Raw genomic sequence first — 55429 nt, 5'->3', positions numbered from 1 at the left:
TTGTGCTGGATATCCTGATGGCTGGCGGTTGGGCGATGGCGCCCATCCTGTTTTGTTCGGCGATCGCCCTGGCGATCGTGCTGGAGCGTTTCTGGACGCTGCGTCGTTCGTCCGTGCTGCCGCCCGGGCTGGGGCAGGAAGTGCGTGACTGGGCCCGCAAGGGCCAGCTCGACCCCAAGCACCTGGAAACCCTGGCCAGCGGCTCCCCGCTGGGCGAACTGCTGGCCTCGGCCCTGGTCGTGCGCGACCGCTCGCGCGACATCATCAAGGAGCGCCTGGAGGACACCGGCCGTCATGTAGCGCATCGGATGGAGCGTTACCTCAACACGCTTGGCACGATCGCGCTGATCGGTCCGTTGCTGGGCCTGTTCGGCACGGTGATCGGCCTGATCCGCATGTTCCTCGACGTGATGCGCGGCGGCGTGGGCGACCCGATGAAGATGGCTGGCGGCATCGGCGAGGCACTGATCTGTACCGCCACGGGTCTGGTCGTGGCGATCCCGGCCTATGTGCTGCATCGCTACTTCCGCAGCAAGGTGACCGGCTATTGCGTGGACATGGAGAAGGAGGCGATCGCCCTGCTGGACGATCTCACCTTCGGCGCACCGGGTACGCCGGCGACGCCGCGTCCGCGCCGCACCCCGGCGGCAGGCTGAGACCGATGCGTATCGGTTCGGACCGTCGCCGCGACGAATTCGAGATCAACGTGATCCCGTTGATCGATGTGCTGCTGACCCTGCTGATGTTCTTCGTGCTGACCACCACGTTCATCCAGCACTCGCGGATGCAGGTGACCCTGCCCAAGGCCAGTGCCGAGGAGCGCGACGTGCAGGCACCGCTGCTCACGGTGATGATCGACAAGGATGGTCGCTATTACGTGGGTAGCGACGAGGTGCTTGGCGAAGGCATCGAGCCGCTCAAGCAGATGCTGGAACAGAACTCCGGCGGCCGGCGCGATGGCCAGGTCGTGATCCGCGCCGACGCGATGACGCCGCACCAGTACGTGGTGACCGCGATGGATGCGCTGGGCCAGCTGGGCTTCACCCGACTTTCGATCGCCACCACGCCCGAGAAGCCGGGGGCGGGGCGGTGAATGCCGCTGAGCGACGGGGCGTCTGGGACGCGAAGACCTGGGAGGTCTACAAGCGTCTGTTCGGATACACCCGTCGGTACCGGACGGTCGGGTTGCTCGCGATCCTCGGCATGGCGATCGATGGCGGTGCGCTGGCGGTGTTCACCAACCTGCTCAGGCCGCTGTTCGACGACCTGTTCAAGAACAAGGATCCGCATCTGATCTTCTGGATGCCGATCTGGATCATGATCATTTTCGCCGTGCGCGGCGTCGGCACCTTCCTCAGCAGCTACGGCATCTCCTACATCGGCCGCCACGTCGTACAGGCGATGCAGGTGGATGTGTTCGGGTCCTACCTCAAGCTGCCGGCCCCGTTCTTTGGCGCCGAACCATCCGGCCAGCAGATCTCGCGCATCACCTACACCAGCGAGCAGGTGGCGTCGGCGTCGACCGACGCGATCAAGATCGCGGTGACCGAGGGCGTGACCGTGGTGAGCATGCTGTACGTCATGCTGCACAACAGTGCCTACCTCACGCTGGCCCTGCTGGTGATGGTGCCGGCCGTGGCGCTGATCGCCACCGTGGTCAGCCGCCGCTACCGCAGCATCAGCCGGCGCATCCAGGGGTCGATGGGCTCGGTCACCGGTACGGTCGAGGAATCGGTGGGCGCCTACCGCGAGGTCCGTATCTACGGCGGCCAGCCCCACGAGGGCGCGCGCTTCGACGACGTCACCCGGCGGGCGCGGCGGCTCAACCTGAAGATCGCATTGACCAGCGCCTCGTCCAGCACGGCGATCCAGACGGTCGCCGCGTTTGCGCTGGCGGTGCTGGTCTTCCTGGGCACGCGGGCCGACGTGATCGACCACATCACCTCGGGTGTGTTCATCACCGTGCTCACCGCGATGGGCGCGATGATCCCCTCGCTGAAGCGACTGACCAACGTGCAGTCGAACATCCAGCGCGGCATGTCGGCGGCGGAAGACCTGTTCGACGTGATGGACATGGCGCCGGAGAACGACCGCGGCCGGATCGCGCTGGATCGCACCCGCGGCGACCTGGTGTTCGAGGGCATCCGCCTGCGCTATCCGCGCAGCGAGGCCGAGGCCCTGCGCGGGGTGGACCTGCGCTGCCCGCCGGGGACGGTGACTGCGCTGGTCGGTCGTTCCGGCAGCGGCAAGAGCACCCTGGTCAGCCTGCTGCCTCGCTTCTACGAGCCAAGCGCCGGGCGCATCGTGCTCGATGGCGAGGACTATCTGGACTACACCCTGGCGTCGCTGCGTCGCCAGATCGCCTGGGTGGGGCAGAGTGTGGTGCTGTTCGATGGCACGGTGGCCGAGAACATCGCCTATGGCGAACTGTCCGGCGCCAGCGAGGCAGAGATCGTCGCCGCCGCCGAGGCAGCCAACGCCATGGAATTCATTGGCCGCATGCCGCAGGGGCTGCACAGTCCGATCGGGCAGGGGGGCGGCATGCTCTCCGGTGGCCAGCGCCAGCGCATCGCGATTGCCCGGGCGATCCTGAAGAACGCGCCGATCCTGGTGCTGGACGAGGCAACCAGCGCGCTCGACACCGAGTCCGAGCGATTGATCCAGAATGCGTTGCAACGCCTGATGGAGCACCGCACCACGCTGGTGATCGCGCATCGGCTGTCGACCATCGAGGGGGCGGACCAGATCGCCGTGATGGATCAGGGCCGCATCGTCGAACGTGGCACCCACGCCGAGCTGCTGGCGCTGCAGGGCCATTACGCCGCGCTGCACCGCATGCAGTTCCACGCGCCGGCGGGCGACTGACACGGCCATGGCGCTGGCCGACGAGCTGCAGAAGAGCTGGTACGGCGATCGACGCCCTCCGGCCTGGACGTTCCCGCTGGCCGCGCTCTACGGAGGCCTCGCCGCCCTGCGCCGCGCGCTGTACCGCGCCGGCATCCTGCGCCGTGTCAGGCTGCCGGTGCCCGTGGTGGTGGTCGGCAACCTCACGGCCGGCGGCACCGGCAAGACGCCGCTGACCCTGGCGCTGGTCGAGGCGCTGCGCCGGCGCGGCTGGCAACCCGGCGTGGTCAGTCGTGGCTACGGCGGCACGCAGCGCGAGCCGGCGTTGCTCGGCGAGCAACCCGAGCCGGCCGTGTTCGGCGACGAACCCTGCCTGATCCGCTCCAGTGGCACGCCGGTGGCGGTGGGGCGGGACCGGCCGGCGGCCGCCACGCTGCTGGTCGAGGCCGGCTGCGACGTGGTGATCGCCGACGATGGCCTGCAGCACTACAGGCTTGCCCGCGACGTGGAGATCTGTGTGGTCGACGGCGCGCGGCGTTTCGGCAACGGCCGGCTGCTGCCGGCCGGGCCGCTGCGCGAACCCCTGTCGCGGCTGCGACAGGTCGATTTCCGCGTCGCCAACGGTGCCGCCGGGCCCGATGAGTTCCCGATGCGACTGGTCGGCGGCACCGCGGTCGCGCTGGTCGACGGCGAGGAGCGCCCACTGACCAGCTTTGCCGGCACGCCGGTGGCCGCCGTGGCCGCCATCGGCCACCCCGACCGCTTCTTCGAGAGCCTGCGCGCGCAGGGGCTGGGGGTGGACGGCCACGCCTTTCCGGATCATCACGCGTTCGATGCGTCGGACCTTGCGTTCGCCGGCGCGCGCCCGCTGCTGATGACCGACAAGGATGCCATCAAGTGCATCCGCTTCGCCCGCCCCGGCTGGTGGCGGGCGCCGATCCGGGCCGAGTTGCCCGAGGCTTTCCTCGATGCGCTCGACCGGCGCCTGCAGCAGGCGTGCTCCCGCCGGGATCGTTGACGGTTCTCCCTGGGCGGCAGCACTTCGCTCCGCCGATCCACACGAAAGCCAGGCCCTCCGGGCCAGCTTGGGAGCGGGCGCTCGACAGGCGCAGGACGGCTCGCTAGACTGTACAAATGTATTAACGCATTAGTACATTATGAAGCGCCGTTCCGTCGATCCTGAAACCCCTTCCGAGTCCGCCGAGCTGAGCCTCTGCGAGGCTTTGCTGTCGCTGAAGAACGCCGATGAGATGTCGGCGTTCCTGCACGACCTGTGCACGCCGGCGGAGCTGGAGGTGCTGGTCGACCGCTGGCGGGTGGTTCCGTACCTGCTCGAGGGCGTCTCCTACCGGGAGATCCACGAGCGGACCGCGGTCAGCATCACCACGATCGGACGGGTGGCCCGGTATCTCAACCAGGGCAGCGGCGGCTACCTGGCGGCGGCCGCGCGGGCGGCCCGGCGCCGCACGAACCAGAAAAAGGACAAGGCATGAAGACGCGCGATCGCCTGCGCATTGCGATGCAGAAATCCGGTCGGCTCACCGAGCCGGCGCTCGACGTGCTCAAGCGCTGCGGGCTCACCTTCCGGCAGAGCCGCGACAAGCTGTTCTGCTTCGGCGAGGGCGAGCCGGTGGACCTGCTGCTGGTCCGCGACGACGACATCCCCGGGCTGATCGAGCAGGGCGTGTGCGACCTGGGCATCGTCGGCCGCAACGTGCTCGACGAGTTCTCGCTCACCACCGGAGTCGACGGTGCGCCGCTGAAGGAGTGGCGCCCGCTCGGCTTCGGCCGTTGCCGACTGTCCGTCGCGGTGCCGCAGGAGATGGCCTACGAGAATGCCACCAGCCTCGCCGGTCAACGCATTGCCACCTCGTATCCCGGCCTGCTGGGCAAGTGGTTGCGCGATGCGGGCGTCGATGCGCAGGTGGTGACGCTGGCCGGCTCGGTGGAGATCGCGCCCAAGCTCGGCACCGCCGATGCCATCTGCGATCTGGTGCAGAGCGGCGGCACGCTGGTCGCCAACCAGTTGCGCGAGGTCGACGTGCTGCTGGAGAGCGAGGCGGTGCTGGCCGGTCCGGCGACTTTGCCGACCGACGAGCGTGGCGACATGCTCGAGCTGCTGTTCAAGCGGCTCGATGGCGTGATCCAGGTGAGCGAGTCGCGCCTGCTGCTGCTGCAGACCTCGCGCGGCAACCTGGAGGCGGTGACCCGGCTGCTGCCGGGCGGCCCGCAGCCGACCCTGCTGCCGGTGGCCGGGCAGCCCGACCAGCTGATGCTGCAGGCGCTGTGCGCCGGCGAGGTGAGCTGGCGCCAGCTGGAAGAGATCAAGAAGGCCGGTGCACGCGAGATGTTCGTGCTGCCGGTGGAAAAGATGCTCGCCTGAGCGGGCGCGAGGATGCGAGACGATGAAGCGGCTGAACTGGAACTCTCTCGACGAAACCGCCCGGCGCGAGGCGCTGGCCCGCCCGGCGCAGGCCCGCGCGGATGAGCTCAAGCAGGGCGTGGCGGCGATCATCGCCCAGGTACGCGCGCACGGTGACGTGGCGCTGCGTGAACTGAGCGCCAAGTACGACCGCTGCGCGCTCGATGCCATCGAGGTGACGCCCGCCGAGTTCGACGCCGCCGAGGTGGCGCTCGATGAAGCGCTGAAGTCGGCGATCCGCGAGGCGGCTGGGCGTATCGACACCTACCATCGCGCGTCTCAACCCAGGTCAGTGGGCGTGGAGACGGCGCCGGGCGTGCGCGTGGAGCGCATGCTGCGCCCGATCACCCGGGTTGGTCTTTACGTGCCGGCCGGTACCGCGCCGCTGCCGTCCACTGCGCTGATGCTGGGCGTGCCGGCGGCGATCGCCGGCTGCCGCGAGGTGGTGCTGTGCTCGCCGGCGCGCGCCGACGGCCGCTGCGACGAAGCCGTGCTGTTCGCCGCGCGCGTCACCGGCGTGCACCGTGTGTTCAAGCTCGGCGGCGCCCAGGCGATCGCAGCGATGGCCTACGGCACCGACAGCGTGCCCAAGTGCGAAAAGCTGTTCGGCCCGGGCAACGCCTGGGTCACCGAGGCCAAGCTGCAGGTGTCGGGCGATCCGGACGGCGCTGCCATCGACATGCCGGCCGGTCCGTCCGAGGTGCTGGTGATCGCCGACGACGGCGCCCGGCCGGCCTTCGTCGCGGCCGACCTGCTGTCGCAGGCCGAACATGGAGAGGACTCGCAGGTGGTGCTGCTGAGCCCCTCGGCCGCGCTGCTCGACGCCGTGGCCGCCGAAGTGGAGCGGCAGGTCGCGACGCTGCCGCGCAGCGAGACCGCGCTCAAGGCGTTGGCGCAGAGCCGCCTGATCGCGGTGGAATCGCTGGCCCAGGCGGTCGAGGTGAGCAACCGCTACGCGCCGGAGCACCTGATCATCCAGACCGCCGAGCCGCGCACGCTGGTCGACGGCATCCAGAGTGCCGGCTCGATCTTCCTTGGGGCCTGGACGCCCGAGTCGGTGGGCGACTACTGCAGCGGTTCCAACCACGTGCTGCCCACCTACGGCTACGCGCGCAGCTACAGCGGCGTCTCGGTGGCCAGCTTCGTCAAGCAGATCAGCGTGCAGGAGGTGAGCGCCGATGGCCTGCGCGCGATCGGTCCGTGCACGGTCACGCTGGCTGCCGCCGAGCAGCTGGAGGCGCACCGCCGCGCGGTGTCGATGCGGCTGGACGTGCTGGAGGGCCGCGCATGAGCGTGCTCGACTTGGCGCGTCCGGAGATCCGCGCGATGCAGCCGTACTCATCGGCGCGCATGGAGGCCAGCGGCGGGCAGATCCTGCTCAACGCGAACGAGTCGGCCTGGGCGCCGTTCGGCGAGGCGGGCGCCGGCTGCAACCGCTATCCCGACCCGCAGCCGGCCGCGCTGGTCGATGCGCTGGCCACGCTGTACGGCGTGCGCCGCGAGCAGTTGCTGGTCGGCCGCGGCAGCGATGAGGCGATCGACCTGCTGGTGCGGGCGTTCTGCCGCGCCGGCGAGGACGCGATCCTGATCCAGCCGCCGACCTTCGGCATGTACGCGGTGTGCGCGCGCATCCAGAACGCGGGTGTGATCGAGGCGCCACTGGCGGCCGACTTCACGCTGGACGTCGACGCCGTGCTGGCGGCGGTGACCCCGGCGGTGAAGCTGGTCTTCGTCTGCACCCCGAACAATCCGACCGGGCAGGTGATCCCGTTGGCGGCGGTGGAACGCCTGGCGCAGGCGCTCGCCGGGCGCGCGCTGCTGATCGTCGACGAGGCCTACGTCGAGTTCGCCGACGCACCCGGCATGGCCGGGCTGATCGACCGCTACGAGCATGTCGGCATCCTGCGCACGCTCTCGAAAGCCTGGGCGCTGGCCGGTGCGCGCGTCGGCACGCTGCTGGCGAACGACGCGGTGATCGCGCTGCTGCGCCGGATCATGCCGCCGTATCCGCTGCCCTTGCCCTGCGTGGAGGCGGCCCTGGCCGCGCTGTCGCCGGCGGGCCAGTCCCAGGCACGCGGGCATATCGCCGAGATCAAGGCCGAGCGTGCGCGCATGCGCACGGCGATCGCCGCGCTGCCCGGCGTGCGCGAGGTGCTGCCGTCGCAGGCGAACTTCCTGGCGGTACGCTTCGATGACGCCGGTGCTGCCTACCGTGATCTGCTCGCCGCCGGCATCGTGGTGCGCGACGTGCGCCGCTATCCGAACCTCGGCGATGCGCTGCGCATCACCATTGGCACGGCGGAGGAAAACGACCGCGTGCTGGACGTGCTTTCGGGAAGCCCTTCATGAGCCGCAAGATCCTTTTCATCGACCGCGACGGTTGCCTGATCGTCGAGCCGCCGGACGAGCAGATCGACAGCTACGCCAAGCTGGACCTGCTGCCCGGCGTGATCGGCGCGTTGCAGCGCTGCGTGGCCGCCGGCTACGAGTTGGTGATGGTCACCAACCAGGATGGCCTCGGCACCGCGAGTTTTCCGCAGGACAGCTTCGACGGTCCGCACCAGCTGCTGCTGCGCATCCTGGCCTCGCAGGGCATCGTGTTCCGCGAACAGCTGATCGACCGCAGCTTCCCCCATGAAGGGCTCGACACGCGCAAGCCGGGCATCGGCATGCTGCGCCATTACCTGGCGGACGACAGCTGGAGCCGGGCGGCGTCGGCCGTCATCGGCGACCGCGACACCGACATGCAGCTGGCCGCCAACCTCGGCGTGCGCGGCCTGCGCGTGGGGCCGCAGGGGCAGTCGTGGGACGCCATCGCACACCGCCTGCTCGATGCGCCGCGCACCGCTACGGTCCAGCGCAACACCAGGGAAACCCGCATCACGGTGAGCGTGGACCTGGATCGCGTGGCCGAGCCGAAGATCCACACCGGGCTGGGCTTCTTCGACCACATGCTCGAGCAGATCGGCAAGCACGGCGGGTTCGCGCTGGAGCTCAACTGCGACGGCGATACCCACATCGACGAACACCACACGATGGAGGACTGCGCGCTGGCCCTCGGCCAGGCGCTGAAGCAGGCGCTGGGCGACAAGCGCGGCATCGGCCGTTATGGCTTCACGCTGCCGATGGACGAATCCTTCGCCAGCGCCGCGCTGGACCTGTCCGGCCGGCCGTACTTCGTGTTCGAGGGCAGCTTCCCGCGCGAGCGCGTGGGCGACATCCCGACCGAGCTGGTGCCGCACGTGTTCCGCTCGCTGTGCGAGACGCTGGGTGCCAACCTGCACCTCACGGTGAAGGGCGACAACGCGCACCACATGGTCGAAGCCTGCTTCAAGGTGGTGGCGCGCACGCTGCGCCAGGCGATCCGCCGCGAAGGCAGCGAGCTGCCCAGTACCAAGGGGGCGCTCTGATGGCCGTGGTGCTGGTCGATGCGGGTGGCACGAACATCGGCTCGGTGCGCTATGCGCTGCAGCGCCTCGGCGTGGAGGCGGCGCTCACCGCCGATCCGGACACGATTCGCGGCGCCGACAAGGTGATCCTGCCTGGCGTGGGCGCGGCCGGTCCCGGCATGGCGCGGCTGCGCGAACTGGGTCTGGTCGAGTTGATGCGTTCGCTGACCCAGCCGGTGCTGGGTGTGTGCCTGGGCATGCAGTTGCTGTGCGCGCATTCGGAAGAGGGCGACACCGACTGTCTCGGCGTGATCGACGCCCCGGTGCGTCGCTTCCACGAGGCGCCGGGCCTGCGCGTGCCGCACATGGGCTGGAACGCGCTGGCGCCAGTGCGCACCCATCCGCTGCTGGACGGGCTGGCCGCGGGCGAGCAGGCGTATTTCGTGCACAGCTACGCGGTGCCGGTGGGCGACTACACCCTGGCCACCGCGGATTTCGGCGCTGCGTTCTCGGCGGTGATCGCGCGCGGCAATTTCCATGGCATGCAGTTCCACCCCGAGCGTTCGGCCGGCGTGGGCGCCCGACTCCTACAGAATTTCCTCAGCCTATGAACTTCGACGTCATTCCGGCCATCGACCTGCGGGAAGGGCGCGTGGTGCGCCTGCGCCAGGGCGACTATGCGCAGCAGACCATCTACGGCAGCGATCCGGCCGAGCTTGCCCGGCGCTACCTGCATGCCGGCGCGCGCTGGCTGCATCTGGTGGATCTGGACGGTGCCCGCTCCGGCGATCTGGAGAACCTGTCGACGATCCGTGCGATCGCGGCCGAGGGGATTCAGGTGCAGGCCGGCGGTGGGGTGCGCACGGAGGACGATCTTCGGCGCCTGTTCGACGTCGGGGTCGACCGCGTGGTGCTGGGCAGCGTGGCGATCCGCGAACCCGAACAGGTGGCGCGCTGGCTGGACACCCTCGGCAGCGAGCGCATCACGATCGCGCTGGACACGCGGCGGGTCGGCGAGGACTGGCTGCTGCCCAGTGCCGGCTGGACCGCGATGGAATCGCGCACGCTGGACGAGCTGGCGCCGTGGTATGCCGACCACGGTGCCCGCCACCTGCTGTGCACCGATATCGACCGCGACGGCATGCTGGCCGGCTTCAATCTCGATCTCTACCGCCATCTCGCCGACACCCTGCCGCAGTTGGCGGTGCAGGCCTCCGGCGGCGTGCGTTCGCTGGCGGATATCCGTGCGGCCCGCGACGTGGGCGCGCGCGGAGTCATCCTCGGGCGTGCGTTGCTCGAGGGCCGATTCACGCTGGAGGAGGCGCTGGCATGCTGAGCCGCCGCATCATTCCCTGCCTGGACGTGCGTGACGGCCAGGTGGTCAAGGGTGTGCGCTTCCGCGACCACGTGGTGATGGGCGAGATCGTCGACCTGGCGCTGCGCTACCGCGACGAGGGCGCCGACGAGCTGGTGTTCTACGACATCACCGCCAGCCCGCAGGGGCGCAGCGTGGACCGCGGCTGGGTCGAACGCGTGGCGCGCGTCATCGACATCCCGTTCTGCGTGGCCGGCGGCATCCGCTCGGTGGAGGAGGCGCGCGCCGTGCTGCATGCCGGGGCCGACAAGATCTCGGTGAACTCCCCGGCGCTGGAACGGCCGGAGCTGATCGACGAACTGGCCGGGGCGTTCGGCGTGCAGTGCGTGGTGGTCGGCATCGATTCGCTGCGCGACGCGGACGGCCAGTGGCGCGTGCGCCAGTACACCGGCGATCCGGACAAGACCCAGGCGCTGGCCCGCGGCACGCTCGACTGGATGGTCGAGGCGCAGCGCCGCGGGGCCGGCGAGATCGTGCTCAACTGCATGGGCAGCGACGGCGTGCGCCAGGGCTACGACCTGGAGCAGCTGCGCGCGGCCCGTGCTGTCTGCCACGTGCCGCTGATCGCCTCGGGTGGCGCCGGCGCACCGGAGCATTTCCGCGAGGCCTTCCTGGACGCCGACGTGGATGGTGCGCTGGCCGCCAGCGTGTTCCACTCCGGCGCCATCGCGATTCCCGAACTCAAGCGCTACCTTGCGCGCGAGGGCGTGGCCGTTCGCCTCTGAGGCGTGGCCCCGTCCGCAACCCACTGGCAGACCGCACCATGACCGACACGCTTCCCGATCCCACCGATCTCTCCCGCCTGGACTGGGCCAAGGGCGATGGCCTGTTGCCGGCGATCGTCCAGCACGCGTTGACCGGCGAGGTGCTGATGCTCGGCTACATGGATGCCGCCGCCCTGGAGGCCACGCAGCGGACCGGTCACGTCACGTTCTTCAGTCGTTCGAAGCAGCGCCTGTGGACCAAGGGCGAGAGCTCGGGCCACGTGCTGGCGCTGGCCTCGCTGCGCGTGGACTGCGATGGCGACACGCTGCTGGTCGGCGCACTGCCGCACGGTCCCACCTGCCACACCGGCACATCGAGCTGTTTCGGCGAGTCGGTGCGGCCGCCGCTGGGTTTCCTCGCCGAACTCGATGCCCTGGTGGCCCAGCGACATGCCGAGCGCCCGGAAGGCAGCTACACCACGCGCCTGTTCGAGGGCGGCGTACGGCGCATCGCCCAAAAGGTGGGCGAGGAGGGGGTCGAGACGGCGCTGGCCGGCGTCGCCCAGGGCGATACGGAGCTGTTGGGCGAGGCGGCGGACCTGGTGTTCCACCTGACCGTGCTGCTGCGCGAGCGGGGCCTGTCCCTGTCCGACGTCACCGACGTGCTGGCAGCCCGCCACGCGGCGAAGTGATCTGACTCAGCGGGTCGCCGGCGCCTCGCCGGCGGCATCCGGACGGAACGGTACCGGTGGCCCGACCGGGTCGCCCCGGCGCCAGCGGGCCAGCTGGTCGGCAATGCCTTTGCCGATCGAGATCTGCGGCTCCGATGGAGTGAGCCGGTCCTGCTGTTCCCATCGGGCCACCTCGGCATGGGCCTGGCGGAAGGCGGCGATCGGGTCCGCGGTCCGGTTGAGTGCGTCGACCAGCCACGCGCGGCCGAAGTAGGTGGCGGCCGAGTCGTTGCCGCAACCGAACGAGCTGCGATCGCTGCGGGCGGCGGTGATCACCAGCGTGCCCTCACCTTGCAGCGGCGGTACGAAGCCGCCCGAATAACAGGCATTGACCACCACCACCTTCCACTTGAAGGGGTGCTCGGCCAGGATCCCGGCGAGGTCCGGCGCGCCGATCTGGTCCAGCGGCAGCGGGTCCATGTCCACCAGCAGGGTGTGCTCCGGGTCGCCGTGGCTGGTGAGGTAGAGCATCAGGATGTCCTGCTGCGGGTCCATCACCTTGGACAGGCCGGTCAGCGCGGTCTCCAGGTTGCTCCAGCTGGCCAGTGGCCGGCTGTCGAGCGTGGCCGGGTTGTTCTCCAGCACCAGCGTGTGGGCACGGGCGCCGTAGCGATGGCGGAACAGGGTCGCGGCGTACTCGGCCTCGTTGCGGAACACATCCTCGCTGCCGTCGCCGGCGAAGCTCACCAGATACAGGTTGGGGACACCGGGGACGCGTGGTGCGAGGCCATCGAGAGCCTGCCGCATCAGCCGGGGCTGGGCGTACATCACCTGTTCGGGTGACGGCGCGTTCCTGGGCCAGCTGTCGGTCGGCAGCAGGCCGCCGTCGGTGGTCGTGTCCGCATTCGGGGTGGCGCTGGCGGTTGCCGATGCGCTGGTGGTCGACGCCGGGACGGGAATCGCGACGGCTACGGTCGGCGTGCGCAGCGCGGTCGCGGTGAGCGCGGCACCGGTGGCCAGGGCGAGCAGGGCGGTGATCAGCGTACGCATGTCGGGCCGGGCCTCGCCGGGTTCAGACCGCGATGGCGTCGAAATCCCGGTAGGCGGGGTGGGGGCTTGCTGCGGGCAGTGTCGCGGCATCGCGCGCCAGCCAGCCGGTCTGGAAACCCGCGGCCCGCGCGGCGTCGAGTTCCTGCTCGATGTCGGACAGGAACAGCAGGTGCGCAGGCTGTTCGCCGATGGCCTCGGCGATTGCTTCGTACGAGGCCTGCTCGCGCTTGGGTCCCGTCTCGGTATCGAAGTAGCCGGCGAACAGCGGCGTGAGATCGCCGGCTTCGCTGTAGCCGAAGAACAGCTTCTGAGCGGGTACCGAGCCGGAGGAATACACGTAGAGTTTCAGTCCCTGCGCACGCCATGCACGCAGGCGTGCCGGCACCTCGGGGTAGACATGGGCGCGGTAGTCGCCAGCCTCGTAGCCTTCCTGCCAGATCATGCCCTGCAGCGCCTTCAATGCCGTGGACTTGCGGTCCTCGTCGATCCAGCGCAGCAGCAACTCGATGACTTCCTGGCGGCTGGCTTCGATGAAGCCAGCCTCCTTGGCGGCCTCATGCAGCCAGTGCTGCACCTCGGGGCGGTCGCCATGCGTTTCCACGAAGGCCGGCAGGCGCTTGCGCGTATAGGGAAACAGCACGTCCTTGACGAAGTGGATCGAGCTGGTGGTGCCTTCGATGTCGGTGACGATGGCGCGGATTTCGATCATCGAGTGGTCTTCCGTGGAGTGGGGGGGCGAGTCAGGAGGCGAGCGCAGCGGCGCTCGGATGGGGTGCCATGCGCGGGAACCGGCCGGCGATGTCGGTCCCGGTGAAATGGGCGACCCAGCCGTCCTTGTTGGTGAACAGGCGGATCGCCACGAAATAGGGGGACTCGCTCATGTCGAACCAGTGGCGGGTGCCGTCGGGCACGCCGATCAGGTCGCCCTGTTCGCACAGCACCTCATAGACCTTGCCGGCGATGTGCAGGGTGAACTGACCGGCACCAGCCACGAAAAAGCGCACCTCGTCCTCGCTGTGGGTGTGCTCGTCGAGGAACTTCTGGCGCAGCGTGGCGCGGTCCGGATGGTCCGGCTTCAGGCTGATGACATCCACGGCCTGATAACCCTCGTCCTCCATCAGGCGATCGATGTCGCCACGATAGGCGGCGATGACCTGCTCCTGGCTGGCGCCGGGCCAGATGGGCTCATTCGCCTCCCAGCGCTCGAAGCGGACACCGGCCTGGCGAAGTTCGTGCTCGATGGCGGAGTGGTCGTGGAATTCCGCGAGCGGCGTGCCCGGGATCTGGTCGTCGTAGATGCGCAAGCGGCTCATGCGGAAAGCCTCCTCAGGTCGAGTTCGCACGCCAGCAGGAATTCCAGGGCTTCGAGGTGGCGGCGCGTCTCGGCCATGTCGCGCCCCCAGGTGTAGATGCCGTGGCCGTCGATCAGGTAGGCGTGCAGTGGCTTGCCCGAGCCCAGCCAGGCATCGACGCGCTCCACCAGTTCGGCCATGTCCTGGGTGTTCGGGAACACCGGGATCTCCAGCACGCTTTCGTGGGTGTGGAAGCCGGTGATCGCCTTCTGCAGCTCCCATCCCTCCAGACGGACGGCGCCCTGTGCGGCAAATAGACGCGAAGCCACGCTCTGGGTGCGCGAATGGGTGTGTAGTACCACCCGCATGTCCGGCCAGCGCCGGTACACCTGCGTGTGCAGGGCCGTTTCGGCGCTGGGACGCGCGTCGGTCCCGACGGCCTGGCCATCGAGGTCGATCAGCATGATGTCATCGCGGCCCAGCCGGCCCTTGTCGCGGCCGGAGATCGTGATGGCCGCATGGGCATCGTCCACCCGCATCGAGAAATTGCTGCTGGTGGCGGGCGTCCAGCCCAGCGCCGCGAGCTCCTTCGCGGCGACGGCGACGGCGTCGGCACATGCGAAGAAGGTTTCGGAGGAAACACCGGGGGGAAAGGTCTGCGGCATGGTGATTTGGACGTCCAAACAGGCGGTCAGGATACCATGCGGGGAGGTCGGCCCGCCGGCGAATAAGAGCCATTCTCGCAAGTCAGGAAAGATTGCGCGGATCGGCGTAGCATCAAACCGCTGAACGCTGCCGCGGCAGCAACAACATCCACGACGGAGGTTTACCAATGTCCAAAGAAGAAAGCATCGAGTCGCGTCGCCGGTTCCTCAAGATCGCTGCCGGCACCGCCGCTGCCGCGGCCGTCATCGGCACGCTGCCGCGTGTCGCACGCGCCGCGGACCTGCCCCACGTGTCGGAGTCCGATCCGACCGCCAAGGCGCTCGGTTACGTGGAAGATGCCAGCACCACCAAGGACCCGAAGCACAAGGCGGGCGCCAACTGCGCGAACTGCCAGTTCTACAGCGGTGGCCCGACCGGGTTCGGTCCCTGCCAGTTGTTCCCGGGCAAGGCCGTCAGTGCGAAGGGCTGGTGCGTGTCGCACGCCGCCAAGGCGTAAACGGCAACCAGCTGCCGTCAGGGCAAAAAAGAAGGCCGGCGAATTCGCCGGCCTTTTTCATGTATCGAGCAAGTGCGCATCGCGCAGCAGGTTGCCTCTGAAAGTGCCGCCCGGCGCGCCAGCTTGAGGAGCTGACCCTGGCTGACGCGCCGGGTGGCGATCCGGGGCCCACTGCCAAGTGATCAACCCGCGGACCCCGGATGATACTCCGGTGTCCTGGGGAGTGCGAACCATGCACAACGGACAGTTTTGCCAAGCAAGTGATTTGAAATCAATGGTTTGTCGCCACTTTCTCGATCTCACGTGTCCGTGACATCAAAAACGCCAATCGGCGACCTGTTTGGCGAACTTAATCTCATAATTCGCCATTTTCATTGGAGTTGAGCGCTTTTCGAGGTACTTAGGCTTGATGGAGTCGGCTGTGCCGCAGTCCATAGCCGAAGTAGATCAGCAGCCCGATCAGGGTCCACACCCCCATCAGGGCCCAGTTGAACCAGTTCATGGTGTACAGCAGGCCGAGGCAGCTGAGCACGCCGGCGATGCAGATGGCCGGAGCGAAAGGCACGCGGAATGTGCGCGGCATTTCCGGAGCGGTGTAGCGCAGGATGAGGACGCCGGCGCAGACGGCCGTGAAGGCGATCAGCGTACCCATCGAGGTAAGGTCGGCCAGCAGGTCCAGCGGAAAGATGGCGGCCAGTGCTGCGATGCCGAAGCCGGTGATCAGCGTGTTGATGTGCGGCGTGCGGTGCTTCGGGTGCACCTTGGCGAACACCTTCGGCAGCAGGCCGTCACGGGCCATGATCATGAAGATGCGCGGCTGGGCGATGATCATCACGAGGATCACCGAGGACAGGCCGATCAGCGCGCCGACCTCGACCCAGGTACGCAGCCAGCCCAGTTCCGCGTGGCCGCGCAGTGCCGTGACCACCGGGTCGACCGTATTGAGTAGCGTGTAGGGCACCAGTCCGGTCATCACCGCGGCCATGCCCAGGTAGAGCACCGTGCACAGCACCAGCGAGAGGATGATCCCGAACGGCAGGTCGCGTTGCGGATTCCTGCATTCCTGCGCGGCGGTCGAGGTGGCCTCGAAGCCGATATACGCGAAGAACACCATGGCCGCGCCGCGGAAGATGCCGGACCAGCCGAACTCGCCGTCGCCCTTCTGCTCGGGGATGAACGGGTGCCAGTTGTCGGTGTTCACGTAGCGGGCGCCGGCGATGATGATCATCACGATCAGGCCGACCTTGAGCAGCACCATCAGGGTGTTCAGGCCCGAGGATTCCTTGATGCCCACGTAGCACAGCCAGGTCAGCGCAAGCACGATGGCCACGGCCGGCAGGTTGAACAGGTGGCCGGTCGCGACCAGGTGGCCACTGGTGTAGGCCAGCGGTGCCTCGGTGAGTGCGGCGGGGAGATGGATGCCGATGTGGTCGAGCAGGCTGGTGAAGTAGCCGGTCCAACTGGCCGCCACGGCCGAAGCCGAGATGCCGTATTCCAGCACCATGTTCCAGCCGATGAACCAGGCGACCAGCTCTCCCAGCGTTGCATAGGCGTAGGAGTAGGAACTTCCCGAGACCGGGATCAGGGTAGCGAACTCGGCGTAGCACAGTGCACTGAAGCCGCTGCAGATCGCCGCGAGGATGAAGGAGATGAGTACCGCCGGCCCGGCGTGCTCGGCCGCAGCCGTGCCGGTGACCACGAAGATGCCGGTACCGATGACCGCGCCGATGCCCAGCGCGGTGATGCCCCACGGACCGAGCGTGCGGCGCAGGCCGGGGCCGTGGCTGTCGTCGGTGATGTCGCTGAAGTCGGTCTTGCGGGCGAGCAGTTGCTTGAGCATGGGTCTTCCGTAAAAGGCGACGGCACGGCTTTCACCGTGCCGTCCTGGCTTTGTTCAATGACCGGCGCGTGGGGCGGCCTCAGTCGGCCTCGGTGCCATTGGCGAGATGGCTTCGCTTGCGGCCGTACAGGAGGTACACCGCAATGCCGATCACGGCCCAGCCGAAGAAAAGCTCCAGCGTCCACACGCCCAGGTTGAGGAACAGCATCAGGCAGCCGGCCACCGCGAGCGGGCAGATCACCCAGACCATCGGAGTGCGGAACGGACGCGGGCGCAGCGGATCGCGGACGCGCAGCACCATCACGCCGATCGACACCATGATGAAGGCGAACAGCGTGCCGGAGTTGGTGATCGCCGCCAGCTTGCCGACCGGGAACAGCGCGGCGAACAGCGAGACGGCCACGCCGGTGATCATGGTCAGCACGTGCGGGGTATTGAACCGGGGGTGGAGCTTGGACAGGCTCCCCGGCAGCAGGCCGTCACGTGACATGGTGAAGAAGATGCGGGTCTGGCCGAAGATCATCACCAGGATGACCGAGGGCAGCGCCAGCACGGCAGCGAGGCCCACCAGGTTGCCGATGGAGGGAAAGCCCAGCATGCGCAGCACGTGAGCCAGCGGCTCCTTGCTGCAGACCAGCGCGTTCGAGCCCTCGCAGGCCGCGGCCATCGCCAGCGTGCCCGGCTGCAGCGCCTGGCCGTCCGCACCGAGCATCGGCTGCGAGCCGACCGAACCCACCGCGCCGTAGCCGACCAGCAGGTAGAAGACGGTACAGATCGCCAGCGAGCCGATCAGGCCGATCGGGATGTTGCGGTTCGGGTTCTTGGTTTCCTCGGCGGCGGTCGAGACGGCATCGAAACCGACGTAGGCGAAGAAGATCGACGCCGCTGCGCCAAGCACGCCGATGCCTCCCAGCGGCGATCCCCAGCCGTTCGGCGTGAACGGATGGAAGTTCGGGCTCTTGGCGGCGGGGACGGCGATCACGATGAAGGCGGTGAGCGCGACGATCTTGATCGCGACCAGGATGGCGTTGACCTTGGCCGACTTGGAGGTGCCCACGAGCAGCAGCAGCGCGATCACCAGCGAGATGCCGAAGGCCAGCAGGTTGAAGGCGCCGCCCTCGTACGGACCCACGCGCAGCGCTTCGGGCAGTGCGAGCGCGCCCGGCTGCACCAGTCCGAACAGATCGGTATGCATCAGCAGGCCGTTCATGTAGCCGGACCAGCCGACCGCCACGGTGCCCGCGGCGATCGCGTACTCCAGCACCAGGGCCCAGCCGACGATCCAGGCGATCGGTTCGCCCATGACGCCGTAGGTGTAGGTGTAGGCGGAGCCGGCGACCGGGATCATCGAGGCGAGTTCCGCATAGGCCAGGGCGGCCAGCGCGCAGACCACCGCGGCGATCACGAACGCGACCATCATGCCCGGGCCGGCCTTCTGGCCCGCTTCGGCGGTGAGCACGAAAATACCGGTTCCGATGATGGCGCCGACGCCCATCAGGGTGAGCTGGAGTGCGCCGAGCTGCCGTTTCAGGCTCTTCTTCTCGGCGGTGGCAAGGATCTGGTCGAGCGGTTTGACGCGCTGGAAAAGCATGTAGTGATTCCCCGTGGAAACAAACGCCATCCCCATGGCGCCAGAGCGAGGGCTGGTGCCTCGGTAGTCAGAGGTGACGGGCAACCTTAGCCGACCCCGATGGGGGCCACAAGCGCCGACGGACCCATGGACGGGCCATACAATCACCGGCCCGCAATCCCCGGATGGAGCTGCTTTCTGGACACCTCGATCGCCTCTTTTCGCGCTGCATTGCAGCGATTCCAGCACTCGCCGGACGAGGCCGCGTCGCCTGCCACGTTCCTCGCATTCCTCGACTCGTCACCGGAGGTGTTCCGGCGCGAACATGCCCCGGGGCACTTCACCGGCTCGGCGTGGCTGGTCAGTGGCGACGGTGGACGCGTGCTGCTGACCCACCACCGCAAGCTCGGTCGCTGGCTGCAGCTGGGCGGGCACGCCGATGGCGATCGCGACCTCGCACGTGTTGCACTGCGAGAGGCCAGCGAGGAGTCGGGGCTGGGCGACCTGGTGGTGGAGCCGGCGATCTTCGACCTCGACCGGCACTGGATCCCGACGCGGGGCGAGGAGCCGGGACACTGGCACTACGACGTGCGCTACGTCGTCCGTGCCACCGGCAGCGAGGACTTCGTGGTGAGCGCGGAATCGCTGGCGCTGGCCTGGCGGCCCATCGCCGACCTGCTGGACGATCCCGGCACCGATGTCTCGCTGCGGCGGATGGCCCGGCGATGGTGGCAGCGGGTGGCGTCGGACTGAGCGCTCAGTCCGCGTCGGTGGTGGGTGCCGGGTGTACCGTGCCGCAGCGCGAGCAGGTGCGCGCTTCGAGCGACCGGTAGAAGCGGTCGAATACCGGCGGCAGGTCGCGTTCGATGCTCTCGAGGACGAAGTACTCCTCGAACAGCTTGTGATTGCAGTTGGGGCAGAACCACATCAGCCCGTCGCGCTCGCCGGCGACGCGTTTGCGTTCGATCACCAGTCCCACCGAATCGGCAAACCGCTGCGGCGAGTGCGGCACGCGCGGGGGCAGGTAGAACAGCTCGCCGGCGCGGATCGGGATGTCGCGCGGGCCGTCGGCATCCTGCACCTTCAGCACCATCTCGCCCTCGAGCTGGTAGAAGAATTCCGGGCCTTCGTCATAGTGATAGTCGGTGCGCGCATTCGGCCCGCCGACGATCATCACGATGAAGTCGCCGTCGACGATGCACTTGTTGCCCACCGGTGGGCGGAGCAGGTGGCGGTGCTCGTCGATCCAGCGCTGCAGGTTGATCGGTGGCAACAGGGACATGCGCGGATTCCGGGCGGAAGGGGCGTCACCTTATCGCCGCCGCTCCGGCAAAGGAATGCCCCGCAGGACGGGGCACTCCGGTGTCGCCGGTCGAGGTCGCCGCAGCTTACGGCAGCATCACCGTGTCGATCACATGGATCACGCCGTTGGACTGGTTCACGTCGGCGATCGTGACGTGGCCGGTATGGCCCTTGTCGTCGGTGATCGCCACGCCCCTGGCGTCCTTGCTGAAGGTCAGCGAGTCGCCTTCGACCGTCTTCACGGTGGCCTTGCCACCGTCCTTCCTGATCAGTGCGAGCAGGTCGGCCGACGTGACCTTGCCGGGAACCACGTGGTAGGTGAGCACCTTGGTCAGCGTGGCCTTGTTCTCCGGCTTCAGCAGGTTGTCCACGGTGCCGGCCGGCAGTGCGGCGAACGCCTCGTTGGTGGGCGCGAAGACAGTGAACGGGCCGGGTCCGGACAGAGTGTCGACCAGGCCGGCGGCCTTGACCGCGGCGACCAGCGTGGTGTGATCCTTCGAGTTCACCGCGTTCTCGATGATGTTCTTCGAGGGGTACATCGGCGCGCCGCCGACCTGGACGGTCTTTTCATGGTGCATGCCGGACATGTCGCCAGGGGCGGCGAAGGCGGGCATGGCGCAGAGGCTGGCGACAGCCAGCGCGAGTGCGGTGGAGAGAGCACGGCTGCGGGGGACGAGCGTCATGGGCGTTTCTCCGGGTGGGAGTGAGGGGGCTCCAGGATGGGAGCCACCTCTCTTACGCCCCTCGCGCGGGGAAAGATGCAGCCGGCCGCGACCGCTCAGACTTCGAGGGTGGCGAGATCGCCTTTTTCTTCCAGCCAGGACTTGCGGTCGCCCGCGCGCTTCTTGCCCAGCAGCAGGTCCATCACCTGGGCGGTGGCGTCGCCGTCCTCGACGGTGAGCTGCACCAGTCGGCGGGTATCCGGGTGGATGGTCGACTCGCGCAGCTGCGCCGGGTTCATCTCGCCCAGGCCCTTGAAGCGGGTGACCGAGACCTGGCCCTTCATCTTCTCGCGCTCGATGCGGTCGAGCATCGCCTGCTTCTCGCCCTCGTCCAGGCAGTAGAACACCTGCTTGCCGACGTCGACGCGGAACAGCGGCGGCATCGCCACGAACACGTGGCCCTCGCGCACCAGCGCCGGAAAGTGCCGGAGGAACAGCGCCGACAGCAGCGTGGCGATGTGCAGGCCGTCGGAGTCCGCATCGGCGAGGATCACCACCTTGCCGTAGCGCAGGCCGGAGAGGTCGTCCTTGCCGGGATCGCAGCCGATCGCCACGGCCAGGTTGTGCACTTCCTCGGAGGCGAGCACCGAGGTGGATTCCACTTCCCAGGTGTTCAGGATCTTGCCGCGCAGCGGCAGGATCGCCTGGAACTCCTTGTCGCGCGCCTGCTTGGCCGAGCCGCCGGCCGAGTCGCCCTCGACCAGGAACAACTCGGTGCGGCTCAGGTCGGTGGCGGTGCAGTCGGCGAGCTTGCCGGGCAGGGCGGGACCCTGGGTGATCTTCTTGCGCACCACCTGCTTGGCCGCCTTCAGGCGCGCGCTGGCGCGCTCGATGGCGAGCTGGGCGATTTTCTCGCCCAGATCCACATGCTGGTTCAGCCACAGGCTGAAGGCGTCATGGATCACGTTCTCGACCAGCGCGGCGGCCTGGCGCGAGGACAGGCGCTCCTTGGTCTGGCCGGCGAACTGCGGGTCGAGCAGCTTGGCGCTCAGCACGAACGACAGCCGCTCCCACACGTCTTCCGGCGCCAGCTTCACACCGCGCGGCAGCAGGTTGCGGATGTCGCAGAACTCGCGGATGGCGTTGGTCAGGCCGGTGCGCAGGCCGTTGACGTGGGTGCCGCCCTGCGCGGTCGGAATCAGGTTGACGTAGCTTTCCTGCACCAGCTCGCCCTCGGGCAGCCAGGTGAGAGCGACGTCCAGGCCTTCGGTGTCGCGCGCCACGTGGTGCACGAACAGCTCGGCCGGCAGCGCCTCGGCGCCTTCCAGCTCGCCACGCAGGTAGTCGCGCAGGCCGTCCTCGTAGTGCCACTGGGTGGTCTCGCCGCTGGCCTCGTCGACGAGCGTGACGTTGAGACCGGCGCACAGCACGGCCTTGGCGCGCAGCAGGTGCTTCAGTTTGGAGACCGAGATCTTCGGCGAGTCGAAGTATTTCGGGTCGGCCCAGAAGTGCACGGTGGTGCCGGTCTTCTTCTTCGGTACCGAGCCGATGACTTCCAGTTCGCTGACCCGGTCGCCGTGCTCGAACGCCATGCGGTATTCGTTGCCGTCGCGACGGATGGTCACTTCCACGCGCTGCGACAGCGCGTTCACCACCGACACGCCCACGCCGTGCAGGCCGCCGGAGAAGTTGTAGTTCTTGCCGCTGAACTTGCCGCCCGCGTGGAGGCGGGTGAGGATCAGCTCGACGCCCGGCACGCCTTCTTCCGGATGGATGTCCACCGGCATGCCGCGGCCGTCGTCGGTGACCTCGACCGAGCCGTCGGCGTGCAGCACCACCTCGATGTTCTTCGCGTGGCCGGCGAGGGCCTCGTCCACCGAGTTGTCGATCACCTCCTGCGCCAGGTGGTTCGGACGCGAGGTGTCGGTGTACATGCCGGGGCGGCGCTTGACCGGGTCAAGGCCGGAGAGGACTTCGATGTCGGCGGCGTTGTAGCGGCTGCTCATGGGTCGTGTCGGATCAGGTGAGGCGCGGGAGCATGGGTGGATGCGTCGGCAGGGTCAAGCCGGCCGGTCGCGGAGGGCAGAGCATGGCGGCGTGGCGTCTCGCCTGCCGAGACGAGCCGGTTACAGTGGTGCGCAGTGGCGTTCCAGCCAGGCCAGGTCGGCGTCGTCCAGCAACGGGGCGAGTGCGGCACGCACTGTGGCGTGGTAATCGTCCAGCCAGGCGCGCTCCTCCGGGTTGAGCAGATGCGGCTCCAGCGCGCGACGGTCGAACGGACACAGGGTCAGTGTCTCGAACGCGAGGAAGTCGCCGAATTCGGTCTGTTCGGCCTCGACCACCACGGCCAGGTTCTCGTGGCGGATGCCGTGGCGCGCCGGCTTGTACAGGCCGGGCTCGATCGAGGTGATCATGCCCGGCTCGAGCGCGACCAGCGCCCCGCCGGCCACCGGCGGGCGGATGCCGTGCGGCCCCTCGTGTACGTTGAGAAAGTAGCCCACGCCATGGCCGGTGCCGTGGCCGTAGTCCATGCCGGCGGCCCACAGCGGGGCGCGAGCCAGCGCGTCGAGTTGCGGGCCGTTGGCGCCTTTCGGGAAGCGTGCCCGCGACAGGGCGATCATGCCCTTCATCACCAGGGTGGCATCGCGGCGCTGTTCGGCGGTGGTCTCGCCCAGTGCCAGCACACGGGTGATGTCGGTGGTGCCGCCGAGATACTGGCCGCCGGAATCCACCAGCAGCAGGCCCTTGCGGGCCAGTGCACTGTGGTGCTCGGGCGTGGCGCGGTAGTGCGGCAGTGCGCCGTTGGCCTGGTAGCCGGCGATGGTGGCGAAGCTTTCGCCGATGAAGTTCGGCTGGGCGGCGCGCTCCTCGCGAACCAGTGCATCCACGTCCAGTTCGGTCTGCGTCATGCCGGCGGCAAGGCGCTCTTCCAGGCGCCGGAACGCGCGAACCAGCGCAGCGCCGTCACGGCGCATGGTGTCGCGGATGTGCTCCAGTTCGGCCTCGCTCTTGCGGGCCTTCATGGCGGTCGAGGGGTTGGCTGCCTCGATCCGCTTCACCGCTGCCGGAACCGCGCCGGCGACCGCGCAAACCACCTTGCCCGGATCCTGCAGCAGCACGTCGGTGCCGCCCAGTTCGCCCAGCGTGTCGGTGACGGTGGCGTAGTCGGCGATGCCGATGCCGTCGCGGGCAAGGGCGCCGACCAGCTTGTCACTAAGCTTTCCGCGGTCGACGAACAGGGTTGTTTGGCCTTCGGCCTCTACCAGCAGGTGGGCGAGAAACACCGGGTTGCACTCCACGTCGCTGCCGCGCAGGTTGGTCAGCCAGGCGATGTCGTCCAGGCTGGACACCAGGTGATGCGTGGCGCCTAGTTTGCGCATCGCGGTGCGCACGCGTCCGAGCTTGTCGCTGCGTGGGGTGTGGGCCCAATCCGGCGCATGCTCGAACACCTGGGCACGGGGCAGGGCCGGGCGGTCGGCCCAGATGGCGGCTGGGAGATCCAGGTCGGTGCGCAGGGTAACGCCGACCTCGTCGAGCAGGCGCGCGATCTGCCGCTGGCCCGCCACGGAGAGGCTGTCGCCCGCCACGGCGACCACGTCGCCCCGGTGCAGGTGCTGCTGCAGCCAGGTCAGGTGTTCCGGGGCGTGGGCCACCTTCTGCTTCATCAGCGTGATGGAGCTGCCCGCCAGTTGTTGCTCGGCCTGCGAGAAGTAGCGCGAGTCGGTCCAAAGACCGGCGTGATCGCCGGTGACCAGTAACGTGCCGGCCGACCCGGTGAAGCCGGACAACCATTCGCGGGCAGCCCAATGTCCGGGCAGGTACTCGGAAAGATGGGGGTCGGCGGTGGGAACGAGGCAGGCGGCGATGCCGTTGGCACGCATCGCCTGACGCAGGGCGGACAGCTTGTCGGAAGAGGGTTTGGACATGCGCGCCATGGTAGCAGCGAGCCCCCACGCACCGGGCGTGCCAGCAAGATCTTGCTGCGGCGCGACATTGTGTCTCAGGGGTACGGAAATGGCTGTCGAGGCCATTAACCTTGCCGCACCCGAAGTACGCAAGACACCCCCGTCCCGTGAAACTCAAAGCAGTGATCCCCCGCCTGCGTTATGCAGGTGCGAGCGCGTTTTTGTTCCTCGCCGGCTGCAGCACCGAGGTGCTGAATCCCAAGGGCGACATCGGCGCGCAGGAAAAGTCCCTGATCCTCATTGCGCTTGGCCTGATGGCGATCGTCGCCGTGCCGGTCATCGTGATGACCCTGGTGTTCGCCTGGCGCTACCGCGCCGGCAACAAGAAGGCGCGCTATGCGCCGAACTGGTCGCACTCCACTGCCATCGAGGTGGTGGTGTGGTCGGTGCCGGCGGTGATCATCGCGATCCTCGCGGCGATCACCTGGCACACCTCGCACACGCTCGATCCCTACAAGCCGCTCGCCTCCAAGGCCAAGCCGGTGACCATCGAGGCGGTGGCGCTGGATTGGAAGTGGCTGTTCATCTACCCGGACCAGGGCATCGCCACGGTCAACGAGATCGCGTTCCCGACCGACGTGCCGGTGAACTTCCACATCACCTCCGATTCGGTGATGAACGCGTTCTTCATTCCACAGCTCGGCAGCCAGATCTACGCCATGGCGGGGATGGAGACCCAGCTGCACCTGATCGCGCGTGAGCCGGGCACTTATGCGGGCCTGTCGTCCAATTACAGCGGCGCGGGCTTCTCGGACATGCACTTCCAGGCGATCGCCACCAGCCAGCAGGGCTTCGATGCCTGGGTGGCCAAGGTCAAGGCGCAGGCCAAGACGCTAGACAACACCACGTACGAGGCGCTGGCCAAGCCGAGCGAAAAGAACCCGGTGGCCTATTACGGCCAGGTCTCGCCCGGCCTGTTCGCCGGCGTGATCGGCAAGTACATGGGCGACACGCCGCTCGGCGGCCAGTGCGCCGGCAAGCAGGCCCAGGTCGCGGCGCTTCCCTCGAATCACACGCACGCCAAGGCTGCGGAGTAAGGCATGTTCGGAAAACTCACCCTCTCTGCGATCCCGTTCGACCAGCCCATCATCATGGGCACCCTGCTCATGGTGATGCTGGGCGGTGCGGCCCTGCTGGGCTTCGTCACCTACCAGCGCAAGTGGGCCTACCTGTGGTCCGAGTGGTTCACCACGGTGGACCACAAGAAGATCGGCATCATGTACATCATCATGGCGCTGGTGATGCTGCTGCGCGGCTTCGCCGACGCGATCATGATGCGCACCCAGCAGGCGATGGCCTCGGCGGACGCGGCAGGCTACCTGCCGCCGCACCACTTCGACCAGGTGTTCACCGCGCACGGCGACATCATGATCTTCTTCATGGCGATGCCGTTCATCACCGGCCTGATGAACCTGGTGGTGCCGCTGCAGATCGGTGCGCGCGACGTCGCCTATCCGTTCCTGAACTCGCTCAGCTTCTGGCTGACCGCCGGCGGCGTGGTGCTGATCATGGCCTCGCTGTTCATCGGCGACTTCGCCGCGACCGGCTGGCTGGCCTATCCGCCGCTGTCGGAGCTCAAGTACAGCCCGACCGTCGGTGTGGACTACTACATTTGGTCGCTGCAGCTGTCGGGTCTCGGTACGACGCTGTCCGGCATCAACTTCATCGTGACCATCCTCAAGATGCGCGCGCCGGGCATGACCCTGATGAAGATGCCGGTGTTCACCTGGACCGCGCTGGTCACCAACATCCTGATCGTGGCGGCGTTCCCGGTGCTGACCGTGGCGCTGGCGCTGCTCGGCGCCGACCGCTACCTGGGCATGCACTTTTTCACGAACGACGCCGGCGGCAACGCCATGATGTACGTGAACCTGATCTGGATCTGGGGCCACCCGGAGGTCTACATCCTGATCCTGCCGTGCTTCGGCGCGTACTCGGAGATCATCGCCACGTTCTCCGGCAAGCCGCTGTTCGGCTACAAGTCGATGGTGTACGCCACCGCGGCGATCGGCGTGCTGTCGTTCCTGGTGTGGCTGCACCACTTCTTCACCATGGGCTCGGGCGCCAGCGTCAATGCCTTCTTCGGCATCATGACGATGATCATTTCGGTGCCCACCGGAGTGAAGCTGTTCAACTGGCTGTTCACCATGTACCGCGGCCGTGTGCGCTTCACCGTGCCGGTGCTGTGGACGATCGGCTTCATGGTCACCTTCGTGATCGGCGGCGTGACCGGCGTGCTGATGGCGGTGCCGGGCGCGGACTTCGTGCTGCACAACAGCCTGTTCCTGATCGCCCACTTCCACAACACGATCATCGGTGGCGTGGTGTTCGGCTGCCTGGCGGCGATGAACTACTGGTTCCCGAAGGCGTTCGGTTTCAAGCTCGCCGAGCGCTGGGGCAAGGCCTCGTTCTGGTGCTGGCTGGTGGGTTTCTACGTGGCCTTCATGCCGCTGTACATCCTCGGCCTGAAGGGCATGACCCGGCGCATGAACCATTACGCCAACCCGGACTGGCAGCCCTATCTGATCGTCGCCCTGATCGGCGCGGTGATCATCCTGTTCGGCATCTTCTTCACCGTGCTGCAGCTGTACGTGAGCGTGCGCGACCGCGTGACGCTGCGTGACCCCAGTGGCGATCCCTGGGGCGGCCGGACCCTCGAGTGGTCGACCAGCTCGCCCGCGCCTTTCTACAACTTCGCCGTGCTGCCGCAGGTGCGTCAGCTCGATCAGTTCTGGACCGACAAACAAGACGGAGTGGCCTATATGCGCCCGAATCGTTACGAAGACATCCATATGCCCCGCAATACCGGCGTCGGCGTGTTCATGGGCCTGTTCGGCGTGGTCCTTGGCTTCGCCCTGGTCTGGCACATCTGGTGGATGGCCGCGCTGGGCCTGGCCGGCATGGTCGGCAGCTTCCTGGTCCGCGTCTACGACCGCGACATCGATTACTGGGTGCCGGCGGCCGAGGTCGAGCGCATCGAGCGGGCGCGTCTGGCTCCGCTGCAGAAGGTGGGCCTGGTCAAGGTCGCGCTGCCGGCCGACGACGAGCAGAAGGCGGCGTAATCCATGTCGCAGGCTGCAATGAGCGCCACGGCGGACGGGATGCATATCCCGGCCGCCCACGGCCACGATCACGGGCACGACGACGGATCCAAGACCCTGCTGGGGTTCTGGATCTACCTGATGAGCGATTGCCTGATCTTCTCGGCGTTGTTCGCCACCTTTGCCGTACTGGCCAACGCCACCGCGGGCGGTCCGACCGGCAGGGAGCTGTTCGAGCTGCCGTACGTGCTGGGCGAAACGGCCCTGCTGCTGGTGTCCAGCTTCACCTTCGGCCTGGCGATGCTCAACATGCATGCCGGCCGTCGCCAGCGGGTGATGGCTTGGCTGGTGGCTACGTTCGTGCTGGGCGCCGGCTTCATCGGCATGGAAGTGCATGAGTTCGCGCACCTGATCCACGAGGGCGCCGGCCCGGACCGCAGTGCATTCCTGTCGGCCTATTTCACCCTGGTCGGCACCCATGGTCTGCACGTGACCGCCGGCCTGTTGTGGCTGGTGGTGATGATGGACCAGGTCCGTCGCCGCGGACTCAACGACGACACCCGTCGTCGCCTGTCCTGCCTGAGCCTGTTCTGGCACTTCCTCGATATCGTGTGGATCTGCGTGTTTACCTTCGTCTATCTGCGGGGGGCGATCTGATGGCCGCTTCCAACCATGTCTCCCACGACCACGGGCACGAGGATGCCCACGGCAGCCTGAAGTCGTATGTGGTCGGCTTCGGCCTGTCGGTCCTGCTTACGCTGGCCTCGTTCGGCACGGTGATGAGCGGGGTCGTGCCGCATCACCTGATGATGCCGGGCATCGTGCTGTTCGCCGTGGCCCAGTTGCTGGTGCAGCTGGTGTTCTTCCTGCACATGGGGACCTCGCCCGGCAAGCGGGGCAACCTGACGATCATGCTGTTCACCATGCTGATCCTGGCGATCGTGGTAGTCGGCTCGCTGTGGGTGCTGCACAACATGAATGCCAACATGATGCATCCGACCTTCCCGCAGGTACCGACGGAGTAGGCTGCCCCGGCGCATCCGCTCCCGGGCAGGCCCGGGATGATCGACGACGAAGCCGGCTCCGTGCCGGCTTCGTCACGTCAGGGCAGGGTGCCGGTCGTTCCGGGAAAGGAGTCGGTGGGAGGCGGGTTGGGCGTTCCCGGGGCGGGAAAGTTGAACAGGACAGTCAGCTGGTACCCCTGTGGCTCTCGCAGCCAGCCCGTTCTTCCCGTAAAATGCCGATTTCCAGCACGGCTGCATCCCATGACCCCCCTGATTTTCGTCACCGGCGGTGTGGTGTCCTCGCTCGGCAAGGGCATCGCCGCGGCGTCGCTGGCTTCCATCCTGGAAGCGCGTGGCCTCTCGGTCACCATGATGAAGCTGGATCCCTACATCAACGTGGATCCAGGCACGATGAGCCCCTTCCAGCACGGCGAGGTCTACGTCACCGACGATGGTGCCGAGACCGACCTGGACCTGGGTCACTACGAGCGCTTCGTCCACACCCGCCTGACCGGCAAGAACTCGATCACCACCGGCAAGATCTACGAGTCGGTGATCCGCAAGGAGCGCCGCGGCGACTACCTGGGCGCCACCGTGCAGGTGATCCCGCACATCACCGACGAGATCAAGCACTGCATCCACGAGGCCACCCGCGGCTTCGACGTGGCGCTGGTGGAGATCGGCGGCACGGTCGGCGACATCGAGTCGCTGCCGTTCCTGGAGGCGATCCGCCAGCTGCGCATCGAGCATGGGCCGGAGAAGTGCCTGTTCATGCACCTCACCCTGGTGCCGTACATCCGCGCCGCCGGCGAGATCAAGACCAAGCCGACCCAGCACTCGGTGAAGGAGCTGCGTTCGATCGGCATCCAGCCGGACATCCTGCTGTGTCGCTGCGAAGAGCCGCTGCCGGAAGGCGAGCGCCGCAAGATCGCGCTGTTCACCAACGTGCCCGAGAACGCCGTGATCAGCGCGGTGGACGTGGACGTGATCTACAAGACCCCGCTGTGGCTGCACAGCCAGGGCCTGGACGACATCGTGGTGAGGAAGCTCGGCCTGGACGCCAAGCCGGCCGATCTCAGCGGCTGGCAGCGCACGGTCGACGCCGTGCTGCATCCGAAGGACGAGGTCACCATCGCGATCTGCGGCAAGTACGTCGAGCACAAGGACGCCTACAAGTCGCTGGGCGAGGCCCTGCGCCACGGCGGCATCAAGCAGCAGACCCGCGTGAACCTGCAGTGGATCGATTCGGAGCAGATCGAGGCCGAGGGCGCCGCCAAGGTGCTCGGCCACGTCGATGCGATCCTCGTGCCGGGCGGCTTCGGCAAGCGTGGCTTCGAGGGCAAGGTGCTGGCGGCGAAGTACGCCCGTGAGCACCGCGTGCCGTACTTCGGCATCTGCTACGGCATGCATGCCGCGGTGGTCGATTTCGCCCGCCATGTCGCGGGCCTGGCCGACGCCGACTCCAGCGAGAACGACCGCCACACGGGCAACCCGGTGATCGCCCTGATCACCGAATGGACCACCGCCACCGGCGAGGTGGAGCAGCGCACCGAGCGCTCCGACCTCGGCGGCACGATGCGTCTGGGGGCGCAGGAGTGCCGGCTGAAGTCCGGCACGCTGGCGCGCGAGCTCTACGGCCAGGACGTGGTGCGCGAGCGTCATCGCCATCGCTACGAGTTCAACAACCGCTACCGCCAGTCGTTCGAGGACCTGGGCCTGGTGATTTCCGGCAAGTCGATGGACGACCTGCTGGTGGAGATCGTCGAGCTGCCGCAGCAGAAGCACCCGTGGTTCCTGGGCTGCCAGGCGCATCCGGAATTCACTTCGACTCCGCGCGACGGCCATCCGCTGTTCATCGGCTTCGTGCGTGCGGCGCGCGAATACAAGGCGGTGGAGAGCGCCGAGCGTCTCGCCACGGTGAAGGAGTCGGTGGCATGAAACTATGTGGTTTCGACGTCGGCCTCGACCAGCGGCTGTTCCTGATCGCCGGGCCCTGCGTGGTCGAGTCCGAGCAGCTGCAGCTGGACGTGGCCGGCAGGCTGAAGGAGATCACCGGCCGGCTCGGCGTGAACTTCATCTTCAAGTCCAGCTTCGACAAGGCCAACCGATCCTCCGGGCAGAGTTTCCGCGGCCCGGGCATGGAGGAAGGCCTGCGCATCCTCGGCGAAGTGAAGCGGCAGATCGGCGTGCCGGTGCTCACCGACGTGCATGAATACACCCCGATGAACGAGGTGGCGGCCGTCGTCGACGTACTGCAGACCCCGGCCTTCCTGTGTCGGCAGACCGACTTCATCCAGAACGTGGCCCGCGCCGGCAAGCCGGTGAACATCAAGAAGGGCCAGTTCCTCGCGCCGTGGGACATGAAGCACGTGGTGGCCAAGGCCAAGGCGGTCGGCAACGATGACATCATGGTCTGCGAGCGTGGTGTCAGCTTCGGCTACAACAATCTGGTGTCGGACATGCGCTCGCTGAGCGTGATGCGCGACACCGGCTGCCCGGTGGTATTCGATGCCACCCACTCGGTACAGCTGCCGGGCGGGCAGGGCACCAGCTCCGGCGGCCAGCGCGAGTTCGTGCCGGTGCTGGCGCGTGCGGCGGTGGCGGTGGGCATCGACGGTCTGTTTGCCGAGACCCACCCCGATCCGGACAAGGCACTCTCCGACGGCCCGAATGCCTGGCCGCTGGGCAAGATGGAAGCGCTGCTGGAAACCCTGCTCGAACTCGATGCCGTGACCAAGCGGCACGGTTTCCTCGAGCAGGCCTGAGCATGGCGGAACTGCAGGGACCGGCTCCGATCCCGCCGCCGCGCTCCGCGGTTCCGCCCGCTCCCGCTCCGCGTCATTCCGGGCTGGGCATCGCTTCGTTCGTGCTGGCGTCGATCGGTTTCGTCGGCATGTTCGCCACCTTCGCCGTGGCCGGGGCGCTGCGCGCCAGCGGTGTCCCGACCGGGGCCGACGATCCGGCTTCGATCCTGGTCGGCCTGGCGGTGATTCTGATGGGGCTGGTTTCGCTGATCGCCGTCGGTCTCGGCTTTGGCGGACTGTTCCAGACTGGCCGCCGCAAACTGTTCGCCTCGCTCGGCCTGGGCATCGCCGTTTTCACGGTGCTGTCCACCGCCGGCCTGATTATCCTTGGCATGTCCCGTTCCTAACCCTGTACAGGTAGACCCCACCATGAGCACCGAGATCACCCGCATCCACGCCCGCGAAATCCTCGACTCCCGCGGCAATCCCACGCTGGAAGCGGAGGTGAGCCTGGCCGGCGGTGGTTTCGGTCGTGCGGCGGTGCCGAGTGGCGCCTCGACCGGCACCCGCGAGGCGGTGGAGCTGCGTGACGGTGACAAGGCGCGCTACCTGGGCAAGGGCGTCAAGACCGCGGTCGGTCACGTCAACGGCGCCATCGCCAGCGCGCTGAAGGGCTTCGACGCAGCCAACCAGGGTGGCCTGGATGCCAAGCTGATCAACCTCGACGGCACGCCGAACAAGGGCAAGCTGGGCGCCAACGCGCTGCTCGGCGTGTCGATGGCCGCCGCCCACGCCGTCGCCGCGCAGCGCAAGCAGGCGCTGTGGCAGTACCTGGCCGGCATCAACGGCACCACCGGCGAGCCGGGTGCGCTGCCGGTGCCGATGATGAACATCATCAACGGCGGTGCCCATGCCGACAACAACGTGGATGTGCAGGAATTCATGGTGCTGCCGGTGGGCGCATCCAGCTTCGCCGAGGCGCTGCGCGCCGGCGCCGAGATCTTCCATGCGCTGAAGAGCGTGCTCAAGGGCAAGGGCCTGAACACCGCCGTGGGCGACGAGGGCGGCTTCGCGCCGAACCTGCGCTCCAACATCGAGGCGCTGGACACCATCCTCGAGGCGATCGACAAGGCCGGCTACAAGGTTGGCAGCGAGATCCTGCTGGGCCTGGACGCGGCCAGCTCGGAGTTCTTCAAGGACGGCAAGTACGACCTGGAAGGCGAGGGCAAGGTCTACACCCCCGAGCAGTGGGTGGACGTGCTGGCCAGCTGGGCCAAGCAGTACCCGATCGTCACCATCGAGGACGGCATGGCCGAGGGCGACTGGGCCGGCTGGAAGCTGCTCACCGACACCATCGGCAAGAACGTCCAGGTGGTCGGCGACGACCTGTTCGTCACCAACCCGGCGATCTTCAGGGAAGGCATCGACAAGGGCATCGCCAACGCGATCCTGATCAAGGTGAACCAGATCGGCACGCTGTCCGAGACGCTCGAAGCCATCGCCATGGCCGATGCGGCCAGGTACGGCGCGATCATCTCGCACCGCTCGGGCGAGACCGAGGACACCACGATCGCAGATATCGCGGTGGCGACCACCGCAACCCAGATCAAGACCGGCTCGCTGTGCCGCACCGATCGCGTGGCCAAGTACAACCAGCTGCTGCGCATCGAGGAAGCGCTGGGGGCGGCGGCCCGGTATGCCGGTCGCGACGCCTTCCCGAGCCTCGGCCGCCTGCCTGGCTGAGCCGGAACCCGCCGCCGTGTTGCGCTGGGTCGCGCTGATCCTGATCGCATTGCTGATCGCTCTGCAGTTCAAGCTGTGGAGCGACGCGGGCGGCATGCGCGAGGTCGATACCCTGCGTGCGGCGGTGAAGAAGCAGACCGACGAGAACCAGCGCCTGCAGCAGCGCAACCAGGCGCTCGCCGCCGACGTCACCGACCTGAAGAGCGGCGAACAGGCCGTCGAAGCGCGCGCCCGCGCCGAGCTTGGTCTGATCAAGCCGGGCGAGACCTTCTACCAGGTGGTGGAAGGGCCCGCCGCCGCGGGCTCCGCAGCGGCGGCGCCGGCCAGCAGCGGAACGCCATGAGCGCACCGGGCCTGTGGTGCGTGGTCCCGGCGGCCGGGCGTGGTCTGCGCGTCGGTGGCGATCGGCCCAAGCAGTACCTGCCGATCGGCGGCCGGCTGCTGATCGAGCACACGCTGGACCGGCTGGCGCGGCATCGGCGCGTCGCCGGTCTGATGGTGGTGCTCTCGCCGGGCGACGAGCTCTGGCCGGGGTTGTCCAGCCTGCGCGGAAAGCCGATACAGACGACTGCCGGCGGTGCCGAACGCTGCGACTCCGTGCTGGCGGGGCTGCAGGCCCTGCCGCCCGGGGTCGGTGAGGCCGAGCACGTGCTGGTACATGATGCTGCCCGGCCCTGCGTCCGGCTGGACGACATATCCCGATTGATCGAGCTGGCTGGCACAGGGGAGGGCGGGCTGCTCGGCGCACCGCTGCGCGATACGCTCAAGCGGGCGGACGAAGTCGGCCGCAGCGCGCTCACCGAGCCACGCGACCAGCGCTGGCGGGCCTTCACGCCACAGATGTTCCGCCGCGGAGCACTCTCGGCGGCCTTGCGCGAAGCGTCACGTCGAGGCGTTACCGTCAGCGACGAGGCGATGGCGATGGAGCTGGCGGGTTACGCGCCATTGCTGGTGGAGGGCGCGGAAGACAACATCAAGGTGACCACCGCGGCGGATTTCGCGCTGGCCGAGTTCCTGCTCGGGCGCACGGCGCCGGCGGATGAGGAGTGACACGGTGAGGATTGGACAAGGTTTCGACGTGCACGCATTCGGCGAGGGCGATTTCGTCACCCTCGGCGGTGTGCGCGTGCCGCACGACCGTGGTCTGGTCGCACACTCGGACGGCGACGTGGTGATCCATGCGTTGTGCGATGCGATCTTCGGCGCGCTGGCGATGGGTGACATCGGCAAGCACTTTCCCCCGTCCGACCCGCAGTGGCGCGATGCCGACAGCCGGCAGTTCCTGCGTCATGCCGCGCGGCTGATGAAAGAACAGGGCTACCGGCTAGGCAACGCCGACGTCACCGTGATCGCCGAGGCGCCGAAGGTCGGCCCTCATGCGCAGCAGATGCGCGAGTACCTGGCGGCCGACCTGGGCTGCGGTATCGACCGCATCAGCATCAAGGCGACCACCACCGAGAAGCTTGGCTTCACCGGTCGCGGCGAAGGCATCGCCGCCCAGGCCTGCGTACTGCTGGAACGCACATGAGCGAGATCGAGGCTCGCGGCGCCGGCCAACGGCTGCAGGAGCAGCTGGACACCATCGTCGACCTGTTGCGCCAGCAGCAGCGGATGCGCGATGAACTCGACGCGCTGCGCGATGCCGATGCCGATCCGGTGGCCCGTGCGCCGATCGCCGAGGCCCTGAAGGACAGCGGCGAGGTGCTGCAGCAGCAGCTCGAGCCGCTGCATCCGGCCGACATCGCCTTCATCCTCGAGTCGCTGCCGCTGGACGAGCGTCTGGCCGTCTGGCAGCGGGTGCGCTCGGACCGCGACGGCGAGATCCTGCTGGAAGTGTCCGACGCGGTCCGCGAATCGCTGATCGCGGACATGGACCAGGGCGAGATCATGGCCGCGGTCGAGCCGCTGGACGCCGACGAACTGGCCGACCTGGTCGAGGACCTGCCGACCGAAGTGCTGCCCGAGCTGATGGCCAGCCTCGACGCGCAGCAGCGCGAGCAGCTGCAGTCGGCGCTGTCCTACGAGGACGACCAGATCGGCGCGCTGATGGACTTCGAGATGGTGACGATCCGCGAGGACGTCAGTCTGGAGACCGTCCTGCGCTACCTGCGGCGTTTCGATGAGCTTCCCCCACAGACCGACAAGCTGTTCGTGGTCAACAGCGACAACGTGCTGACCGGCGTGCTGCCGCTGCACTGGTTGCTGGTCAATCCGCCCGACCGGATGGTCGGTGAGCTGATGGCGCCGGACGTCAACACGTTTCACCCGGGTGATGACGCCTACGAGGTGGCCCAGGCATTCGAGCGCTACGACCTGGTGACCGCCCCGGTGGTCGACGAGGGCAATCACCTGATCGGGCGCATCACCATCGACGCGATGGTCGACGTGATCCGCGAGGAGGGCGAGAGCGAGTCGCTCAGCCGCGGCGGCCTGCGCGAGGAAGAAGACATCTTCGCCTCGATCTGGGCCTCGGTGCGCAACCGCTGGAGCTGGCTGGCGATCAACCTGGTGACCGCGTTCCTGGCGTCCCGCGTGATCGGCCTGTTCGAGAATTCGATCGAGAAGCTGGTGGCGCTGGCCACCCTGATGCCCATCGTCGCCGGTATCGGAGGCAACTCGGGCAACCAGACCATCACGATGATCGTGCGTGCCTCGGCATTGGACCAGGTCAATCCCAATGCGATCCGCCGGCTATGGCAGAAGGAGCTGGGCGTGGCGCTGTTCAACGGCCTGATCTGGGGCGGGGTGATCGGCGCCGTTGCGGCGCTGCTGTACGACAGTCCGATGCTCGGCCTGGTCATGACCGCCGCCATGACACTGAACCTGCTGTTGGCGGCGTTCATGGGCGTGGGTATCCCGATGGCGCTGATCCGTCTGGGGCGCGATCCGGCGCTGGGTGCCAGCGTGTTCCTCACCTTCATGACCGACAGCGGCGGCTTCTTCATCTTCCTTGGTCTGGCCACGCTGTTCCTGATGTAACGCTTTCCTGCATGCCGGCGCGGCCGGCGGAGTGCCATGTCCGTTTCCGAATTGCCCACCGCCTACGGCCCGGTGCCGCTGACCGCCCGGCTGCGCGCCACGCCCGAGGATTTCCAGGTCGAGGAACTGCTCGGCTACGACGCCGATGGTGCCGGCGAGCACGCCCTGCTGTGGGTGGAGAAGCGCGGCGCCAACACCGACTGGGTGGCCCGGGAGCTGGCGAAGTTCGCGGGCGTGCCACCGGTCAACGTGGGCTATGCCGGGTTGAAGGATCGCCATGCGGTCACCCGCCAGGCGTTCTCCGTGCAGCTCCCCGGGCGCGCGGATCCGGACTGGTCGGCCTTCCCCTACGAGGAGGTGAAGGTGCTTACCGCCACGCGCCACGGCCGCAAGCTCAAGCGCGGCGGTCTGCGCGGCAACCGCTTCGTGATCGTCCTGCGCGAAGTCCGGGGCGACCGCGAGACGGCCGAGCGGGTGCTGCAGCAGATGTCCGCGCGAGGGGTGCCGAACTATTTCGGCGAGCAGCGTTTCGGTCGGGAGGGTGGCAACCTGGCCCAGGCCCGAGCGATGTTCGCCGGGCGTCGGGTCGACCGCGACAAGCGCAGCCTGCTGCTCTCAGCTGCGCGCTCGCAGATCTTCAACAGCGTGCTGGCCGAGCGGGTGGAGCAGGGCAACTGGGACACCGCATTGGAGGGCGAGATCTGGGCGCTGGCGGGGTCCCGCTCCTGGTTCGGCCCGGAGCCGTTCGATGCGGTGCTGGCCGGGCGGCTGGCGCAGGGCGATATCCATCCGACAGGTCCGTTGTGGGGTGAGGGCGATCCGGCCTCGCAGGGTGCGGTGGCTGAGCTGGAGCAGCGCATCGCGGCCGGCTGGCAGGATCTTGCCGATGGATTGACCGCTGCGCGGATGAGTCACGACCGGCGTGCGCTACGCCTGCTGCCCGCCGGGCTGGCCTGGAACTGGCTATCTGCGGACGCGCTCGAGCTGCGCTTCGAGCTGCCGGCGGGCGCCTATGCCACGACGGTGATCCGCGAGCTGGCCACGATCGGCTGAGTGCCGCCGCTAGCGGCGTGCCGCCAGCAGTACAACCACCGCTCCGGTGCCGCCTTGCGCCGGACGTGCGGAGGCGAAGGCGATCACGTCCGCGCGCCGGCGCAGCAGGCGGTCGGTCAGTGCCTTGAGCACCGGGCCGGCGGATTTGGAGCGCAATCCCTTGCCATGCACGATGCGCACGCAGCGCAGGCCCCGTTCCTTCGCCTCGGCCAGGAAATCGGCGATGCTGGCCTGTGCTGCCGCGGCGTTCATGTGGTGCAGGTCCAGGTCGTCCTGCACGCTGAACTGGCCGCGCTTGAGCTGTTTGAGCAGTTTCGGCGGGTAACCGTCCTGCAGGAAGCCCAGTTCCTCGCCGACCTCCATAAGGGCGGGATCGAAGGCCATGTCGAGCAGTTCGCCGGGCACCGCCGCCTCGTCTGCCTCCAGCATCCGTGCCCGCGGCTCCGGGCGCGGGCCTGCCTGCGGAGCCGGTTCGGCCTCCAGCCGGCGGACCTCGCCGATCGCCTCCCGGAACAGGCGAGCGTCGTCCTCGGTGACCGTGATGGGAGCGCGGCGCTTCATGCCGCCATGCTAACGAATGGACTTCGATCCGGGACAGCCTGTTCGGCCGGTTTTCTCGTGAAACAGGTTGGCCGCTCGGTTAGACTCGAAGCCCTGCACTTGGTGGCGCAGGCCGGTTTGGCGACGCCCCGTTCACGGCCATTCGACGGAACAGCATGCGAGTCCTGGTAAGCAACGATGATGGCGTGGATGCACCGGGCATCCGCGTGCTCGCCGAGCGCCTCGGCGCGGTGGGGAAAGTAACCGTGGTGGCGCCCGACCGGGATCGCTCCGGTGCCAGCAACTCGCTTACCCTGGACGCTCCGATCCGCGTCGCCCGCATGGACAACGGCTACTACCGCGTTGCCGGGACGCCTACCGACTGCGTGCATCTTGCACTGTCAGGCCTGCTCGACGAGGAGCCGCACATCGTCGTTTCGGGAATCAACAATTCGGCCAACCTCGGCGATGACGTGATCTATTCCGGCACCGTGTCGGCCGCGATGGAGGGACGCTTCCTCGGCCTGCCGGCGATCGCCGTGTCGCTGGTCAGCAAGGATCACCGGGGCGAGCATTACGAATCGGCCGCGCGGGCCGTGCGCCTGCTGATGGAGCGCCTGCTGGTCGATCCGTTGCCGGCCGACACCATCCTCAACGTCAATGTGCCGGACCTCCCCTGGGAGCAGATCCGCGGTTTCGAGGTGGCCAGGTTGGGCAAGCGTCATCGGGCTGCGGCGTGCATCGAGCAGAACGACCCCCGCGGGCGCCCGATCTGGTGGATCGGGCCGGCAGGCCCCGCCGAGGACGATGGCCCCGGCACCGACTTCGATGCCGTGCGACGCGGCTATGTCTCGGTGACGCCGATCCACGTCGATCTCACCCGCTACCAGGCGCTGGACAAGGTGAGCGGCTGGATGCAGGCAATGAGCGATGCGATCGACGACGAGGCAGCCTGAGCGATGAACATCCATCCGCTGCCGCCGTCGGCACTCAAGGGCGAGGGCATGACCTCGCAACGCGCGCGGGACCGCCTGGCCGCCACTCTGAAGGAGAGCGGCATACAGGATGCCCGCGTGATCGACGTGATCCGCAATCTGCCGAGGCATCACTTCATCGACCAGGCGCTGCATTCGCGCGCGTACGAGAACACCGCGCTGCCGATCGGCCATGGCCAGACCATCTCCCAGCCCTGGGTAGTGGCGCGGATGACCGAGGCACTGCTCGAGTTCGGCATGCCGCAGAAAGTGCTGGAGATCGGCACCGGCTCCGGCTACCAGGCGGCCGTGCTGTCCGCGCTGGTGCCGCAGGTCTACACCGTCGAACGGATCGAGGAACTGCTTCGCCAGGCGCGTCGCCGCTTCCGTCAGCTGGGTATCACCAACCTGCGCTCGCGTTATGACGACGGCAAGCTGGGTTGGCCGGACGAGGGGCCGTTCGATGCGGTGATCCTCACTGCCGCAGGCGATGCGATTCCCCACGCCATCCTCGATCAGATGACGCCGACCGGCGTGCTGGTGGCCCCGGTCGGGTCGCCGAGCAGCCAGACGCTGATACGCATGCGCGGTGACGGGAAGGGCGACTTCGTGCAGGAGGAGCTCGGCCCGGTGAGCTTCGTGCCGCTGCTGGGGGGCATCGGCTGATGCGATTGTTCGGCGCGCTGTATGCGCGGGCGCTGGTCTGGGCGCGCCATCCCCGCGCGGTGCCCTACCTGTGTGGACTGAGCTTCATCGAGGCTTTCATCTTCCCGGTGATGCCGGAGGTGATGCTCGCGCCGATGATGCTGGGACGTCGGCACAAGGCTTTCTTTTACGCCAACATCAGCCTGCTGTTTTCCCTGCTCGGCTCGCTGGTCGGCTATGCGTTGGGGCACTGGGCGTACCAGGGCATCCACCCGCTGCTGAGCCCCGGCATGCAGCAGACCATCGGTACCTGGGTCGGGCACCTGCGGGACGACATGAACCGGCACTGGCTGGCCATGCTCGGCGCGTTGATGCTCGCCGCGCTGCAGCCGGTGATCCCGATGAAGTTCGTGACATGGGCTGCCGGCATCGTCGGCGTGCCGCTGCTGCCGTTCCTCGCCTGCATGGCCGTGGGTCGCGGCAAGCGGGTCTGGCTGCTGGCGCTGTTGGTGCGGCTGGTCGGCGAGCGTGCCGAGCAGGTGTTGCATCGGAACATCGAGCGGATCGGCTGGGCGACCGTGGTCATTCTCGCGGGGCTGGGCGCGTGGTGGGTCCTGTGGCGTTGAGCGTCCGGTTTGCCGCTGACCGTGCATGGGCAGGCCGGGCCGGCATCGGTATGCTTCGGGGCATGAAAGGACATCTCCAGGCGTTCGGGTTGGCGGCCGCGGCCTGTCTGTTGGCGGCGTGCGGGACACCCCGTTCGGTCGTGGTGCAGCCGACCAGCCGGAGCGCTCCGTCGTATCGGGCTCCATCCCGCGTCATTACTCATCCCGGCGCGTCCGGCACCTACCGGGTGGAGAAGGGCGACACGCTGTACTCCATCGCTTTCCGCCACGGCAAGGACTTCCGCGACGTGGCGCAGTGGAACGGAATCTCGGCGCCGTACACGATCTGGCCCGGGCAGGTGCTGCTCATGCACCCCTCGGGCGCGAGCAGCAAGTCCCGACCGGCTGAGCCGGCGCGTTCCGTCGCCCGCGCACCGGAGCGCACCTCATCCGCATCCCGCGCTGAAGTACCGACGGTCGCCAGAGCACCCGTGGCACCCGCCACTGCACATTCCGCCTCCGTGCCTGCTGCGGGTGATGCGGTTCCGGTAGCGGGCGAGGCTGCGGTCCAGAGCCCGGCTCCGCCGCCTGCCCCAGCCTTGCCGCCCGGCGGGTCTCGCCGGGTCAGTGGCATCGCCTGGCGCTGGCCGGCGGACGGCACCGTGATCAAGGGGTTCCAGAGCGGCGACGCGATCCCCGGGATCGAGATCGGCGGGCGCGCGGGAAGCCCGGTCCGGGCTGCCGCCGATGGCGTGGTGGTCTACAGCGGCAACGGGTTGGTGGGCTATGGGGAGCTCATCATCGTCAAGCACAACGACGACTTCCTTTCTGCCTACGGGCACAACCGCAAGCGCCTCGTGAAGGAGGGGCAGCGGGTGTCCGCCGGCCAGGTCATCGCGGAGATGGGGTCGACCGGGGCCTCGCAGGACGAACTGCAGTTCCAGATCCGCCGCAATGGCAATCCGGTCAATCCCATGGACTTCCTGCCTGCCCGCTGAGCAGGCGCGGAACCCGGTCAGTTGCCCGGAAGAATGAAGCAGGCCACGACTCGGCGGCCCTCGGCGGCGAGCAGGTCGTAGGTGCGGGCGGCCGCAGCGTTGTCCATCACTTCGATGCCGATACCCTTGCCCAGAAAGGCGGCAAGGAAGGCCATCGGCGGGAATACCTGGTGCTCACCGCTGCCGAGCAACACCAGTTCAGGCTGCAGTCCGAGCACCGTCTCGGCGTGGGAGGTGGCCAACATCCGGGCGTCAGCGACGGGCCAGTCCTCCAGCAGCCGATCCGGGGCCAGCACGAAGCTGGCGGCGATCTCCCGGTCGACCACGGTAATGCTCCTCGCGGCGGTACGCCGTACGAACAGGAAGGAGCCGGGCAGGTCGAGCGAGAGATCCATCAGCGCGGCAGGGCAAGCTTCGGGTCGTCGGCGTTGCGACGGAACAGCACCACGATGTGGCCGATCTCCTGCACGTTCTCCGCGCCGGTGCCCTCGATGAGGAAATCGATCTGTGACTGGCGCTCGTCCTTGTCACCGCCGGAGAGCTTCACCTTCACCAGCTCATGGTGGTCGAGCGCCTGGCCCAGTTCCTTCACCACGGCCTCGGTCGCTCCCTTCGCTCCGAGCAGGATCACGGGGTTCAGATCGTGGGCGAGGCTGCGCAGGTAGCGCCGCTGGGAGGGGGACAGGGCCATGGGGACCGATGCTCGATTCGCGGTTGCAGGACCGCAAAGGTTATCATGCCGACCGTTTCCGTATCTGTGGTGTTGCCGGTCATGTCCCGCAGCAAAAGCAGTTCCCGCTGGCTGCGGGAGCATTTCGACGACGTGTATGTGAAGAAGGCGCAGGCCGAGGGCGTGCGCTCGCGTGCCGTCTACAAGCTGGAGGAGCTGATCGAACGCGACCACCTGCTCAAGCCCGGCATTTCCGTGGTCGACCTCGGGGCGGCCCCGGGGGGCTGGTCGCAGCTGGTGCGGCAGCGGCTGGGCGATACCGGCCGTGTCGTGGCGCTGGATATCCTGCCGATGCAGGGCATCGCGGGGGTCGAGTTCCTGCAGGGCGACTTCCGCGAGGCGGACGTTTTGTCGCAACTGGAGGCCATGCTGGACGGAAAGAAGCTCGATCTTGTCCTCTCGGACATGGCCCCCAATATGAGTGGCGTGGCCTTGGCCGACCAGATCCGGTCCATGGATCTGGCTGAACTGGCGCTGGATTTCAGCAAGCAGTGGCTCAAGCCTGGCGGGTCGTTCCTCATTAAGCTGTTCCAGGGAACGGGCTTCGACGATTACCTGCGTAGCTTGCGTGCGGACTTTTCGCGCGTGACTATGCGTAAACCTAAGGCTTCCCGCGCGCGTTCGCGGGAGGTATACGCGCTGGCAACGGGGCTCAAGGCTCCGGGCGCGCAACCGGGCGGAAACCGCGCATGAACGAGATGGCGAAAAACCTGTTGCTCTGGCTGATCATCGCGGTGGTGCTCATCGCCGTGTTCCAGAGCTTCAACCCGCACGGTGGTGCCGCTTCGGATCTACCGTACAGCGCGTTCGTGCAGAACGTCGACAACGGCAACGTATCCAGCGCCACGATCAGCGCGGAGAACCCCGCGACCATCAGCGGCAAGCTCAAGGATGGAAGCAGCTTCCGGACCGTGGCGCCGGTTCTGGGCTTTTCCACCAATTCAGTGGTCAAGCAGATGCAGGAGAAGGGGGTGGAGGTCCGCCAGGATGCCGCTCCCGGGTTCTCGTTGATGAACCTTCTGATCAGCTGGCTGCCGGTGATCCTGATCGCGGCGGTGTTCATCTGGTTCATGCGACAGATGCAGTCCGGCGCTGGCGGACGCGGAGCGATGAGCTTCGGGCGCTCCCGCGCCAAGCTGCAGGGCGAAGACCAGGTCAAGGTGAATTTCTCCGATGTGGCCGGTTGTGACGAAGCCAAGGAGGAAGTGGGCGAGTTGGTCGAATTCCTCCGCGACCCGGGCAAGTTCCAGAAGCTCGGTGGCAAGATCCCGCGCGGCGTCCTGATGGTCGGTCCCCCGGGTACCGGCAAGACGCTGCTGGCCAAGGCGATCGCCGGAGAGGCGAAAGTACCGTTCTTCTCCATCTCCGGCTCGGACTTCGTCGAAATGTTCGTGGGTGTGGGTGCCAGCCGCGTTCGCGACATGTTCGAGCAGGCCAAGAAGCATGCTCCCTGCATCATCTTCATCGACGAGATCGACGCGGTCGGTCGCCACCGTGGCGCCGGTCTGGGAGGCGGTCACGACGAGCGCGAGCAGACGCTCAACCAGCTGCTGGTCGAGATGGATGGCTTCGAAGGTACCGAGGGCATCATCGTCATCGCCGCGACCAACCGGCCCGACGTGCTCGATCCGGCACTGCTGCGGCCGGGCCGCTTCGACCGCCAGGTGGTGGTCGGACTACCGGACGTGAAGGGCAGGGAGCAGATCCTCAAGGTGCATCTGCGCAAGGTTCCGATGGCCAGCGACGTCGACCCGATGGTGATCGCTCGTGGTACGCCAGGCTTTTCGGGTGCGGACCTGGCCAACCTCGTCAATGAGGCAGCCCTGTTTGCCGCGCGCGAAAACGCGCGTGAGGTCCGTATGACGCACCTGGACAAGGCTCGCGACAAGATCCTCATGGGCGCCGAGCGGCGCTCCATGGCGATGAGCGAGGACGAAAAGAAGCTTACGGCCTACCACGAGGCAGGACATGCGATCGTGGGTCGCCTCGTACCCGAGCATGACCCGGTCTACAAGGTGACGATCATTCCGCGTGGTCGGGCGCTGGGTGTCACCATGTATCTGCCGGAGAATGACAAGTACAGCATCAACCGGGTCGCGATCCAGTCGCAGTTGTGCTCCCTCTACGGCGGGCGCGTCGCCGAAGAGATCATTTTTGGTGCGGACAAGGTGACCACTGGCGCCTCCAATGACATCGAGCGCGCCACCAAGATGGCCCGCAACATGGCCACGAAGTGGGGTCTGTCGGACGAGCTCGGTCCCATTACCTATGGTGAGGACGAGGACGAGGTGTTCCTCGGGCGTTCGGTAACCCAGCACAAGAGCATCTCCAACGAGACGGCGAGCAAGATCGACGCTGTCGTGCGGGGCATCCTGGACAGGGCCTATGCGAGAACCAGGCAGCTGCTTACCGAGAACATCGACAAGCTCCATGTGATGGCCGAAGCGCTGCTCCAGTACGAGACCATCGATGCGCATCAGATCGATGAGATCATGGCCGGCCGCGTTCCCGGTCCGCCAGCGGACTGGAACAAGTCGGGAGGCTCCTCCGGTCCGGTGCCACCGCTGCCGCCGCGAGGGGACGCCGGGTCCACCAAGCTGGGCAATCCCGCCATCCAGAGTTGATCGTCGGCGCGCGATGGATACGGACGCGCCGCGGTCACTCGCGGCGCTTCTCGTTTGGACGGCCAAACGTTGCAGATCTGGTCATCGAGTTACCGGTCGGTCCCGAGGAAGACGAAAAATTTTTGCAAAAAAGTGTTGACGCCTGCGCGCTGTATCTGAATAATTCCGCTTCTCGGTTCGGCGCCTCTCGCAACGCTTGAGACGCTGGTGAATCAAAAGTTTTGAAGTGTGCGCCCGTAGCTCAGCTGGATAGAGTACCTGGCTACGAACCAGGCGGTCGGGAGTTCGAATCTCTCCGGGCGCGCCAACTTCAGGACGGGAGTCACCGCTAGCGGTGGTTTCCAGTTCGCGGGGCAGAACATCGCACTGCGGCCAGGCAAGTTTCTAGTCTGGTGTGCTCGAATACGGATTGACTGGACGGTACGTCACCCGTAGCATTCGAGAGCTTCGCGTAGCGATAGTGATCGGTGTCTCTGGCGGGGTATAGCTCAGTCTGGTAGAGCGTTGCGTTTGGGACGCAAAAGTCGGGGGTTCGAATCCCTCTGCCCCGACCACGCTGGGCTCTGCCATGCGGTGACTGCGCCTGTAGCTCAACCGGATAGAGCATCGGCCTTCTAAGCCGACGGTTGCAGGTTCGAGTCCTGTCGGGCGCGCCAACAAACAGTTTTATGGTGGGCGTAGCTCAGCTGGTTAGAGTCCCGGATTGTGATTCCGGATGTCGTGGGTTCGAATCCCATCGCTCACCCCAAATTTGAAGTTTCAGGGCCGTTAGCTCAGCTGGTAGAGCAGTTGACTCTTAATCAATTGGTCGTAGGTTCGAATCCTACACGGCCCACCAATTCGCAAGACGCCGGTCGGAAACGACCGGCGTCTTTGCTTGTGGGGCCGGTGGTCGCATCCATGCCTGGAATGAGCCCGCGGGCGCTTGTACTGCGGGCTTGCAGGATCCTAGAATAGCGGGCTTTCGCGTAAGGGAATCATCGACTTAGCAGCACAAGGCAGGGTGGGCGAGACAGCTTGCGTTCCGCTTCCTGCGGGCTTGCGAATTGTTTTGCAAATCCATGGCTTGCGGCGCTTGGTAGGCGGCTTGCGAAAGTGGCGGAACTGGTAGACGCACCAGATTTAGGTTCTGGCGGGTAACACCGTGCGGGTTCGAGTCCCGCCTTTCGCACCATCCCTTGTTTGTTCAGTTGTGGCGGCTGCCGGCCGCCTTGGAGCCTGTGACAGGCCCCATTACCCAGGAAAATCCAGGAGTCGTCATGCAGGTTTCGGTTGAGAACGTCGGCAAGCTCGAGCGCAAGCTCACGGTGAAATTTCCCGCAGAGCGCTTCGAGTCGCAGGTCAGTGCGCGCATCGCGGAGATGGGCCGTACCGTCCGGCTGAAGGGCTTCCGCCCCGGCAAGGTGCCGACCACCGTGATCCAGCAGCGTTTCGGCGCTCAGGTCCGTGGCGAGGTCCTGTCTGACCTGATCGGGACCACGCTGCGCGAGGCGTTCGACCAGGAGAACCTGCGGCCGGTGGCGAACCCGTCGGTAGATACCACCGGTACTCCGGAGAATGGCGAGATCTCCTACACCGCCACTTTCGAGGTGATGCCGGAGTTCCCGAGCATCGACGTAGCCGCCCTTGCCGTCCAGCGCCCGGTTTCGGAAGTGACCGAGGCCGATATCGAAAAGATGATCGAAACCCTCCGCCAGCAGCGTCGCTCCTTCGACGAGGTCGAGCGCGCGTCCGCGGAAGGCGACTTCGTGATGTTCGAATACTCCGCCGAGGCAGGTGAATACCGCTTCCCGTCCGAAGGTCTGGAGCGGGCGGGCAGCGTGCTCGGCTCGGGCACCCTGTTCAAGGCGCTCGATGACGCGCTGACCGGCCGCAGCGCGGCTGAGGAGTTCAGTGCCGACATCGATTTTCCCGCTGACTTTCGCAACGAAAACCTCGCTGGCAAGACCGCGAAGGTGGCTTTCAAGGTCATCAAGGTTCAGGAACCGAAGCTGCCTGAGGTCGATGCCGAGTTCGCCAAGCTTTTCGGTATCGTCGATGGTGATCTCGAGACCTTCCGCAAGGAAGTTCGGGCCAACCTTGAACGTGAGCTCAAGGCGACCCTGATGGGGCGCCTGAAGGCCGAGGTTGCCGAGAAGCTGGCCGACACCTATGCAGAGGTCGACGTGCCGAACCTGATGGTTCAGTCGGAGGCCCGCGCGCTCGCAGCCGGAAGTGTGCCGAAGGGGCAACAGCCCCCGCCGCAGCTCATCGATGCCGCCATGCCAATGGCGCGCAAGCGGGTGCTCGCCGGCCTGCTGATGGGTGAGATCGCCCGCAAGAATGAGCTGGTGGTCGATCGCAAGCGTGTGGCCGAGCAGCTTGCGGCCATCGCCTCGACCTACGAGGAGCCGGAGCAGGTCATTGAACTGTACAACTCGGACCCCCAGTTGATGTCCGGGCTGCAGAATCGCGTGATGGAAGACCAGGTGGCCGAGTGGGTGGCGGAGCATGCCAGCACCACGGTCCAGAACCTGAGCTTCGACGAGGTCATGCGCCCGGCGGGTGCCTGAGTCGCGTATTCTCGGGTAGTACGTTCAGGCCAATGGCTGGAGAGATGACCATGGATCCAATTACGAACCTCAACCTGGTGCCCATGGTCGTCGAGCAGACGGCTCGCGGCGAGCGCTCCTACGACATCTACTCGCGCCTGTTGAAGGAGCGGGTGATCTTCCTGGTCGGCGAGGTGAACGATCACGTCGCCAACCTGCTGGTCGCGCAGATGCTGTTCCTGGAGTCGGAGAACCCGGAGAAGGACATCCATCTGTACATCAACAGCCCCGGTGGTGTGGTCACCGCCGGACTGGCGATCTACGACACGATGCAATTCATCAAGCCCGACGTGAGCACCATGTGCGTCGGCCAGGCCTGCAGTGCGGCTTCGCTGTTGCTGATGGCCGGGGCCAAGGGCAAGCGGTATTCGTTGCCGAACTCCCGGGTGATGATCCACCAACCCTCCGGTGGTGCCCGGGGTCAGGCCACCGACATCGAGATCCAGGCGCAGGAGATTCTGTATCTCCGTCGGCGTCTGAACCAGATCTACGTCGACCATACCGGCCAGCCGCTGGAGAAGATCGAGCGCGATATGGAGCGCGACCGGTTCATGAGCGCCGAGGCGGCGAAGGAATATGGCCTGATCGATGCCGTTCTCGACCGCCGGGCGGTCGATACCGTCAAGTCGGCCTGATCCGGCTTCAAACTCAGGTCTCCAGCGGGCTCCGCGCCTCGATTCAGGCGCGGAGCCCTGTGCTATTCTCGGGCCGAAAACCGATTCAAAGGCAGGATCATTAGCATGAGCGACGAGCGGCAGGGGCGTTCCACCGACAGCGGCAAGATTCTCTACTGCTCCTTCTGCGGCAAGAGCCAGCATGAAGTGCGCAAGCTGATCGCCGGCCCGTCCGTGTTCATCTGCGATGAATGCGTGGAGCTTTGCAACGACATCATCCGCGAGGAGCTGGAGGAGAAGGCCGCCTCCGGGCGTACGCACTTGCCGAAGCCCCGCGAGATCATGGAGACGCTCGACCAGTACGTGGTCGGCCAGACCCGCGCCAAGAAGGCGCTGGCGGTCGCTGTGTACAACCACTACAAGCGGATGGAGTCGCGCCAGAAGGGCGACGAGGTCGAACTCGGCAAGTCCAACATCCTGTTGATCGGGCCGACTGGCTCGGGCAAGACCCTGCTGGCCGAGACGCTCGCCCGTCTCCTCAACGTGCCGTTCACCATCGCCGACGCCACCACGCTGACCGAAGCCGGCTACGTGGGCGAGGATGTCGAGAACATCATCCAGAAGCTGCTGCAGAAGTGCGACTACGACGTCGAGAAGGCGCAGTCGGGCATCGTCTACATCGACGAGATCGACAAGATCTCGCGCAAGAGCGAGAACCCCTCGATCACCCGTGACGTCTCGGGCGAGGGTGTGCAGCAGGCGCTGCTCAAGCTGATCGAGGGCACGCTGGCCTCGGTGCCGCCGCAGGGCGGTCGCAAGCATCCGCAGCAGGAATTCCTGCAGGTGGACACCAAGAACATCCTGTTCATCTGTGGCGGCGCATTCGCGGGCCTGGAGAAGGTGATCCAGCAGCGCTCGGAAACCACCGGCATCGGCTTCTCGGCCGAGGTTCGCTCCAAGGAGCGCACTTCCAATGTGGGCAAGGTGCTTGCCGACGTGGAGCCCGCCGACCTGGTGCGGTTCGGCCTGATCCCTGAATTCGTCGGTCGTCTCCCCGTGATCGCCACGCTGGACGAGCTGGATGAGGCGGCGCTGGTGAAGATCCTGACCGAGCCGAAGAACGCCGTGACCAAGCAGTTCCGCAAGCTGTTCGAGATGGAGGGCGCCGAGCTCGAGTTCCGTCCGGAGGCGCTCCAGGCGATCGCCCGCAAGGCTCTCAAGCGCAAGACAGGCGCGCGCGGTCTGCGTACCATCCTGGAGCAGGTGCTGCTTGACACCATGTACGAGCTGCCTTCGCTTGATCACGTAAGCAAGGTCGTGGTCGACGATGCCGTGATCGAAGGCCAGGCCGAGCCCTACCTCATCTACCGGGGCAACCTCCAGCAGCGGGCGGTTGGAGAGGGCGGCGACGCCGCCTGACCGTACACCTGACGGTTGCCTGCGACAGCCCGGCCTACGGCCGGGCTTTCTTTTTTCGAGCGTCTTCACGGGCTTGTACCCGGGGAGTCCCGCCTCCACTTGACGACTTGGAGTCCCCGGCGCAGTGTCGGGGCGAGCCTTAATCGAGACTGCTCCATGGCAAAGAACGCCTCTACCAACCCGGTCACTGCGGGTACGCCGGCTCCGCTTGATGCGCTGCCGGTGTTGCCGCTTCGTGATGTGGTTGTTTACCCCCACATGGTGATTCCACTGTTCGTCGGCCGCGACAAATCGATGCGAGCTCTCGAGCGTGCGATGGAGGGTGAGCGCCAGATCCTGCTGGTCGCGCAGAAGAGCCCCGACATCGACGATCCGGAGATTGCCGATCTGCACGAGGTCGGAACGCTTGCGGGCGTACTGCAGTTGCTCAAGCTGCCCGACGGCACCGTCAAGGTGCTGGTCGAGGGTCAGGCGCGCGTGGCGATCGAGCAGTACACCGACGAGGCGGGCATGCTGATGGCCCGTTCGCACGTCATCGAGCCGATCTACAGCTCCAAGGAGCGTGAGCTCGACGTGGTGTCACGCACGCTGGTGTCGCTGTTCGAGCAATTGGTCAAGCAGAGCCGCAAGTTGCCGCCCGAGGTGCTGGCGACATTGTCCGGCATCGAGGATCCGTCGCGCCTGGCCGATTCGATCGCCGCCCATCTCACCGTACGCATGGCGGACAAGCAGAAGGTGCTTGAGACGGCGGACGTCGGCCAGCGCCTTGAGTTGCTGATCGGGCTGGTCGATGGCGAGATGGATCTGCAGCAGGTGGAAAAGCGCATCCGTGGCCGGGTGAAGTCGCAGATGGAGAAGAGCCAGCGCGAGTACTACCTCAACGAGCAGATGAAGGCGATCCAGAAGGAGCTGGGTGAGGGCGAGGAGGGGCCGAACGAGGTCGAGGAGCTTCAGCGGCGGATCGAATCGGCGGGCATGCCGAAGGCAGTGCTTGCCAAGGCCAAGCAGGAATTTTCCAAGCTGCGCCAGATGTCACCGATGTCGGCCGAGGCCACCGTGGTGCGCAACTATCTCGACTGGCTGCTGGGCGTGCCCTGGAAGAAGCGGTCCAAGGTGCGCAAGGACCTGCAGCTCGCGCAGGAGGTGCTCGATGCTGATCACTTCGGTCTGGAGAAGGTCAAGGAGCGCATCCTCGAGTACCTGGCTGTGCAGCAACGCGTCAACACCATGAAGGGCCCGATTCTCTGCCTGGTGGGTCCGCCCGGCGTGGGCAAGACGTCGCTCGGCCAGTCGATCGCCAAAGCGACCAACCGCAAGTTCGTCCGGATGAGCCTCGGCGGCGTACGCGATGAGGCGGAGATCCGGGGGCATCGCCGGACCTACATCGGTTCGATGCCGGGCCGGATCGTGCAGAACCTCAACAAGGTGGGCAGCAAGAATCCGTTGTTCGTGCTCGACGAGATCGACAAGATGTCGATGGATTTCCGCGGCGATCCCTCGTCGGCGCTGTTGGAGGTACTCGACCCGGAGCAGAACAATGCCTTCAACGATCACTACCTGGAGGTCGATCTCGATCTCTCGGAGGTCATGTGGATTGCCACCGCCAACTCCCTGAACATTCCCGGTCCACTGCTGGACCGCATGGAAGTCATCCGCATTCCGGGTTACACCGAGGATGAGAAGCTGGCGATCGCCCAGCGCTACCTCCTGCCCAAGCAGCTCAAGGCGAATGGCCTCAAGGAAGGCGAGCTGACCATCGAGGAAGAGGCGTTGCGCGATGCTGTGCGCTACTACACGCGCGAGTCCGGCGTGCGCAATCTCGAACGCGAGGTGTCCAAGATCTGCCGCAAGGTGGTGAAGGAGCTCACGCTCGGCGAGGTGAAGGCGGCGAAAGGCAAGGCATCCTCTGCGGCCAAGGCGAAGGCCAGGCGCAAGCCCGCTGGTGTGGTCGTGTCGAGTGAGAACCTCGAACACTATCTGGGCGTGCGCCGGTTTGATTTTGGCCGCAAGGAGCTGCAGAACGAGGTCGGTCTGGTGACCGGTCTGGCCTGGACCCAGGTGGGCGGCGACCTGCTGAGCATCGAAGCCTCGATCGTTCCCGGCAAGGGCAAGCTGGTGCATACCGGTCAGCTCGGTGACGTGATGAAGGAATCGATCCAGGCGGCGCTGTCAGTGGTGCGGGCTAGGGCCGAGGCGTTGGGGATCGATCCGGATTTCCATCAGAAGCTAGATATGCATATCCATGTGCCTGAGGGGGCGACGCCGAAGGATGGTCCCAGTGCTGGTATCGCGATGTGTACCGCCCTGGTATCCGCGCTCACCAAGGTACCGGTCCGCTCGGAGGTGGCCATGACCGGCGAGATTACCCTGCGTGGGCGCGTGCTGCCGATCGGTGGTCTCAAGGAGAAGCTGCTGGCCGCTCACAGGGGGGGGATCACGACGGTGATCATCCCGGAGGAGAACAAGAAGGACCTGACGGATATCCCGGCAAACATCACCCGCTCGCTGGAGATCCACCCTGTGCGTTGGATCGACCAGGTGCTGGACATTGCGCTCGAGCGCCCCTTGCAACCGACGGCGGCCGGTGGCGAGATCGCCAAGGTCGAAGTAAAGGGCGACGACGCTGCGACGAGCACCTCGCGGACGCACTGAGTTCCTCGTCGTTCCCATCTGGAAGCGCCCGGTTCGACCGGGCGCTTTTTTGTTGTCGCGAAGCAAGAAAGGTGCCCCGCCAAAGCTATGTTTCCGGTCTTCTGTCAAGCATCCGAAGTCTCTTGGCGAACACCCCCAGGAACGCCCGGAACCCTTGCTGCGACTTGTATTGCGGAGTTGCGCGAGCCACTGGTATAAAGGCGTACCGCAATCCCCGCGCCTTCATTTTTCGCGCAGTGATGCGGGGTAGCGGACGGCGCCAATGCGGAGCCAACCATCCATGTCGGCGTTGTCTCAGTCCCAACTGACCACGCGGGCCGCAAACCGTTTAAGGGAGTGTCTCAATGAACAAAACTGATCTGATCAATGCGATTGCCGACAAGGCCGAGCTGACCAAGGCTGACGCTGGCCGCGCGCTCGAGGCTTTCTTCGAAACCGTGCAGAAGGCCCTCAAGAAGGGCGACGACGTGTCCGTCGTCGGCTTCGGTACCTTCACCGTCCGCAAGCGCGCTGCTCGCACCGGTCGCAACCCGCGCACCAACGAGACGATCAAGATCAAGGCTTCGAAGGTCCCGGCGTTCAAGGCTGGCAAGACCCTGAAGGATGCCCTAAACTAAGCGGCTAGCTGCTTGGTTTCGGGTGCTTAGCTCAGCGGTAGAGCGTCGCCCTTACAAGGCGAGGGTCGTAGGTTCGATCCCTACAGCACCCACCAGAAAACATGCGGAGCGGTAGTTCAGTCGGTTAGAATGCTGGCCTGTCACGCCGGAGGTCGCGGGTTCGAGTCCCGTCCGCTCCGCCAGAGTTAGCAAGGGCGCCCGCGTGGCGCCCTTGTCATTTGAGCACCGCGCTTTGCGCGCCGAACACGATCCTCGGGAACATCTCCATGCTGCAGGCTCTGCGTAACAAGATGCACGGATGGCCATCCATCGTCATTCTGGGCGTTGCTGTTTTTGCCATGTCGTTCTTCGGCATCGAGTCCTACTTCATGTCGCGCAACGACACGTTTGTCGCGAAGGTGGGCAAGCAGGAAATCAGCCAGCAGCAGTTCCAGAACCGCTTGAACCAGGCCCGGCAGACCGCCAGCCAGCAGCAGGGTGACAATTTCGACGGGAGCATCTTCGAGCAGCCGTCAACCAAGCTGGCGATCCTGAACCAGCTTATCGACGAGAAGCTGCTGGAGAAGGCGAACAGCGATCTTGGCATGGTGGTGTCCAGCCAGGCACTGCGTGACTTCATCTTGGCGATTCCGGCGTTCCAGCTCGATGGAAAATTCGATGCGACCACCTATCGGACCGTGCTGTCGATGCAGGGCAAGACCCCGGAAATGTTCCAGAGCGAGGTGCAGGCATCGCTGGAGCCGTCATTGATTCCCGATGCGATAACGGCCGGTGCGATCGTCACTGCGGCCGACGTGGACCGCTTCCTCAACCTGCGCCTGCAGCGGCGCGATGTCAGGTATGCCCAGCTGCCCCAGCCGAAGATCGACGACGCGCCGGTGACCAGCGCCCAGGCGCAGGCGTACTACGACCAGCACAAGGACCAGTTCGGCATTCCCGAGCAGGTTTCCCTGCAGTACATCGAGGTCAACGAGGCGGATCTGAAGCCTGCGGCTCCGCCTTCGGACGAAGACCTGCGCAAGCGTTACCAGGATGAGAAGGCGAAGTTCGTGCAGCCCGAACAGCGGCTGGTCTCGCACATCCTGGTCAATGTTCCGAAGAATGCCACGCCGGACCAGCAGAAGGCGGCTCTGGACAAGGCAAAGAAGATCGCTTCGGAGGCTACGCCCGCCGATTTCGCCAAACTCGCGCAGCAGTATTCGGACGATCTCGGCTCGAAGCGCCAAGGGGGCGATCTCGGTTGGCTGGAGAAGGGCGTGACCACGCCCGCGTTTGACGAGGCCATGTTCAAGATGCAGAAGGGCCAGATCTCTCAGCCGGTGCTGTCGGACGAGGGCTACCACATCATCTGGCTGCGCGATGTGCGCAGCGGAGTCGCCAAGCCATTCGAGCAAGTGCGCGACGAGTTGCTCAAGGAGGCGGAGGCCGGCTCCAAGGATCGGGTGTACAACGATCTGGCGGGCAAGCTTACTGACAAGACCTATCAGAACCCATCCTCGCTGGAACCGGCGGCGCAGGAACTGGGCCTGAAGATCCAGTCGACCCCACTGTTCTCGCGGGCAGGTGGTCCGGGTATCGCAGCCGATCCGAAGGTGCTCAAGGCGGCTTTCAGCGATGACGTTCTGGCCCAGGGCAACAATTCCAATCTGATCGAGCTCGGTACCGGGCATGCCGTGGTTATTCGTGTCGACAAGCACGTGGCCGCGTCCACCAAGCCGCTGGCCGAAGTCGAGGATGCGGTTCGCCAAAGGGTGATCGCCCAGCGTGAAACCGCGGCGGCGAAGAAGCAGGCGGATGCACTGCTCGCTCGCCTCCAGAAGGGGGAGTCGCTCGATGCGGTGGCGGACTCGGTGGGGGCGAAGGTCCAGAAGGTCGATGGCGTCATGCGACTCCAGCCGAGCTTGTCGCCCGCGCTCGAGAAGAAGGCATTCCTGATGCCGCACCCGCAGTCGGGCAAGCCCGAGTTCACCGAAGTCGAGTTGGATGATGGCAGTTTTGCGCTGCTCGCCCTGGACAAGGTGGAAGGGGCGGACATGAGCAAGATTCGTCCCGAGGAGCGCGAGATGCTGCGTGGCCAGATGGTCAAGGCCTATGGTGCAGAGGCGACTCAGGAGTTCATCGGCCAGCTAAGGTCCCGAACTGAAATCACCATTTTCAAGGACCGGCTCTGATCCTGCAGGTGACTTGAAGCGGAAAAGCAGAAGCGGCCTTTTGGCCGCTTCTGCTTTTCCGGCGATGGAGTCCGGAGCTAGTTGCCGGGTGGCTCCAGGCGGAGCGTCTGTCCCGGATGGATCCGGTTGCCGTGCAGCGAATTCCACCGCGCCAGCTCTCGCACCGACAGCCCGTACTGGTGTGCGATTGCCCAGAGGCTCTCTCCCTTGCGGACGGTGTGTTCCATCGGATGCAGCGGAGGAGGGGCGTCAGCCGCGGCGCCGGCTTTGCGCATGGCATCGACGAATTGCTCGACGCGATTGCCCGGCAGCATCAGCGAGCTGGCATGTGCCGGATCGATGCGGTTGTCGAGAAACCCGGCGTTGTAACGGCGTAGTGCCTCCACCGATATCCCGGCGTGCGCGGCGGCGGTGCTGACCGTCATTGGGTGTTCGACAGGTACCGCCACCAGGTGCTCGTCCGCGGGAAGTGTCGGCAGCGTGACCCCAAATCGCGCGGGTTCGCGCACCACGCAGGCGATCGCGAGCAATTTGATCAGGTGCTCGCGGGTGACCCGCCTGACCGGCAATTGCGGGATTACCGGGCTGGGCGATGGCGTACCGTGGGCAGCTACGAGTCTCCGTACTGAGAACTCGCCGGCATTGAATGCGTAATCGACCAGGCGCCAGTCACCGAACTGCTGGTAGTACCTGTGCAGCATGGTCATGACCGCTTCGGTGGATGCCTCGACGTCCATACGCCCGTCGAAGCGGCGGCCGACCTTCAGTCCGAGTGTGCCCGCCGTCGCCGGCACGATCTGCCACATTCCACCGGGCTGTCCGCCGTGCCCGTGTACTGGGCGATAGCGGCTTTCCACCCACGGTAACAATACGAACTCGCCGGCGACGTCGTGCTTGGCGGCGATGGACTGAATGAAGCGCAGTCGCGGCAGGGAAGACCGCAGGTGATGTTCGAAACCCGTCCGGTTCGCTGTGAAACGTCTGGCCCAATGTTCGATGGCCGGGTCGCCATCGCAGTCGTCCATGGCGAAACTGGCCCGCAGGGCCGTCCACAGGTCGGTGGGCTGCGGTTGTTCTTTCCCTGCTGCCTGCACGGCAGAGGGCGGTGCGGCCTCTGCGCTCGGGGCCGGTGGCCGCGCAACTGGAGGGCGCGGCGGCGCAGGAGGGATGGCTGCACAGGAAGCCAGCAGCAGGGCGGTCAGCGGGACGAGCCGGCTGACGCGTCTCTCCAGTGGTCGGCTCATCCCCGGAAATGGTCCTTGGCCTGGCGCAGGGCGGCGAAGCGCCCGATGCGGTCGCTCGTTGCCACGCCGTTCCGCTCACCCCAGCGCACCAGGGCCGGACGATCGATCCGAAGGAATGGATTGGTCTCCAGCTCGCGTGCCAGAGGCACCGGCAAGGTGGGCAGGGACAGGCCGCGAAGCCTCGCTACCTCGG

General features: G+C 66.6%; 55 protein-coding genes and 8 tRNA genes (1 of these 63 only partly in view). 48 read left to right on the top strand and 15 right to left on the bottom strand.

Annotation, left to right across the window (positions count from 1 at the left end; all coding sequences use genetic code 11):
• The first annotated feature begins 17 nt into the window (after positions 1 to 17).
• The 13 genes from C693_RS0105295 (at position 18) to hisIE (ending at position 11426) form a co-directional block, all read left to right on the top strand.
• Positions 18 to 656, top strand: coding sequence for a MotA/TolQ/ExbB proton channel family protein (locus C693_RS0105295; RefSeq protein ID WP_026107203.1), 639 nt, complete (start codon positions 18 to 20; stop codon positions 654 to 656).
• Positions 657 to 661: 5 nt separating this feature from the next.
• Positions 662 to 1093 carry an ExbD/TolR family protein gene (locus C693_RS0105290; RefSeq protein WP_017461208.1) on the top strand — a complete coding sequence of 144 codons (432 nt, stop codon included), beginning with the start codon at positions 662 to 664 and terminating at the stop codon, positions 1091 to 1093.
• Entirely contained in the window at positions 1090 to 2865 is a 1776-nt protein-coding gene (msbA, locus tag C693_RS0105285; RefSeq protein ID WP_026107202.1) for a lipid A export permease/ATP-binding protein MsbA, read from the top strand. Before C693_RS0105290 ends, msbA begins: the two co-directional genes overlap by 4 nt.
• Positions 2866 to 2872: 7 nt before the next feature.
• Complete coding sequence (gene lpxK / locus C693_RS0105280; RefSeq protein WP_017461206.1) at positions 2873 to 3862, top strand: tetraacyldisaccharide 4'-kinase; 990 nt, start codon at positions 2873 to 2875, stop codon at positions 3860 to 3862.
• Positions 3863 to 4001: 139 nt separating this feature from the next.
• On the top strand, positions 4002 to 4337 hold the full coding sequence (locus C693_RS0105275) for a YerC/YecD family TrpR-related protein (protein ID WP_017461205.1): 336 nt from the start codon (positions 4002 to 4004) through the stop codon (positions 4335 to 4337).
• A complete protein-coding gene (hisG, locus tag C693_RS0105270) occupies positions 4334 to 5227 on the top strand; it encodes an ATP phosphoribosyltransferase (protein WP_017461204.1) in 894 nt (297 codons plus the stop codon). Before C693_RS0105275 ends, hisG begins: the two co-directional genes overlap by 4 nt.
• Before the next feature lie 22 nt (positions 5228 to 5249).
• Complete coding sequence (gene hisD / locus C693_RS0105265; protein ID WP_017461203.1) at positions 5250 to 6557, top strand: histidinol dehydrogenase; 1308 nt, start codon at positions 5250 to 5252, stop codon at positions 6555 to 6557.
• Positions 6554 to 7615 (top strand): histidinol-phosphate transaminase, encoded by a 1062-nt coding sequence (gene hisC, locus C693_RS0105260; protein ID WP_017461202.1) that lies wholly within the window; start codon positions 6554 to 6556, stop codon positions 7613 to 7615. The genes hisD and hisC overlap by 4 nt, the downstream gene beginning before the upstream one ends.
• Positions 7612 to 8676, top strand: coding sequence for a bifunctional histidinol-phosphatase/imidazoleglycerol-phosphate dehydratase HisB (gene hisB, locus C693_RS0105255; RefSeq protein ID WP_017461201.1), 1065 nt, complete (start codon positions 7612 to 7614; stop codon positions 8674 to 8676). Before hisC ends, hisB begins: the two co-directional genes overlap by 4 nt.
• Positions 8676 to 9266: an imidazole glycerol phosphate synthase subunit HisH gene (hisH, locus tag C693_RS0105250; RefSeq protein WP_017461200.1), complete on the top strand. Its 591-nt coding sequence runs from the start codon at positions 8676 to 8678 to the stop codon at positions 9264 to 9266. Before hisB ends, hisH begins: the two co-directional genes overlap by 1 nt.
• A complete protein-coding gene (gene hisA / locus C693_RS0105245) occupies positions 9263 to 9991 on the top strand; it encodes a 1-(5-phosphoribosyl)-5-[(5-phosphoribosylamino)methylideneamino]imidazole-4-carboxamide isomerase (protein ID WP_017461199.1) in 729 nt (242 codons plus the stop codon). The genes hisH and hisA overlap by 4 nt, the downstream gene beginning before the upstream one ends.
• On the top strand, positions 9985 to 10755 hold the full coding sequence (gene hisF, locus C693_RS0105240) for an imidazole glycerol phosphate synthase subunit HisF (RefSeq protein WP_017461198.1): 771 nt from the start codon (positions 9985 to 9987) through the stop codon (positions 10753 to 10755). Before hisA ends, hisF begins: the two co-directional genes overlap by 7 nt.
• 38 nt (positions 10756 to 10793) lie before the next feature.
• Complete coding sequence (hisIE, locus tag C693_RS0105235; RefSeq protein ID WP_017461197.1) at positions 10794 to 11426, top strand: bifunctional phosphoribosyl-AMP cyclohydrolase/phosphoribosyl-ATP diphosphatase HisIE; 633 nt, start codon at positions 10794 to 10796, stop codon at positions 11424 to 11426.
• A 6-nt stretch (positions 11427 to 11432) separates the two neighbouring features.
• Here hisIE and C693_RS0105230 read toward each other — a convergent pair whose 3' ends face one another.
• The 4 genes from C693_RS0105230 to C693_RS0105215 are packed head-to-tail and all read right to left on the bottom strand — an operon-like array spanning position 11433 to position 14412.
• Positions 11433 to 12455: a C13 family peptidase gene (locus C693_RS0105230; RefSeq protein WP_017461196.1), complete on the bottom strand. Its 1023-nt coding sequence runs from the start codon at positions 12453 to 12455 to the stop codon at positions 11433 to 11435.
• A 22-nt stretch (positions 12456 to 12477) separates the two neighbouring features.
• Positions 12478 to 13164 carry an acireductone synthase gene (gene mtnC / locus C693_RS0105225; protein WP_017461195.1) on the bottom strand — a complete coding sequence of 229 codons (687 nt, stop codon included), beginning with the start codon at positions 13162 to 13164 and terminating at the stop codon, positions 12478 to 12480.
• A gap of 31 nt (positions 13165 to 13195) precedes the next feature.
• Positions 13196 to 13768: a 1,2-dihydroxy-3-keto-5-methylthiopentene dioxygenase gene (locus C693_RS0105220; RefSeq protein ID WP_017461194.1), complete on the bottom strand. Its 573-nt coding sequence runs from the start codon at positions 13766 to 13768 to the stop codon at positions 13196 to 13198.
• Entirely contained in the window at positions 13765 to 14412 is a 648-nt protein-coding gene (locus C693_RS0105215) for a methylthioribulose 1-phosphate dehydratase (protein WP_017461193.1), read from the bottom strand. The genes C693_RS0105220 and C693_RS0105215 overlap by 4 nt, the downstream gene beginning before the upstream one ends.
• A 167-nt stretch (positions 14413 to 14579) precedes the next feature.
• On the opposite strand from C693_RS0105215, the gene C693_RS0105210 reads away from it, so the two are divergent.
• Positions 14580 to 14909, top strand: a complete 330-nt coding sequence (locus C693_RS0105210; RefSeq protein WP_017461192.1) for a high-potential iron-sulfur protein — start codon at positions 14580 to 14582, stop codon at positions 14907 to 14909.
• A gap of 400 nt (positions 14910 to 15309) precedes the next feature.
• On the opposite strand, the gene C693_RS0105205 is transcribed toward C693_RS0105210, so the two are convergent.
• Both C693_RS0105205 and C693_RS0105200 read right to left on the bottom strand, forming a co-directional pair.
• Positions 15310 to 16749 carry an amino acid permease gene (locus C693_RS0105205; RefSeq protein WP_017461191.1) on the bottom strand — a complete coding sequence of 480 codons (1440 nt, stop codon included), beginning with the start codon at positions 16747 to 16749 and terminating at the stop codon, positions 15310 to 15312.
• 79 nt (positions 16750 to 16828) lie between these two features.
• Positions 16829 to 18340, bottom strand: a complete 1512-nt coding sequence (locus tag C693_RS0105200) for an amino acid permease (RefSeq protein ID WP_017461190.1) — start codon at positions 18338 to 18340, stop codon at positions 16829 to 16831.
• A 210-nt stretch (positions 18341 to 18550) separates the two neighbouring features.
• Between C693_RS0105200 and C693_RS0105195 the strand changes: the two genes are divergently transcribed.
• Positions 18551 to 19072: an NUDIX hydrolase gene (locus C693_RS0105195; RefSeq protein WP_017461189.1), complete on the top strand. Its 522-nt coding sequence runs from the start codon at positions 18551 to 18553 to the stop codon at positions 19070 to 19072.
• 4 nt (positions 19073 to 19076) lie between these two features.
• Here the strand turns inward: C693_RS0105195 and C693_RS0105190 are convergent, their stop codons facing one another.
• The 4 genes from C693_RS0105190 to C693_RS0105175 form a co-directional block, all read right to left on the bottom strand.
• Positions 19077 to 19601, bottom strand: coding sequence for a 3-hydroxyanthranilate 3,4-dioxygenase (locus C693_RS0105190; RefSeq protein WP_017461188.1), 525 nt, complete (start codon positions 19599 to 19601; stop codon positions 19077 to 19079).
• A 106-nt stretch (positions 19602 to 19707) separates the two neighbouring features.
• Entirely contained in the window at positions 19708 to 20304 is a 597-nt protein-coding gene (locus C693_RS0105185; protein WP_017461187.1) for a fasciclin domain-containing protein, read from the bottom strand.
• Between the two features lie 95 nt (positions 20305 to 20399).
• Positions 20400 to 22289 (bottom strand): DNA topoisomerase IV subunit B, encoded by a 1890-nt coding sequence (gene parE, locus C693_RS0105180; protein WP_017461186.1) that lies wholly within the window; start codon positions 22287 to 22289, stop codon positions 20400 to 20402.
• Between the two features lie 120 nt (positions 22290 to 22409).
• Positions 22410 to 24218: an aminopeptidase P family protein gene (locus C693_RS0105175; protein WP_017461185.1), complete on the bottom strand. Its 1809-nt coding sequence runs from the start codon at positions 24216 to 24218 to the stop codon at positions 22410 to 22412.
• Between the two features lie 137 nt (positions 24219 to 24355).
• On the opposite strand from C693_RS0105175, the gene cyoA reads away from it, so the two are divergent.
• The 13 genes from cyoA to truD all read left to right on the top strand — a co-directional run bounded on the left by cyoA (position 24356) and on the right by truD (position 36812).
• Positions 24356 to 25285, top strand: coding sequence for a ubiquinol oxidase subunit II (cyoA, locus tag C693_RS0105170; protein WP_083868234.1), 930 nt, complete (start codon positions 24356 to 24358; stop codon positions 25283 to 25285).
• A gap of 3 nt (positions 25286 to 25288) precedes the next feature.
• Entirely contained in the window at positions 25289 to 27310 is a 2022-nt protein-coding gene (gene cyoB, locus C693_RS0105165) for a cytochrome o ubiquinol oxidase subunit I (protein WP_017461183.1), read from the top strand.
• A gap of 3 nt (positions 27311 to 27313) precedes the next feature.
• Positions 27314 to 27946: a cytochrome o ubiquinol oxidase subunit III gene (gene cyoC, locus C693_RS0105160; RefSeq protein ID WP_026107199.1), complete on the top strand. Its 633-nt coding sequence runs from the start codon at positions 27314 to 27316 to the stop codon at positions 27944 to 27946.
• Positions 27946 to 28314, top strand: coding sequence for a cytochrome o ubiquinol oxidase subunit IV (cyoD, locus tag C693_RS0105155; protein ID WP_017461181.1), 369 nt, complete (start codon positions 27946 to 27948; stop codon positions 28312 to 28314). The genes cyoC and cyoD overlap by 1 nt, the downstream gene beginning before the upstream one ends.
• A 240-nt stretch (positions 28315 to 28554) precedes the next feature.
• Entirely contained in the window at positions 28555 to 30231 is a 1677-nt protein-coding gene (locus tag C693_RS0105150) for a CTP synthase (RefSeq protein WP_017461180.1), read from the top strand.
• The gene (gene kdsA, locus C693_RS0105145; protein WP_017461179.1) at positions 30228 to 31058 is read left to right on the top strand and encodes a 3-deoxy-8-phosphooctulonate synthase; all 831 of its coding nucleotides are present in this window, start codon (positions 30228 to 30230) and stop codon (positions 31056 to 31058) included. Before C693_RS0105150 ends, kdsA begins: the two co-directional genes overlap by 4 nt.
• A gap of 2 nt (positions 31059 to 31060) precedes the next feature.
• Positions 31061 to 31444 (top strand): hypothetical protein, encoded by a 384-nt coding sequence (locus C693_RS0105140; protein ID WP_017461178.1) that lies wholly within the window; start codon positions 31061 to 31063, stop codon positions 31442 to 31444.
• Between the two features lie 22 nt (positions 31445 to 31466).
• On the top strand, positions 31467 to 32780 hold the full coding sequence (gene eno / locus C693_RS0105135; protein ID WP_017461177.1) for a phosphopyruvate hydratase: 1314 nt from the start codon (positions 31467 to 31469) through the stop codon (positions 32778 to 32780).
• A gap of 16 nt (positions 32781 to 32796) precedes the next feature.
• Positions 32797 to 33123: a cell division protein FtsB gene (gene ftsB / locus C693_RS0105130; RefSeq protein ID WP_026107197.1), complete on the top strand. Its 327-nt coding sequence runs from the start codon at positions 32797 to 32799 to the stop codon at positions 33121 to 33123.
• Positions 33120 to 33830: a 2-C-methyl-D-erythritol 4-phosphate cytidylyltransferase gene (gene ispD, locus C693_RS0105125; protein ID WP_017461175.1), complete on the top strand. Its 711-nt coding sequence runs from the start codon at positions 33120 to 33122 to the stop codon at positions 33828 to 33830. The genes ftsB and ispD overlap by 4 nt, the downstream gene beginning before the upstream one ends.
• Positions 33831 to 33834: 4 nt before the next feature.
• The gene (gene ispF, locus C693_RS0105120) at positions 33835 to 34308 is read left to right on the top strand and encodes a 2-C-methyl-D-erythritol 2,4-cyclodiphosphate synthase (protein WP_017461174.1); all 474 of its coding nucleotides are present in this window, start codon (positions 33835 to 33837) and stop codon (positions 34306 to 34308) included.
• Positions 34305 to 35759: a magnesium transporter gene (mgtE, locus tag C693_RS0105115; protein WP_017461173.1), complete on the top strand. Its 1455-nt coding sequence runs from the start codon at positions 34305 to 34307 to the stop codon at positions 35757 to 35759. Before ispF ends, mgtE begins: the two co-directional genes overlap by 4 nt.
• A 36-nt stretch (positions 35760 to 35795) precedes the next feature.
• Positions 35796 to 36812 (top strand): tRNA pseudouridine(13) synthase TruD, encoded by a 1017-nt coding sequence (gene truD, locus C693_RS0105110; protein ID WP_017461172.1) that lies wholly within the window; start codon positions 35796 to 35798, stop codon positions 36810 to 36812.
• A gap of 9 nt (positions 36813 to 36821) precedes the next feature.
• On the opposite strand, the gene C693_RS0105105 is transcribed toward truD, so the two are convergent.
• Positions 36822 to 37373: a Smr/MutS family protein gene (locus C693_RS0105105; RefSeq protein ID WP_017461171.1), complete on the bottom strand. Its 552-nt coding sequence runs from the start codon at positions 37371 to 37373 to the stop codon at positions 36822 to 36824.
• 155 nt (positions 37374 to 37528) lie between these two features.
• Here C693_RS0105105 and surE point away from each other — a divergent pair, with 155 nt between their 5' ends.
• The 4 genes from surE to C693_RS0105085 all read left to right on the top strand — a co-directional run bounded on the left by surE (position 37529) and on the right by C693_RS0105085 (position 40574).
• Positions 37529 to 38308, top strand: a complete 780-nt coding sequence (surE, locus tag C693_RS0105100; RefSeq protein ID WP_017461170.1) for a 5'/3'-nucleotidase SurE — start codon at positions 37529 to 37531, stop codon at positions 38306 to 38308.
• A gap of 3 nt (positions 38309 to 38311) precedes the next feature.
• A complete protein-coding gene (locus C693_RS0105095; RefSeq protein WP_017461169.1) occupies positions 38312 to 38992 on the top strand; it encodes a protein-L-isoaspartate(D-aspartate) O-methyltransferase in 681 nt (226 codons plus the stop codon).
• Positions 38992 to 39597: a YqaA family protein gene (locus tag C693_RS0105090; RefSeq protein WP_017461168.1), complete on the top strand. Its 606-nt coding sequence runs from the start codon at positions 38992 to 38994 to the stop codon at positions 39595 to 39597. The genes C693_RS0105095 and C693_RS0105090 overlap by 1 nt, the downstream gene beginning before the upstream one ends.
• A 62-nt stretch (positions 39598 to 39659) precedes the next feature.
• The gene (locus C693_RS0105085) at positions 39660 to 40574 is read left to right on the top strand and encodes a peptidoglycan DD-metalloendopeptidase family protein (protein WP_241762634.1); all 915 of its coding nucleotides are present in this window, start codon (positions 39660 to 39662) and stop codon (positions 40572 to 40574) included.
• A gap of 17 nt (positions 40575 to 40591) precedes the next feature.
• Here C693_RS0105085 and C693_RS0105080 read toward each other — a convergent pair whose 3' ends face one another.
• Together C693_RS0105080 and yhbY are read right to left on the bottom strand one after the other, a co-directional pair.
• Positions 40592 to 40969: an Mth938-like domain-containing protein gene (locus C693_RS0105080; RefSeq protein WP_017461165.1), complete on the bottom strand. Its 378-nt coding sequence runs from the start codon at positions 40967 to 40969 to the stop codon at positions 40592 to 40594.
• Complete coding sequence (yhbY, locus tag C693_RS0105075) at positions 40969 to 41265, bottom strand: ribosome assembly RNA-binding protein YhbY (protein WP_017461164.1); 297 nt, start codon at positions 41263 to 41265, stop codon at positions 40969 to 40971. The genes C693_RS0105080 and yhbY overlap by 1 nt, the downstream gene beginning before the upstream one ends.
• 81 nt (positions 41266 to 41346) lie before the next feature.
• Between yhbY and rlmE the strand changes: the two genes are divergently transcribed.
• From rlmE to C693_RS0104995, 16 genes are all read left to right on the top strand, one after another.
• Positions 41347 to 41997 (top strand): 23S rRNA (uridine(2552)-2'-O)-methyltransferase RlmE, encoded by a 651-nt coding sequence (gene rlmE / locus C693_RS0105070; RefSeq protein WP_026107195.1) that lies wholly within the window; start codon positions 41347 to 41349, stop codon positions 41995 to 41997.
• Positions 41994 to 43928 (top strand): ATP-dependent zinc metalloprotease FtsH, encoded by a 1935-nt coding sequence (gene ftsH, locus C693_RS0105065; protein ID WP_017461162.1) that lies wholly within the window; start codon positions 41994 to 41996, stop codon positions 43926 to 43928. Before rlmE ends, ftsH begins: the two co-directional genes overlap by 4 nt.
• Before the next feature lie 230 nt (positions 43929 to 44158).
• Positions 44159 to 44235 (top strand) — tRNA-Arg (locus tag C693_RS0105060).
• A 170-nt stretch (positions 44236 to 44405) separates the two neighbouring features.
• Positions 44406 to 44482: transfer RNA gene (locus C693_RS0105055), tRNA-Pro, on the top strand.
• Between the two features lie 25 nt (positions 44483 to 44507).
• Positions 44508 to 44584 (top strand) — tRNA-Arg (locus C693_RS0105050).
• Positions 44585 to 44599: 15 nt separating this feature from the next.
• Positions 44600 to 44676: transfer RNA gene (locus tag C693_RS0105045), tRNA-His, on the top strand.
• Positions 44677 to 44690: 14 nt separating this feature from the next.
• Positions 44691 to 44766: transfer RNA gene (locus tag C693_RS0105040), tRNA-Lys, on the top strand.
• Positions 44767 to 45017: 251 nt separating this feature from the next.
• A tRNA-Leu gene (locus C693_RS0105035) sits at positions 45018 to 45102 on the top strand.
• Between the two features lie 85 nt (positions 45103 to 45187).
• Positions 45188 to 46480: a trigger factor gene (gene tig / locus C693_RS0105030; RefSeq protein WP_017461161.1), complete on the top strand. Its 1293-nt coding sequence runs from the start codon at positions 45188 to 45190 to the stop codon at positions 46478 to 46480.
• A gap of 50 nt (positions 46481 to 46530) precedes the next feature.
• Positions 46531 to 47154, top strand: coding sequence for an ATP-dependent Clp endopeptidase proteolytic subunit ClpP (clpP, locus tag C693_RS0105025; RefSeq protein WP_017461160.1), 624 nt, complete (start codon positions 46531 to 46533; stop codon positions 47152 to 47154).
• A gap of 105 nt (positions 47155 to 47259) precedes the next feature.
• Positions 47260 to 48552, top strand: coding sequence for an ATP-dependent Clp protease ATP-binding subunit ClpX (gene clpX, locus C693_RS0105020; RefSeq protein ID WP_017461159.1), 1293 nt, complete (start codon positions 47260 to 47262; stop codon positions 48550 to 48552).
• A gap of 156 nt (positions 48553 to 48708) precedes the next feature.
• Entirely contained in the window at positions 48709 to 51204 is a 2496-nt protein-coding gene (gene lon, locus C693_RS0105015; RefSeq protein ID WP_026107193.1) for an endopeptidase La, read from the top strand.
• A 344-nt stretch (positions 51205 to 51548) separates the two neighbouring features.
• Positions 51549 to 51821 (top strand): HU family DNA-binding protein, encoded by a 273-nt coding sequence (locus tag C693_RS0105010; protein ID WP_017461157.1) that lies wholly within the window; start codon positions 51549 to 51551, stop codon positions 51819 to 51821.
• 20 nt (positions 51822 to 51841) lie between these two features.
• Positions 51842 to 51916 (top strand) — tRNA-Val (locus C693_RS0105005).
• A 10-nt stretch (positions 51917 to 51926) separates the two neighbouring features.
• Positions 51927 to 52003 (top strand) — tRNA-Asp (locus tag C693_RS0105000).
• A gap of 84 nt (positions 52004 to 52087) precedes the next feature.
• Positions 52088 to 53992: a SurA N-terminal domain-containing protein gene (locus C693_RS0104995; protein WP_017461156.1), complete on the top strand. Its 1905-nt coding sequence runs from the start codon at positions 52088 to 52090 to the stop codon at positions 53990 to 53992.
• A gap of 77 nt (positions 53993 to 54069) precedes the next feature.
• On the opposite strand, the gene C693_RS0104990 is transcribed toward C693_RS0104995, so the two are convergent.
• Both C693_RS0104990 and gloB read right to left on the bottom strand, forming a co-directional pair.
• The gene (locus C693_RS0104990; RefSeq protein ID WP_241762633.1) at positions 54070 to 55236 is read right to left on the bottom strand and encodes a LysM peptidoglycan-binding domain-containing protein; all 1167 of its coding nucleotides are present in this window, start codon (positions 55234 to 55236) and stop codon (positions 54070 to 54072) included.
• On the bottom strand, positions 55233 to 55429 hold the 3' portion of the coding sequence (gloB, locus tag C693_RS0104985; protein ID WP_017461154.1) for a hydroxyacylglutathione hydrolase. It continues 571 nt past the right edge of the window; only the last 197 of its 768 coding nucleotides appear in the window; its start codon lies beyond the right edge, outside the window; its stop codon occupies positions 55233 to 55235. The genes C693_RS0104990 and gloB overlap by 4 nt, the downstream gene beginning before the upstream one ends.

Origin of the sequence: Dyella ginsengisoli LA-4 (assembly GCF_000334915.1) — a bacterium.
Lineage (GTDB): Bacteria > Pseudomonadota > Gammaproteobacteria > Xanthomonadales > Rhodanobacteraceae > Dyella_A > Dyella_A ginsengisoli_A.
The sequence above is the reverse complement of the archived record's forward strand: the minus strand, read 5'-3'. Positions and strand labels throughout refer to the sequence as shown.

Bases quoted from the DNA above. Each gene is read 5' to 3' on its own strand.
- surE (WP_017461170.1), top strand. From the start codon at position 37,529: ATGCGAGTCCTGGTAAGCAACGATGATGGCGTGGATGCACCGGGCATC.
- C693_RS0105140 (WP_017461178.1), top strand. From the start codon at position 31,061: ATGGCGGAACTGCAGGGACCGGCTCCGATCCCGCCGCCGCGCTCCGCG.
- C693_RS0105295 (WP_026107203.1), top strand. From the start codon at position 18: ATGGCTGGCGGTTGGGCGATGGCGCCCATCCTGTTTTGTTCGGCGATC.
- mgtE (WP_017461173.1), top strand. From the start codon at position 34,305: ATGAGCGAGATCGAGGCTCGCGGCGCCGGCCAACGGCTGCAGGAGCAG.
- cyoD (WP_017461181.1), top strand. From the start codon at position 27,946: ATGGCCGCTTCCAACCATGTCTCCCACGACCACGGGCACGAGGATGCC.
- C693_RS0105290 (WP_017461208.1), top strand. From the start codon at position 662: ATGCGTATCGGTTCGGACCGTCGCCGCGACGAATTCGAGATCAACGTG.
- C693_RS0105190 (WP_017461188.1), bottom strand. From the start codon at position 19,601: ATGTCCCTGTTGCCACCGATCAACCTGCAGCGCTGGATCGACGAGCAC.
- lon (WP_026107193.1), top strand. From the start codon at position 48,709: ATGGCAAAGAACGCCTCTACCAACCCGGTCACTGCGGGTACGCCGGCT.
- C693_RS0105230 (WP_017461196.1), bottom strand. From the start codon at position 12,455: ATGCGTACGCTGATCACCGCCCTGCTCGCCCTGGCCACCGGTGCCGCG.
- clpP (WP_017461160.1), top strand. From the start codon at position 46,531: ATGGATCCAATTACGAACCTCAACCTGGTGCCCATGGTCGTCGAGCAG.
- hisB (WP_017461201.1), top strand. From the start codon at position 7,612: ATGAGCCGCAAGATCCTTTTCATCGACCGCGACGGTTGCCTGATCGTC.
- C693_RS0105090 (WP_017461168.1), top strand. From the start codon at position 38,992: ATGCGATTGTTCGGCGCGCTGTATGCGCGGGCGCTGGTCTGGGCGCGC.
- C693_RS0105095 (WP_017461169.1), top strand. From the start codon at position 38,312: ATGAACATCCATCCGCTGCCGCCGTCGGCACTCAAGGGCGAGGGCATG.
- C693_RS0105215 (WP_017461193.1), bottom strand. From the start codon at position 14,412: ATGCCGCAGACCTTTCCCCCCGGTGTTTCCTCCGAAACCTTCTTCGCA.
- C693_RS0105275 (WP_017461205.1), top strand. From the start codon at position 4,002: ATGAAGCGCCGTTCCGTCGATCCTGAAACCCCTTCCGAGTCCGCCGAG.
- clpX (WP_017461159.1), top strand. From the start codon at position 47,260: ATGAGCGACGAGCGGCAGGGGCGTTCCACCGACAGCGGCAAGATTCTC.
- hisA (WP_017461199.1), top strand. From the start codon at position 9,263: ATGAACTTCGACGTCATTCCGGCCATCGACCTGCGGGAAGGGCGCGTG.
- truD (WP_017461172.1), top strand. From the start codon at position 35,796: ATGTCCGTTTCCGAATTGCCCACCGCCTACGGCCCGGTGCCGCTGACC.
- C693_RS0105185 (WP_017461187.1), bottom strand. From the start codon at position 20,304: ATGACGCTCGTCCCCCGCAGCCGTGCTCTCTCCACCGCACTCGCGCTG.
- rlmE (WP_026107195.1), top strand. From the start codon at position 41,347: ATGTCCCGCAGCAAAAGCAGTTCCCGCTGGCTGCGGGAGCATTTCGAC.
- hisC (WP_017461202.1), top strand. From the start codon at position 6,554: ATGAGCGTGCTCGACTTGGCGCGTCCGGAGATCCGCGCGATGCAGCCG.
- C693_RS0105210 (WP_017461192.1), top strand. From the start codon at position 14,580: ATGTCCAAAGAAGAAAGCATCGAGTCGCGTCGCCGGTTCCTCAAGATC.
- cyoB (WP_017461183.1), top strand. From the start codon at position 25,289: ATGTTCGGAAAACTCACCCTCTCTGCGATCCCGTTCGACCAGCCCATC.
- hisH (WP_017461200.1), top strand. From the start codon at position 8,676: ATGGCCGTGGTGCTGGTCGATGCGGGTGGCACGAACATCGGCTCGGTG.
- C693_RS0105150 (WP_017461180.1), top strand. From the start codon at position 28,555: ATGACCCCCCTGATTTTCGTCACCGGCGGTGTGGTGTCCTCGCTCGGC.
- C693_RS0105175 (WP_017461185.1), bottom strand. From the start codon at position 24,218: ATGGCGCGCATGTCCAAACCCTCTTCCGACAAGCTGTCCGCCCTGCGT.
- tig (WP_017461161.1), top strand. From the start codon at position 45,188: ATGCAGGTTTCGGTTGAGAACGTCGGCAAGCTCGAGCGCAAGCTCACG.
- cyoC (WP_026107199.1), top strand. From the start codon at position 27,314: ATGTCGCAGGCTGCAATGAGCGCCACGGCGGACGGGATGCATATCCCG.
- C693_RS0104990 (WP_241762633.1), bottom strand. From the start codon at position 55,236: ATGAGCCGACCACTGGAGAGACGCGTCAGCCGGCTCGTCCCGCTGACC.
- hisIE (WP_017461197.1), top strand. From the start codon at position 10,794: ATGACCGACACGCTTCCCGATCCCACCGATCTCTCCCGCCTGGACTGG.
- C693_RS0105010 (WP_017461157.1), top strand. From the start codon at position 51,549: ATGAACAAAACTGATCTGATCAATGCGATTGCCGACAAGGCCGAGCTG.
- C693_RS0105085 (WP_241762634.1), top strand. From the start codon at position 39,660: ATGAAAGGACATCTCCAGGCGTTCGGGTTGGCGGCCGCGGCCTGTCTG.
- yhbY (WP_017461164.1), bottom strand. From the start codon at position 41,265: ATGGCCCTGTCCCCCTCCCAGCGGCGCTACCTGCGCAGCCTCGCCCAC.
- C693_RS0105200 (WP_017461190.1), bottom strand. From the start codon at position 18,340: ATGCTTTTCCAGCGCGTCAAACCGCTCGACCAGATCCTTGCCACCGCC.
- ispD (WP_017461175.1), top strand. From the start codon at position 33,120: ATGAGCGCACCGGGCCTGTGGTGCGTGGTCCCGGCGGCCGGGCGTGGT.
- C693_RS0105205 (WP_017461191.1), bottom strand. From the start codon at position 16,749: ATGCTCAAGCAACTGCTCGCCCGCAAGACCGACTTCAGCGACATCACC.
- C693_RS0105105 (WP_017461171.1), bottom strand. From the start codon at position 37,373: ATGAAGCGCCGCGCTCCCATCACGGTCACCGAGGACGACGCTCGCCTG.
- lpxK (WP_017461206.1), top strand. From the start codon at position 2,873: ATGGCGCTGGCCGACGAGCTGCAGAAGAGCTGGTACGGCGATCGACGC.
- mtnC (WP_017461195.1), bottom strand. From the start codon at position 13,164: ATGATCGAAATCCGCGCCATCGTCACCGACATCGAAGGCACCACCAGC.
- C693_RS0105220 (WP_017461194.1), bottom strand. From the start codon at position 13,768: ATGAGCCGCTTGCGCATCTACGACGACCAGATCCCGGGCACGCCGCTC.
- C693_RS0105080 (WP_017461165.1), bottom strand. From the start codon at position 40,969: ATGGATCTCTCGCTCGACCTGCCCGGCTCCTTCCTGTTCGTACGGCGT.
- C693_RS0104995 (WP_017461156.1), top strand. From the start codon at position 52,088: ATGCTGCAGGCTCTGCGTAACAAGATGCACGGATGGCCATCCATCGTC.
- hisD (WP_017461203.1), top strand. From the start codon at position 5,250: ATGAAGCGGCTGAACTGGAACTCTCTCGACGAAACCGCCCGGCGCGAG.
- eno (WP_017461177.1), top strand. From the start codon at position 31,467: ATGAGCACCGAGATCACCCGCATCCACGCCCGCGAAATCCTCGACTCC.
- ftsH (WP_017461162.1), top strand. From the start codon at position 41,994: ATGAACGAGATGGCGAAAAACCTGTTGCTCTGGCTGATCATCGCGGTG.
- kdsA (WP_017461179.1), top strand. From the start codon at position 30,228: ATGAAACTATGTGGTTTCGACGTCGGCCTCGACCAGCGGCTGTTCCTG.
- hisG (WP_017461204.1), top strand. From the start codon at position 4,334: ATGAAGACGCGCGATCGCCTGCGCATTGCGATGCAGAAATCCGGTCGG.
- parE (WP_017461186.1), bottom strand. From the start codon at position 22,289: ATGAGCAGCCGCTACAACGCCGCCGACATCGAAGTCCTCTCCGGCCTT.
- hisF (WP_017461198.1), top strand. From the start codon at position 9,985: ATGCTGAGCCGCCGCATCATTCCCTGCCTGGACGTGCGTGACGGCCAG.